At 72.1% G+C, this 45,676-nt stretch carries 37 protein-coding genes; 18 read left to right on the forward strand and 19 right to left on the reverse strand.

Annotated features, from left to right (window positions below; genetic code table 11):
* Positions 1 to 90 precede the first annotated feature (90 nt).
* Positions 91 to 618 carry a GNAT family protein gene (locus tag AB0O11_RS31655; protein WP_363393865.1) on the reverse strand — a complete coding sequence of 176 codons (528 nt, stop codon included), beginning with the start codon at positions 616 to 618 and terminating at the stop codon, positions 91 to 93.
* Positions 619 to 1,042: 424 nt separating this feature from the next.
* Between AB0O11_RS31655 and AB0O11_RS31660 the strand changes: the two genes are divergently transcribed.
* Positions 1,043 to 1,795, forward strand: a complete 753-nt coding sequence (locus tag AB0O11_RS31660; RefSeq protein ID WP_363393975.1) for a nucleotidyltransferase — start codon at positions 1,043 to 1,045, stop codon at positions 1,793 to 1,795.
* A 324-nt stretch (positions 1,796 to 2,119) separates the two neighbouring features.
* The gene (locus AB0O11_RS31665; RefSeq protein ID WP_363393867.1) at positions 2,120 to 2,911 is read left to right on the forward strand and encodes a DUF2785 domain-containing protein; all 792 of its coding nucleotides are present in this window, start codon (positions 2,120 to 2,122) and stop codon (positions 2,909 to 2,911) included.
* A gap of 475 nt (positions 2,912 to 3,386) precedes the next feature.
* Here AB0O11_RS31665 and AB0O11_RS31670 read toward each other — a convergent pair whose 3' ends face one another.
* From AB0O11_RS31670 to AB0O11_RS31690, 5 genes are all read right to left on the reverse strand, one after another.
* On the reverse strand, positions 3,387 to 3,527 hold the full coding sequence (locus tag AB0O11_RS31670; protein ID WP_363393869.1) for a hypothetical protein: 141 nt from the start codon (positions 3,525 to 3,527) through the stop codon (positions 3,387 to 3,389).
* A gap of 93 nt (positions 3,528 to 3,620) precedes the next feature.
* Entirely contained in the window at positions 3,621 to 4,382 is a 762-nt protein-coding gene (locus AB0O11_RS31675) for an SDR family oxidoreductase (protein WP_363393871.1), read from the reverse strand.
* Positions 4,379 to 4,699: a hypothetical protein gene (locus AB0O11_RS31680; protein WP_363393873.1), complete on the reverse strand. Its 321-nt coding sequence runs from the start codon at positions 4,697 to 4,699 to the stop codon at positions 4,379 to 4,381. Before AB0O11_RS31680 ends, AB0O11_RS31675 begins: the two co-directional genes overlap by 4 nt.
* Before the next feature lie 93 nt (positions 4,700 to 4,792).
* Complete coding sequence (locus tag AB0O11_RS31685) at positions 4,793 to 5,644, reverse strand: DUF3626 domain-containing protein (RefSeq protein ID WP_363393977.1); 852 nt, start codon at positions 5,642 to 5,644, stop codon at positions 4,793 to 4,795.
* Between the two features lie 271 nt (positions 5,645 to 5,915).
* Positions 5,916 to 6,059 (reverse strand): hypothetical protein, encoded by a 144-nt coding sequence (locus AB0O11_RS31690; RefSeq protein WP_363393875.1) that lies wholly within the window; start codon positions 6,057 to 6,059, stop codon positions 5,916 to 5,918.
* 248 nt (positions 6,060 to 6,307) lie between these two features.
* Between AB0O11_RS31690 and AB0O11_RS31695 the strand changes: the two genes are divergently transcribed.
* The gene (locus AB0O11_RS31695; protein ID WP_363393876.1) at positions 6,308 to 6,541 is read left to right on the forward strand and encodes a hypothetical protein; all 234 of its coding nucleotides are present in this window, start codon (positions 6,308 to 6,310) and stop codon (positions 6,539 to 6,541) included.
* A 64-nt stretch (positions 6,542 to 6,605) separates the two neighbouring features.
* Here the strand turns inward: AB0O11_RS31695 and AB0O11_RS31700 are convergent, their stop codons facing one another.
* Together AB0O11_RS31700 and AB0O11_RS31705 are read right to left on the reverse strand one after the other, a co-directional pair.
* Entirely contained in the window at positions 6,606 to 12,137 is a 5,532-nt protein-coding gene (locus tag AB0O11_RS31700; RefSeq protein ID WP_363393878.1) for an amino acid adenylation domain-containing protein, read from the reverse strand.
* A gap of 103 nt (positions 12,138 to 12,240) precedes the next feature.
* Positions 12,241 to 17,208, reverse strand: a complete 4,968-nt coding sequence (locus AB0O11_RS31705) for an amino acid adenylation domain-containing protein (protein WP_363393880.1) — start codon at positions 17,206 to 17,208, stop codon at positions 12,241 to 12,243.
* A gap of 982 nt (positions 17,209 to 18,190) precedes the next feature.
* Here AB0O11_RS31705 and AB0O11_RS31710 point away from each other — a divergent pair.
* From AB0O11_RS31710 to AB0O11_RS31730, 5 genes are all read left to right on the forward strand, one after another.
* Entirely contained in the window at positions 18,191 to 18,820 is a 630-nt protein-coding gene (locus AB0O11_RS31710; protein ID WP_363393882.1) for an RNA polymerase sigma factor, read from the forward strand.
* The gene (locus tag AB0O11_RS31715) at positions 18,817 to 19,887 is read left to right on the forward strand and encodes a CU044_5270 family protein (RefSeq protein WP_363393884.1); all 1,071 of its coding nucleotides are present in this window, start codon (positions 18,817 to 18,819) and stop codon (positions 19,885 to 19,887) included. The genes AB0O11_RS31710 and AB0O11_RS31715 overlap by 4 nt, the downstream gene beginning before the upstream one ends.
* Before the next feature lie 311 nt (positions 19,888 to 20,198).
* On the forward strand, positions 20,199 to 20,801 hold the full coding sequence (locus AB0O11_RS31720; protein ID WP_363393979.1) for an acyltransferase: 603 nt from the start codon (positions 20,199 to 20,201) through the stop codon (positions 20,799 to 20,801).
* A gap of 123 nt (positions 20,802 to 20,924) precedes the next feature.
* Positions 20,925 to 21,269, forward strand: a complete 345-nt coding sequence (locus AB0O11_RS31725) for a hypothetical protein (protein WP_363393886.1) — start codon at positions 20,925 to 20,927, stop codon at positions 21,267 to 21,269.
* 1 nt (position 21,270) lies between these two features.
* On the forward strand, positions 21,271 to 22,107 hold the full coding sequence (locus tag AB0O11_RS31730; RefSeq protein WP_363393888.1) for a GDSL-type esterase/lipase family protein: 837 nt from the start codon (positions 21,271 to 21,273) through the stop codon (positions 22,105 to 22,107).
* Between the two features lie 144 nt (positions 22,108 to 22,251).
* Here AB0O11_RS31730 and AB0O11_RS31735 read toward each other — a convergent pair whose 3' ends face one another.
* Together AB0O11_RS31735 and AB0O11_RS31740 are read right to left on the reverse strand one after the other, a co-directional pair.
* Positions 22,252 to 24,708, reverse strand: coding sequence for a DUF6185 family protein (locus tag AB0O11_RS31735; protein ID WP_363393890.1), 2,457 nt, complete (start codon positions 24,706 to 24,708; stop codon positions 22,252 to 22,254).
* A gap of 167 nt (positions 24,709 to 24,875) precedes the next feature.
* On the reverse strand, positions 24,876 to 25,256 hold the full coding sequence (locus AB0O11_RS31740) for a hypothetical protein (protein WP_363393892.1): 381 nt from the start codon (positions 25,254 to 25,256) through the stop codon (positions 24,876 to 24,878).
* 81 nt (positions 25,257 to 25,337) lie between these two features.
* Here AB0O11_RS31740 and AB0O11_RS31745 point away from each other — a divergent pair, with 81 nt between their 5' ends.
* The 4 genes from AB0O11_RS31745 (at position 25,338) to AB0O11_RS31760 (ending at position 30,295) form a co-directional block, all read left to right on the forward strand.
* A complete protein-coding gene (locus AB0O11_RS31745) occupies positions 25,338 to 27,062 on the forward strand; it encodes an FAD-dependent monooxygenase (RefSeq protein ID WP_363393894.1) in 1,725 nt (574 codons plus the stop codon).
* A 259-nt stretch (positions 27,063 to 27,321) separates the two neighbouring features.
* Positions 27,322 to 27,846, forward strand: coding sequence for a cupredoxin family copper-binding protein (locus AB0O11_RS31750; protein ID WP_363393896.1), 525 nt, complete (start codon positions 27,322 to 27,324; stop codon positions 27,844 to 27,846).
* Positions 27,843 to 28,799 carry a metallophosphoesterase gene (locus tag AB0O11_RS31755; protein WP_363393898.1) on the forward strand — a complete coding sequence of 319 codons (957 nt, stop codon included), beginning with the start codon at positions 27,843 to 27,845 and terminating at the stop codon, positions 28,797 to 28,799. Before AB0O11_RS31750 ends, AB0O11_RS31755 begins: the two co-directional genes overlap by 4 nt.
* Positions 28,796 to 30,295, forward strand: a complete 1,500-nt coding sequence (locus tag AB0O11_RS31760) for a DUF6529 family protein (RefSeq protein WP_363393900.1) — start codon at positions 28,796 to 28,798, stop codon at positions 30,293 to 30,295. The genes AB0O11_RS31755 and AB0O11_RS31760 overlap by 4 nt, the downstream gene beginning before the upstream one ends.
* 145 nt (positions 30,296 to 30,440) lie before the next feature.
* Here AB0O11_RS31760 and AB0O11_RS31765 read toward each other — a convergent pair whose 3' ends face one another.
* Positions 30,441 to 30,944 (reverse strand): hypothetical protein, encoded by a 504-nt coding sequence (locus tag AB0O11_RS31765; RefSeq protein ID WP_363393902.1) that lies wholly within the window; start codon positions 30,942 to 30,944, stop codon positions 30,441 to 30,443.
* 458 nt (positions 30,945 to 31,402) lie between these two features.
* Here AB0O11_RS31765 and AB0O11_RS31770 point away from each other — a divergent pair, with 458 nt between their 5' ends.
* The gene (locus AB0O11_RS31770; RefSeq protein WP_363393904.1) at positions 31,403 to 32,344 is read left to right on the forward strand and encodes an EamA family transporter; all 942 of its coding nucleotides are present in this window, start codon (positions 31,403 to 31,405) and stop codon (positions 32,342 to 32,344) included.
* A 137-nt stretch (positions 32,345 to 32,481) separates the two neighbouring features.
* Here AB0O11_RS31770 and AB0O11_RS31775 read toward each other — a convergent pair whose 3' ends face one another.
* Positions 32,482 to 33,537, reverse strand: a complete 1,056-nt coding sequence (locus tag AB0O11_RS31775) for a threonine/serine dehydratase (RefSeq protein ID WP_363393906.1) — start codon at positions 33,535 to 33,537, stop codon at positions 32,482 to 32,484.
* 24 nt (positions 33,538 to 33,561) lie between these two features.
* Entirely contained in the window at positions 33,562 to 34,032 is a 471-nt protein-coding gene (locus tag AB0O11_RS31780) for a hypothetical protein (protein ID WP_363393908.1), read from the reverse strand.
* 62 nt (positions 34,033 to 34,094) lie between these two features.
* Between AB0O11_RS31780 and AB0O11_RS31785 the strand changes: the two genes are divergently transcribed.
* Positions 34,095 to 34,772 carry a TetR/AcrR family transcriptional regulator gene (locus tag AB0O11_RS31785; RefSeq protein WP_363393910.1) on the forward strand — a complete coding sequence of 226 codons (678 nt, stop codon included), beginning with the start codon at positions 34,095 to 34,097 and terminating at the stop codon, positions 34,770 to 34,772.
* A 26-nt stretch (positions 34,773 to 34,798) separates the two neighbouring features.
* Here AB0O11_RS31785 and AB0O11_RS31790 read toward each other — a convergent pair whose 3' ends face one another.
* Positions 34,799 to 35,737 (reverse strand): hypothetical protein, encoded by a 939-nt coding sequence (locus AB0O11_RS31790; RefSeq protein WP_363393912.1) that lies wholly within the window; start codon positions 35,735 to 35,737, stop codon positions 34,799 to 34,801.
* 652 nt (positions 35,738 to 36,389) lie between these two features.
* On the opposite strand from AB0O11_RS31790, the gene AB0O11_RS31795 reads away from it, so the two are divergent.
* On the forward strand, positions 36,390 to 37,604 hold the full coding sequence (locus AB0O11_RS31795; protein ID WP_363393914.1) for a hypothetical protein: 1,215 nt from the start codon (positions 36,390 to 36,392) through the stop codon (positions 37,602 to 37,604).
* A 319-nt stretch (positions 37,605 to 37,923) separates the two neighbouring features.
* Here AB0O11_RS31795 and AB0O11_RS31800 read toward each other — a convergent pair whose 3' ends face one another.
* The 3 genes from AB0O11_RS31800 to AB0O11_RS31810 all read right to left on the reverse strand — a co-directional run bounded on the left by AB0O11_RS31800 (position 37,924) and on the right by AB0O11_RS31810 (position 41,094).
* Positions 37,924 to 38,541 (reverse strand): TOPRIM nucleotidyl transferase/hydrolase domain-containing protein, encoded by a 618-nt coding sequence (locus AB0O11_RS31800; protein ID WP_363393916.1) that lies wholly within the window; start codon positions 38,539 to 38,541, stop codon positions 37,924 to 37,926.
* 151 nt (positions 38,542 to 38,692) lie between these two features.
* Entirely contained in the window at positions 38,693 to 39,439 is a 747-nt protein-coding gene (locus AB0O11_RS31805) for a DUF4232 domain-containing protein (RefSeq protein WP_363393918.1), read from the reverse strand.
* Positions 39,440 to 40,473: 1,034 nt separating this feature from the next.
* Positions 40,474 to 41,094 (reverse strand): hypothetical protein, encoded by a 621-nt coding sequence (locus AB0O11_RS31810; protein WP_363393920.1) that lies wholly within the window; start codon positions 41,092 to 41,094, stop codon positions 40,474 to 40,476.
* 369 nt (positions 41,095 to 41,463) lie between these two features.
* Between AB0O11_RS31810 and AB0O11_RS31815 the strand changes: the two genes are divergently transcribed.
* The 3 genes from AB0O11_RS31815 to AB0O11_RS31825 all read left to right on the forward strand — a co-directional run bounded on the left by AB0O11_RS31815 (position 41,464) and on the right by AB0O11_RS31825 (position 43,649).
* Entirely contained in the window at positions 41,464 to 42,210 is a 747-nt protein-coding gene (locus AB0O11_RS31815) for a HEAT repeat domain-containing protein (protein WP_363393922.1), read from the forward strand.
* The gene (locus AB0O11_RS31820) at positions 42,105 to 43,295 is read left to right on the forward strand and encodes a hypothetical protein (protein ID WP_363393924.1); all 1,191 of its coding nucleotides are present in this window, start codon (positions 42,105 to 42,107) and stop codon (positions 43,293 to 43,295) included. The genes AB0O11_RS31815 and AB0O11_RS31820 overlap by 106 nt, the downstream gene beginning before the upstream one ends.
* A gap of 159 nt (positions 43,296 to 43,454) precedes the next feature.
* Complete coding sequence (locus AB0O11_RS31825; protein ID WP_363393926.1) at positions 43,455 to 43,649, forward strand: hypothetical protein; 195 nt, start codon at positions 43,455 to 43,457, stop codon at positions 43,647 to 43,649.
* 474 nt (positions 43,650 to 44,123) lie between these two features.
* Here the strand turns inward: AB0O11_RS31825 and AB0O11_RS31830 are convergent, their stop codons facing one another.
* Positions 44,124 to 44,819: an alpha/beta hydrolase gene (locus tag AB0O11_RS31830; RefSeq protein ID WP_363393928.1), complete on the reverse strand. Its 696-nt coding sequence runs from the start codon at positions 44,817 to 44,819 to the stop codon at positions 44,124 to 44,126.
* A gap of 158 nt (positions 44,820 to 44,977) precedes the next feature.
* Positions 44,978 to 45,220, reverse strand: a complete 243-nt coding sequence (locus tag AB0O11_RS31835; RefSeq protein WP_363393930.1) for a hypothetical protein — start codon at positions 45,218 to 45,220, stop codon at positions 44,978 to 44,980.
* Positions 45,221 to 45,676: the final 456 nt, after the last annotated feature.

Raw genomic sequence — 45,676 nt, forward strand, 5'->3', positions numbered from 1 at the left:
GCGGCCGAAGCCGCTCCCACTGGCCGTCAGTCAGATCACCCCTACTCCCCATAGTCGTATCAACGACTCAACTGATCGGCAGGACACGGCCTAGTCGCCGAGGAGCCGCTCCCACAGCAGCCCGTCCCGCCAGCGCCCGTCGAGAAAGATCGAGGAGTGCGCGACGCCGTACGGGCTGAACCCGCTGCGACGCAGCACCCGCTGCGACGGCAGATTCTCCAGACTGGTGGACGCCTCGGCGCGGTGCAGCCCGAGTTCGTCGGTCATCACTTGGAGGACGAGCCCAACGGCGCGCCCGGCGTGGCCTTGATTCTGGGCGACACTGGCGATCCAGTATCCGACGGAGCCGCGGCGCAGGTGCGGCTGTGGCAGGATGCCTCCGACGGTGACCTGCCCGATCACCCGGTCGTCGGCGAGTACCACGCCCGGCCAGACCGTGCCGGCCCGGTATCCGGCCAGCAGCCTGTCGATCCGCTCCGCCTGGCCCTCCGGGGTGAAGAAGTCGTCCGGCTGGACCGGCTCCCATGGCCGAAAGGCCTCGACGTCCCGCACCCGATGCGCTGCGATCGGGGCGGCGTCGGTGGGCTCGATCAGGCGGATCCTGGTACTGCTGTACATGGGCTGACCTCGTCGCTGTGCGCCGGATGAGACGGCCAGCCTAGGCAACGGTCCCCGTGCGGCCGCGCCCTACGCCCGCCGGCCGGTCCCCCACGACCTGGCTTCGCGGCATCGCACCGCATTCGTGATCTGGACTCCGGACAGGACCTGGCCCGGGCAGATTGCGGCTTCGATGTGGGCGAGTTGGGCGGCGAGGATCTCCTCGAACGCGGCGCGGCGGTCCCGAGGGGACGGGGCCGGGGGCTCGGGGATCATCCCCCTCGATCGGGAACCGCGGCTCGGCCGTTTCGTTGTCCCTGTCGTGAGCGATGTGAACCAGTCGCGGGCGGCGGTCGCGGCAGCCGCCCAGGAGTTGGGCGGCACGCTGCGCCGCCTCCATGACCAGGATCCGGGGGCGGCCGATCGAGCGGTGGGCGGCGTCCTCATGGCCGATCAGATCACCGGGCATCTCATCGACCGTTTCGTCAGCGCCCTCCGGCCGGTTGTGCCACTGGTCTCGGTATGGGCACACGGGTCACTTGCCGGAGGTGACTACCAGCCGGGCCGTAGCGACCTCGACCTGATCGCTCTCCTCGGCCGGCCGTGCACGGCAGCCGAGCACCAGCAACTCGGCGAGATGCACGAGGCCCTGGGCAGGGCCATCCCCCTCGCATCGAGGCTGCATTGCAGCTACCCCGCCGTCACCGCGTTGGACGATCCCGCACGCTCACACCTCACGTGGGCCCACGAGGAGCTCATGCACCGACCGGTCACACCAGTGACCAGGCGTGAACTGCACGACTTCGGACTCGTCCTGCACGGTCGGCCACCGACCGAGATCCTGCCACTGGTGACCGACGGGGAACTCGCTGATTTCATCGTCAAGGACCTCCAGAACTTCTGGCGGCCGGCCCTGGACCACCCGGGCCGGTGGACGCACGACATCTGGGTCGACCTCGGCCTGCTGACCCTGGCCAGGGCAACAGTGACCTTGCAGGACGGCAGACTGATCACCAAGGCCGAGGCCCTCGACGTACTCGCCGGACTGGGCGCCCCCACGGACGTCGTGGACGACATCAGGCAGCGTCGCTACGGCACTCCCGGCCCCGCCGACCAGCAGTGGATCAACCGACGGGCAGAACTGACGCTCGCCTTCCTCGGGCCCGCGATCGACCAGGTCGTCGCTGCCTCCCTCTGACGAAGCACATGCGCTGGTGACCGCCGATACCGCCATCGGTTCGTCGTCACCGGCCGGCCGGCCAGCCGGCACGAGAAGCGTGCCGACATTCCTTTTTCGATCTTGCACGAGGTCGCGATCCGGACCACCGCCGTGGAGAACCTGGGAGAGTTGAACACGCGAGCTCGCCAGGAGGGCGCAGCGTGACCAGTGCTCCGGCTTCGGCGGGCACGGTGATACAGATGCCAGACCTGCTCAGCCCGGTCGGGAAGTCGACCCGGTCGAGGTGGATGCCTGGACATAATTCGGAGGCGCACGGCACGGCAAGGACCTATTCTGCCCGTCATGATCGACTGGAAGAGCGTCGAGGCCGCCGACTGTGCCGTGCCCGCCGACCGCCCCATGGACGACCTCGTCCGCGAGCTGTCCCGTGCCCTGGCAGATCCCGATCCACTGGTCCGGGACGGCGCGCCCTACACCGTCCTCGCGACCTGGATCGCCCGCGGGACCATCGGGACGTCCCGGCGGCTGGAGCTGGGGGACGAGATGGCCACCCGGTTCACCGACCCGCGAGTCGAGGCCCGCACCTTCGCGCCCCTCGTGCTCGCCATGCTGGTGGCCGCGGGGGACCTCAAGGCCGGCTGGGTGGACGCGTTCGAGCACTGGTACCCGGCGGAACAGGATCTGCGCGGCCACGACGAGACGCTCGGCTGGCTTCACGCGGTGGCGCACGGCGCGGACCTGCTCGCAGGCTTCGGCTGCCACCCCGAGGTGGCGCCGGTGCGGATGCTGGACCTCGCCGCCGCTCGGCTGACGGCGCCCACCGACCACGTCTACAACCAGCTGGAGGACGACCGCCTGGCCCGGGCGATCGCCCGGGTCCTCACCCGCACCGACCTGAGCGAACGCGACGCCGTCGGCTGGCTGGATCCGATCGCCGACCGCTTCGGGGCCGACCGCATCAGCACCCCGGTACCCGCCCACATCAGCAACTGCCTGCGCACCCTGCGCCTGCTCTACATCCTCGCCGACCGGGGCGTGCGCCCCACCAGCGAACTGCCCGCGGAACCCCTCCACCACCGCGACGCGGTCAAGTCCGGCATCGCCACCGTCCTCGACCGGATCGTCCGACGCTGACCGACGGCCCCCGGTCCGGCCGGGCAGGCCCTCCAGGGACGACGGGGATGGCGCTGATCGCGCACACCGGCCGCCACCTCAAGGCGACCGGCGTGAGCTGGAGTGATCCCGCAACATCTCCGTCAGTGCCTGCTGCTGGCCCACAGTGGGCCGCAGCAAGAACTTGTACGCACGAATCAACACAACCCACCCCCTCCACCGCCGCCGCAATCAACATGCCACACACCACTGACAAAACACCCCACGAGCGTCCCGCTGCGCAGGGACGCGGCGGCGCTCCGCGCCGCCGATCCCAGGAATCGGATTCCCTCCCCGACTGAAGCCGGGGATACCCTCCGAAGATCAGGGATGGGATGCCGAGCTGCGGATCGCTGCGCTCGCCCTGACGGCGTCCGCGCCGATCGGCCCCGGCTGCTGACTCCGCCGTGACGGCATGCTCACCCTCGCCGATGACGTGATCCCCGCCGGACGGGCTTCACTGGAACAGCCGTTCAGCGGCCTGCTCCGAGAGCGCTCGTCTCCCGCGCCGGCTCCTGCCGGGGCGGGAGACCTTTTCCGGCTCGGGAATCAGCAAGTCGCCGATCTCGCAGCCGAGCACGATGCGGGTGACGTCCACCCTCGCCTGCTGGACGTGCAATGGTGCGCTCGGGTACTGGAACTGTCTGAATGTCCTCGGCCCGGGGCCCATGCGCCGCCCCGGACCCCGGCGTCAGTCGTCGTGCGTGGACGTGTCAGGAGCCGGTCGGACCTGTTCGAAGTGGAACGCCTTGATGAAGCAGTCGCGTGGCTGGGCGACGGCGAAGAGGATGCACTCCACGAGCGACTGCGCGGTGAGTGCGTCCTTGGCCTCGCGCGGTGTGTTCTCCCATTCCTCGGCAAGCGGATCAGGGTTGTCGAAGTCCGGCGGGTAGAGGGAGATCACCCGGACCCCCTGGGGCCGCAGCCGCTTGGAGAGGATCTCGGCGAACCCTGCCTGGGCGCTCTTGGCCGCGTAGAAGGCGTCGTGCGCTTCCGAGCGGTGATGACCGGCCGTTCCGCAGGCGGAGACCATGTTCACCACATCCGGCTTCTCCGAGCCGAGGAGGAGGGGCAGGAAGTTCTTCACGGTCAGAACGGTCCCGGTGGCGCCGGAGGCGATGGTGTCGACGACGTCGGCGTCGGAGGCGGATTGGAGGTCTGGTCCATGGAGGTAGCGGGAGCCGTTGTTGATCAGCACGTCGATGCGGCCGGTGTGCCGGCCGACGTCGGCAGCGAAGTCGCGGATCGAGGCCGGGTCCGTCAGGTCGCAGGCGAAGGCATGGACCTGCTGGTGCCCTCGGCCTCGAATCTCGTCGCGGACACGCTCGGCGGCAGCGAGAGTGCGCGCGGAGAGGAAGACCTCGGCACCGAGGTCCGCGAGTCGGATGGCCAGGGTGCGGCCGAAATCGCGGCCGGCGGCGGTGATGACCACGCGGTGGTTGTCGAATCTCATCTCGGTACTCCTGGTTCGTGGACCGGATGGTGCGGTGGAGTGCGGCGGCCGACGTCGGCGGCGCAGGCGGCCCGGTCCCCGGCTGCGGCCCGTTGCCACGTGACGGCGACGGCGATGGGGATGCCGGGGGTGCGGGCGAGGACGGCAGCGGGCAGTTCGGTGGCGGGCTGGAACAGGGCGGTCGAACGGGTCCGCGCCAGGCGGATGCCGAGTTCGCGGAGCCGTTCGCCCGTGGCCCGGGCGCCGATCGGGCGGCCGGGCCGGCCGCCGGGGAAGACGCGCAGGTGCCGGCGGTGGCCGAGTTTGCCGTCCACCACCGGGGTCCTTCCTCATCACGTCCCGGCGAATGCCGGGGCCAGTGCCCTGTGCAGGGCACTGTTCATGAAGTCGCTCTCCGAACGCCTGCCTGATCAGGCGTTGCGTGCCTCGGGCGCCCCGAAGCGCGCCAGACAGTGCCAGACCTTCTTGAGCGCCTGCTGGTCATGGAGTCCGGTGCGTGCGGCGTCTCCGACGATCCGGGGATCGAGGTAGCCGTCGACGGCGATCTCGGCTCCCAGGTCGACGTACTCCTGTCCGCGGTAGTCCGGGTGGCGTCCGAGCTCTTCGACCGAAAGCCTGAGTCCTGGGTGCCATTCGAGCGGGCACGGCAGGCGGCGGGCTGCGGCTTCCACCGCCGTTCCTCGGAAGCTCGGGTCCAGGACCAATGCCTCGACATCGCGGTCCAGGACGAGTGGCCCGTGTACCTGTGCCTCGATGTAGTCGTCGAGCGCGTCCTGGTCATCGGCCTCAGCCAGCTCTATGAGGGACATGCCGGCCGCGACACCGAAGGCCGACGGTTCGAAGACGCTGTCCGGGTAGCAGAACGTGGCTCGTGGAAGGACCTCGGCAGTCAGCCGAAAGTGCGCGGAGCCGAACCGGGGCGCCCCGCCGAGCGGCCTGCGCCGGAAGTCCAGCGCACCGTAGACAGGCCGCTCGTGCGCAGGCGCACGGTCATACGCGCCCCCGAAGATCCGGCTCTCCCACCGCCACCGGTCACCGCCGGGGTGGGCCGTCAAGCCGCCGTTGCTTGTTCCCGTGACGAACTGCGAGTGGTAGACACCGTCCTCGGCCAGTGCGAGCAGGATCGGCCGACCACGCATCGTGCGGTCCGGGTGGAAGTTCAGGGTCACTCGCAGCGCGGGGTCGACCGGGGGCCCGGATGACAGCGACGCGACATGACGGATTGCCTGTTCCTGCGGAGACGGAGCTGTATGAGCGTTCACCAGCGCAGTGTGCCCGAACCTGATCAACTGGTGCACCTGGATTGGCCTTGGGGGCCCGGACGGCCACCGAGGTGACCTGCTGTTCACGGCGCTGGAAGGGGTGGGAGGATCGGCACAGAGAGGTCACGGGCAAGTGCGGCCACTGACGGCGGCAGCGTAGGCGGTCCAGTCGCCGGCTGATGCCTCCCGCCGCTGAACGGCGACCTTGATGACGAGGCCCTCTGCATCTGGTTCTGCCCGCAGTTCCGTGAAGAGCCGCTGCGGAGGTTCGCTATCCAGCGGCCACAACCTGGCCGGCCATGACCTGGGGTGGGTCGGGAAGCAGTGTCGCGAGGTTGTCCCGCACGAAGCCCGCCGCCCTCCGGGCCGACTCCTCGGCCCCGGCCTGGTCTTCGAAGACACTGGTGGAGACCATCACTCCATCCCCGGCATCAACCCAGTAATAGGCTACGAATCCGGGCACCTGGCGAAGGAGAGGCACGAATCCCTCGGCCACTCGACGTCCCGCCTCCGCGGGATCGGTCACCCCTTCGTACCGCCGCACTGCCGCGTACACGCTGGTCTCCTCACGGGTCCCGAGGTCATTTCGTGCAAGACGACGTACCCCTCAGCGCGCGTCTCTCGCACGCGATACATCCGGAAGGCACTCCGACAGCCGCATCGGTGATCCGCAGCCGGCCGCCCGTCCACGCGCAGACCGAATCTCCCGAAACCCTCACCCGGGGCAGCCGTACCAGCGACGCCCCGCCCTGGTACGCCGGAGCCGACCTCACCGTCGGCGACAACTCCCGCTGCACCACCGGTGTCCCCGGCCGGGTCGACAACAAGCGCGTGCTGCTCACCGCCGTGCACTGCCAGAGCAGTGGGAACGTCGACGACGTGCTGACAACGTGCTGACGACCGGCGCCCCCGCCCCCTCGCAGTGAGGGGACGGGGGCGCCGGTCGTTGCGGTGGGACCGTCTACCGGCGGCCGGTGGAGGCGTGCACCCGGTCGGCGGGGCCGTCGTCCTCGACCGGTTCGGGCTTGCCGGACAGGTGCGGCACCCGGACGGCGCCCGCAGCGCGGCGGCCCTTGCGGGCGTCCTCGGCGAGGGCGAGCTGCCGGTCGGCCTCGGCCTGGATGGCGTCCTTGTCGCCGATCTCGGCGTCCGGCAGCGCGTCGGGGAGGATGTCCTCCAGCAGGCGCAGCGGCCGGTAGGCGAGGCCGAGCAGGCCCCAGACGAAGAGCACCAGGCCGACCACCACGAGCAGCAGTCCGGCGCCGCGGCCCGGTCCGGTGCCGAGCACCAGCCCGACCGAGTCGGCGAGCGCGCCGCCGGGGCGCATCAGCGGCTCGAAGACGTGGTCGGAGAGCGGGCCCGCGGTGAGGAAGCCGAGCGGCATCATCGACATGGCGAGCATCTGGTTGGTCGCCAGGACGCGGCCCTGGAGCTCCATCCCGACCTTGGTCTGGATCAGCGCCATCCAGTGCGAGTTGAGGATCATCATGGCCGCCCAGAGGACGAAGAGTCCGCAGGCGGTGAGCGCGGTCTCGGGGCGGCTGCCGGCGAGGACGGCGGCGAGGCCGACCACCGAGGTGAAGCCGATCATGCCGACGGTGCGGCGGCGCGTGCCGCCCCAGAGCCCCATGACCAGGGCGCCGACCATGGCGCCGAGGCCGCCGAGGGCGGTGATGACACTGAGCTGTATCGGCGTGCCGCCGGCCAGCACCATCGGGGTGACCAGCACGGTGGCGACGGCGAACAGGTAGTTGAACACCACGAAGAAGACCACCATGGCGACCAGGCTGTGCCGGCGCGCGATGTACCGCCAGCCGGTGACGACCTCCCGCCAGAGCGGCTCCTCCTGCTTGTCGAACATGGCGTCCGGGAAGCGGACCAGCAGCAGGCAGGTGACGCCGGTGAGGAAGGTGACCATGTCGAACAGCACGACGCCGTGCAGGCCGATCAGCGTGACCAGCACGCCGCCCGCCAGGATGGCCATCATGTCGCCGGCGCCGGTGCCGAGCTGGGCGAGGCCGTTGGCCTGTCCGAGGTAGCGCTTGGGCACCAGTTGGGTGATCGAGGCGAGGTAGGCGGGCCGTTGGAAGGCTCCACAGGTGGAACCGATGCAGGCCACCACGTAGATGTGCCAGATCTCGAGGAGGTCGGCCCAGAGCAGTACGCCGAGGCCGAGCATGCCGGCGGCGGCCACGGTGTCCGTGATGATCATGATCTTGCGCCGGTCGACCCGGTCGGCGAGCGCACCGGCGACCGGCAGCAGCAGGACGGCCGGCAGCACCGCGATGAACGAGATCATCGCGAAGTCGAAGGCCGAGTTGGTCTGCTGGTAGACCCAGACGCCGAGCGCGAAGGTGGAGAGGCTGGTGCCGATCATCGAGACGAACTGGCCGATCGCCACCTTGGCGAAGATGCCCAGCTCGGCCCGGGCGGCCGGGCGCTTGACCGCGGCCGGGGTGGATATCGCCCCGGTGGCGGCGAACTCCGCCAGCACCCGGGCGAGTTCGTCGGCCTGGTGCTTGAGGAAGTAGTGCCCGGCGCGCGGCACGACCGCGAGCTCGACGGTGTCGCCGAAGTGCTCCCACTCGGCGTACCGCTCCTCGTAGAGCTGGGTGGCGCGGTCCTTCTCGCCGACCACGCACAGGATCGGGGCGTCGATCTTCTCCGGCCGCTCGTCCCCGTAGGCGCGGGTGTAGAAGTCCTCGGCCTGCCGGACGTCGTGGCGCAGCGCCCGGACCAGGAAGTCCTGCTCGGCCTGGTCGTAGACGTCGGTGAAGCCGCCCATGGCGCGCAGGTACTCGAGGTAGCCGCGGTTGGACAGCACCCGGTCGCCCGGCATCCGGCGCGCCATCCACTCGGCGAAGCGGCCGGGCAGCCGGGCGGCGGGGAAGGTGCCGCCGAGGGCGAGGCCGCGCAGGTCGACGCCGGCCGCCTCCAGCCGGGAGCCGAGGGCGGTGGCGAGCGCCCCGCCCAGGCAGTGGCCGTAGAGCAGCACCGGGCCGTCGACCTTCTCCAGCACCTGGGCGGTCAGGGTGTCGGCGAGCGTGGCGAGTTCGGCGAGCTCGTCGTCGGGTCGGCTCGGGTCGTGGCCGGGCAGCTCGACGGCGTAGAGCCGGTGGCCGGCCGGGAGCGCGTCGGCGAGCGGCTGGAAGGTGATCGGGCTGCCGCCGCCGTAGGGGACGCAGACCACGTTGATCTCGGCCGGGGCGTTGCCGCGGGTGAGTTTGTGCAGCAGGGTGCGCGGGCCCTCGTCGGCGCTGCCGCCGGCGCGGGCGTCGATCAGCGCGGCGAGCTCGCGGACCGTGGGGTGCTGGAACAGGTCGATGACCGACAGGCCGTCACCGATCAGGCGTACGGCCCGCACGGCGGAGAAGGAGTCACCGCCGAGCGCGAAGAAGTCGTCGGCCGCGCCGATCTCCTCGGTCTCCAGCACCTGGCGGTAGACCTCGGCCACCGCGTGCTCGGTGTCGGTGGTCAGCTCGCCGCCGCCGGAGACCGGCTGGGCGGCGACCGGCTCGGGCAGGGCGGCCCGGTCGACCTTGCCGTTGGCGTTCAGCGGCAGGGCGTCCAGGACGACCAGCGCGGCCGGGACCATGTAGTCCGGCAGCCGGGTGCGCAGCGCGGCGCGCAGCTCGCCCGGGTCGGGCGCGGCGGCCGGGTCGGCGGGCACCAGGTAGCCGGCCAGGGAGCGGGCGGCGCCCTCGCCTCGGGCGACCACGACGGCCTCGCGCACCTCGGGGCGGGCGGTCAGCTCGGCCTCGACCTCGCCGATCTCGACCCGGAAGCCGCGGATCTTGACCTGGTGGTCGATCCGGCCGAGGAACTCGATGGCGCCGTCGGGGCGGCGGCGGACCAGGTCGCCGGTGCGGTAGGCGCGGCGGCCCTCCACCTCCAGGAAGCGCTCGGCGGTGAGGTCGTCGCGGCCGAGGTAGCCGCGGGCGACGCCGCCGCCGGAGACGTACAGCTCGCCGGGGACGCCGAGCGGGACGGGGCGCCGGCGGGCGTCCAGGAGGTGGGTGCGGACGTTGCCGAACGGCCGGCCGAGCGGCGCGGTGGCCGCGTCGCCGAGGTCGGCGGGCACCGGCATGCCGAGCATCGAGACGGTGGTCTCGGTGGGCCCGTAGTGGTTGTGCAGCAGCAGGTCGGGCCGGGCGGCGCGGATCCGGGCCACCAGGTCGGGCCGCAGCGCCTCGCCGGCGCAGATCAGCAGCCGGGCGGGGAGGATCGCGCCGAGTCCGGTGCCGTGCGCGGCCAGGCCCTCCAGGTGGCTGGGGACCAGCTTCATGGCGTCGATCCGGTGCTCGGCCGCGTAGGCGGCGAAGGCGTCCGGGTCGGTGGCCTGGTCGCGGGTCAGCAGGTGCAGGCAGCCGCCGCCGGTGAGCGCGCCGAACACGTTGGTGGTGCCCAGGTCGGCGGCGAAGGTGGAGACCAGTGCCCAGTTCCAGCCCTGCTGGTCGCCGCCGATCCGCTCGCGCAGGCCGTGCAGGTAGTTGCGGTAGTTGCGGTGCTCGACGGCGACGCCCTTGGGCGCGCCGGTGGAGCCGGAGGTGAAGATGAGGTAGCAGAGGTGCTCGGGGCGGACGTCCGCCTCGGGCGCGTCGGCGCGCTCCTCGCCGTCCGGGACGACCACCGGGAGGTCGCCGGTGAGCCGGTCGCGCAGGTCGTCGGTGGTGACGACGGCGGCGGCCCCGGAGGCGTCGAGCAGGGCGTGGATGCGCCCGTCCGGGTAGACCGGGTCGAGCGGCAGGTAGGCGCCGCCGGTCTTGAGGATGCCGAGCATGCCGACCACCAGGGCGGCGGAGCGCTCGACCAGCAGGCCGACCGGGCGGTCCGGGCCGACGCCGTGCGCGCGCAGCCGGTGGGCCAGCGCGTTGGCGCGCCGGTCGAGTTCGGCGTAGCTGAGCACGCCGTCGGCGCCGCGCACGGCGGGCGCGTCGGGGGTGCGGCGGGCCTGTTCCTCGACCAGGCCGTGCAGGGTGCCGTCGAGGTCCCAGCCGCGCAGGCTCTCGTCGTCCCAGTCGGCGAGCTGCCGCTGCTCGGACGGGGTGAGCAGGGGAAGGTCGGCGAGCGGGCCGTCGGGGCCGGCGGCCATCGCGTCGAGCACCGTGGTGAGGTGGCCGAAGACCCGGCGCACGGTGGCCTCGTCGTACAGCTCGGTGCGCCAGACGAGGTCGGCGGCGAGTTCGCCGCCGGTGTCGACGACGGCCACCGACAGGTCGAACTTGGCGGTGTCGGTGCCGATCGGCTGCCAGTGGACGGTGTGTCCGGACAGCTCGGGGCGGGCCTCGGCCTGGTTGTGGACGTTGAGCAGCACCTGGAACAGCGGGGTGTGGGCGAGTTCGCGCTCCAGGCCGAGCGCGTCGATCAGCCGCTCGAAGGGCAGGTCCTGGTGGCCGTAGGCGCCGAGGGTGGCGTCCTTGACGCGCTCCAGGAGCTCGCGGACCGTCGGGTCGCCGGAGAGGTCGGTGCGCATCGCCAGGGTGTTGACGAAGCAGCCGACCAGCGGCTCGGTCTCGCTGCGGGTGCGTCCGGCGATCGGGGTGCCGACGGTGACGTCCTCGCTGCCGGTGTAGCGGCCGAGGACGGTCTGCAGGGCGGCCAGCAGCACCATGTAGACGGTGGTGCCGGTCTGTTCGGCGAGGGTGCGGATCCGGCGGCTGCGCTCGACGCCCAGCTCGGCGGTGAACCGGGCGCCCGCGGTGCCCGCGACGGCGGGCCGCGGGCGGTCGGCGGGCACCGTGACGGTGGCGGTGGCGCCGCGCAGGCGCTCCTGCCACCAGGCCTGCTGGCGGTCGAGTTCGGCGGCGAGGTCGGTCTGCTGCCAGTGCGCGACGTCCGCGTACTGGACGGGCAGCGGCTCGAACGCCGGGGCGGCGCCGGTGCGCCGGGCGCCGTAGGCGGTCGCGAGGTCGCCGAAGAGCACGCCGATCGACCAGCCGTCGGCCGCGATGTGGTGCAGCACCAGGCTGAGCACGGCGCCGTCGCCGGTGCGCAGCAGGGTGGCGCGCAGCGGCAGGTCGGCGGCGAGGTCGAAGGGGTGGCGGGCCTCTGTCTCCAGCCAGGCGTCGACCTGATCGGCGGGGACGTCGGCGGTGGTGAGGGTGAACCGGTCGGCGGGCAGCGCCTCGGGGCGCACCTCGCCGTCGACCTCCGGGTAGACGGTGCGGAGCACCTCGTGCCGGGCGAGGACGTCGGTGAGGGCGGCGCCGAGGGCGGCCCCGTCGGGTTCGCCGTCGAGGTGCAGGGCGAGCGGGATGTGGTAGGCGGCGCTGTCCGGCTCGTACTGGGCCAGGAACCACATCCGGCGCTGGGCCGAGGAGAGCGGCACCGGGGTGCCCTCGGGGCGCGGGGCGATGCTGTGGCGGTCGGTGCCGCCGGCCGCGGCCGCCGCCTTGGCGGCCTTGGCCTTGGCGAGGCGGCGGCGCAGCAGTTCCTGCCGTCTGGCGGCCGGATCCGGTTCCGGGACGGACCCGGCGGTGGGCTGGTCGGTCATGCGGTCTCCCCCGTTCGGGCGCCGGTGTCGCCGGCGGCCGGGCGTGCGTCGGTGGTTCCGGAGCCGCCGGTGTTGCCGGTGGCTCCGGATTCGGTGCGGTGGGTCACAGCGTGCTCCCGGCGGTCTCGTCGAGGCCGTCGAGGTCGTCGATCTCCTCCAGCAGGCGCTCCTCGACGCGGCGGGCCAGGGCGGCCAGCGTCCGGTCCTCGAAGACGACCCGCAGAGGCAGTTCGGTTTCGAAGGTGTCCCGGATCCGGGCGAGCAGCCGGGTGGCGAGCAGCGAGTGGCCGCCCAGCGCGAAGAAGTCGTCGTGCCGGGAGACCCGTTCGACCTTGAGGACCTCGATCCACAGGTCGGCGAGCAGTTCCTCGCAGTCGCCCTCGGGCGGGGCGCCGGCGCCGCCGAGCTGCGGCACGGGCAGCGAGGCCCGGTCGACCTTGCCGGCCGGGGTCAGCGGCAGCACGTCGAGCAGCACGAGGCCGGCGGGCACCATGTAGTCGGGCAGCCGCTCGATCAGCGCGGTGCGCAGTGCGTCCTCGGTGAGGCCGGGGGCGACGGCGTAGCCGGCCAGGGCCGGGCCAGCCGGGGTCTCGACGAGCCGGGCGGCGCCGGCGGTGACGCCGGGGACGGCGGTGATCGCGGCCTCGATCTCGCCCAGCTCGATGCGGAAGCCGCGGAGCTTGACCTGGGCGTCGACGCGGCCGTGGTACTCCAGGCGGCCGTCGGCGCGGCGGCAGGCGAGGTCGCCGGTGCGGTACATCGGCGCGCCGTCGGTGCGGCCGGGTTCGGCGGTGAACCGTTCGGCGGTCAGGTCGGGCCGGCCGTGGTAGCCGAGCGCGACGCCGGCGCCGGCGATGCAGAGTTCGCCGATGCCGTTGACCGGGACGGGCTGCCCGGAGGGGCCGAGCAGGTGCAGCCGGGTGTTGGCGATGGGCGCGCCGAGGGCCACCACGCCGCCGTGGGCGGCGAGTTCCGGGGTGACCTGCTGGACGGTCGACCAGACGGTGGTCTCGGTCGGGCCGTACAGGTTCCACAGCGCGCCGACCCGGCCGAGCAGGGCGCGGGCGAGGTCGGCGGTGAGCGCCTCGCCGCCGCACAGGGCGGTCAGCCCGGGGCGGCCGGCCCAGCCGGCCTCCAGCAGCATCCGCCAGGTGGCGGGGGTGGCCTGGAGGTGGGTGACGCCCTGCTTGTCGATCCAGGCGCCGAGCGCGGCCCCGTCGGTGGCGGTGGCGCGGTCGGCGATCTCCACCCGGGCGCCGGTGACCAGCGGCAGCCACAGCTCCAGGCCGGCGATGTCGAAGGTGACGGTGGTGACGGCGGCCATCACGTCCCGCTCGGTGAGGCCGGGTTCGCGGCCCATCGAGGTCAGGAAGTTGACGATCGCGCGGTGCGGCACGGCGACGCCCTTGGGGCGGCCGGTGGAGCCGGAGGTGTACAGCAGGTAGGCCGGGTCCTCCGGGCCGACGGTGACGGCCGGCGCCTCGGCGGGGGCCGCGGCGTGCTCGGGGCCGTCCACCAGGACGCTCTCGCGCCCGTGCAGCAGTTCGTCGCCGGCGGTGGCGCTCTCGGCGACCAGCAGGGTGACGCCGGCGTCGTCGAGCACGCCCCGGTTGCGGGCGAGCGGCCGGTCGATGTCGAGCGGCAGGTAGGCGGCGCCGCTGCGCAGCACGCCGAGCAGGGCGGCGGGCAGCAGCCGGCCGCGCCGGACGGCGACGGCGACCAGGCTGCCGGGGCCCGCGCCGCGGGCGGCCAGCAGGTGGGCCAGCCGGTTGGCGGCGGCGTCGAGTTCGGCGTAGCCGAGGGTGCCGTCGGCGGCGGACACGGCGGGCGCGTCCGGGGTGCGGGCGGCCTGGGCGGCGACCAGCTCGTGCAGCCGGGCGTCGGGGATCGGCGCCTCGGTGCGGTTGACCGGCTCGTCGGCCACGAGTTCGGCGGCGGAGAGCATGGCCAGCTCGCCGAGCGGGCGGTCGGGTTCGGCGACGGCGGCGCCGAGCAGCGCGACCAGGTGGTCGAGCGCGGCGCGCACGGACCGCTCCTCGTAGCGGGAGGTGCGGTACTCGGCGGACAGCAGCGGTCCGTCGGCCGGGAACTCCAGGAACAGCGACAGGTCGGTCTTCGCGGCGCTGTTGCACACCTCGGCGACGAACGTCAGGCGCAGGCCGGGCAGTTCGACGCTGGCCACCGGGTGGTTCTGGACGGCGAGCAGCACCTGGGAGATCGGCGAGGCGGTGAGGCCGGCCGAGCCGCCGAAGCGGCGGGCGTGCTCGACGAACGGGTGGCCGCTGTGCTCGGCGGCCTCCAGGACGGTCGGGCGGACCCGGGCGAGCAGCTCGCGGAAGGTGTCGGTGCCGGCCACGTCGAAGCGCAGCGCGACGGTGTTGATCAGCGAGCCGAGCACCGTCTCCAGCTCGGGCACCGGGCGGACGGCGAAGGGGCTGATCACGGCGACGTCGGTGCGGCCGGTGTAGCGGTGCAGCATCCCGCCGAGCGCGGCGAGCACCGCCATGTAGAGGCTGGCGCCCTCCTGGGCGGCCCACTTCTCGACGCCGGTGACGAGGCCGGCGTCGAGCCGGCGGGAGATCCGGCGGCCGGCGATGTCCTGGGGGTTGGGGTGCGGGCGGTCGCCGGGCAGGTGCTGGTCGGCCTCGAGGCCTCGCAGCCGCTCGCCCCAGCGCTCGGCGGCCTCGCGGCCGGCCTCGACGTTGCGCTCCTCCCAGCGGGCGACGTCGGACAGCTGCAGGGCGGGCTCGGGCAGCTCGCCGTCGCGGTGGGCGCGGGCGACCTCGTCGAGCAGCAGTCCGGCGGCCCAGCCGTCCATCGCGGCGTGGTGCACGGTGAGCAGCAGTTCGTGACGGTTCTCGCCGGTGCGCACGGCGAGGGCGCGCAGCAGCCGGCCGTTGACCAGGTCGAGCGGGCGGGCGGCCTCGGCGCGCAGCGCGGCGTCGAGCGTCTGCTCGTCGGGCGCGGCGCCGTCGGGCCCGGTGAGGTCGAGCAGCGGGACGTCGACGGTGTACGGGGGGCGGACGTCGGCGATGACCGGGTCGTGCTCGGTCGGGGCCGGGGCTCCGCGCAGCGCGGTGCGCAGCGCCTCGTGGCGGCGGACGACCTCGGTGAGCGCGTGGCCGAACGCCTCGCGGTCGAGGGCGCCCTCGGCGCGGATCCGCAGCGGCACGTTGTAGAGCGGGCTGTCGTGCTGCATGGACTCGTGCAGCCATAGTTCGCGCTGGAAGTCGGTGGCGCGGGCGGGCAGTTCGGCCTGGCGCCGGGGCGGCTCGACGGAGGGCCGGCCGCCGCCGCCGTTGGCGACCCGGACGGCGAGGGCGGCGATGGTCGGGGCGGCGAAGAACTCGGCGAGCGGCACCCGGGTGCCGAACTCGCGCTCGATCCGGGCGAGCAGGCCGGCGGCGAGCAGGGAGTGGCCGCCGAGGTCGAGGAAGACGTCGTGGACGCCGACCTCGGGGACGCCGAGCAGGGCCTGCCAGAGTTCGGCGATCCGGGTCTCGACGGGGGTGCGGGGGGCGACGAACAGCTCGTGCCCGGCGCGGCTGCGGGCGACCGGGGGCAGCGCCTTGCGGTCGGTCTTGCCGTTGGGGGTGAGCGGCATCTGCGCCAGGACGGCGACGGCCAGCGGCACCATGTAGCCGGGCAGGGCGGCGGCGCAGTGGGCGCGCAGCTCGGCGGGCGTCGGTTCGGCCGCGCCGGGGGCGGGCTGGACGAAGGCGGCCAGGTAGTCGCCGGCCTCGTCGCGCTGGACGACTGCGGCGGCGGACTCGACGGCGGGGTGGGTGGCGAGCACGGCCTCGATCTCGCCGAGCTCGACGCGGAAGCCGCGGACCTTCACCTGGTGGTCGACGCGCCCGTGGTACTCCAGGTCGCCGTCGGGCAGGCGGCGGACCAGGTCGCCGGTGCGGTAGCAGCGCAGGCCGTCGACGTGGACGAAGCGCTCCTCGGTGAGGTCGGGGCGGCCGTGGTAGCCGCGGGCCAGGCCCTCGCCGGAGAGGTAGAGCTCGCCGATGCCGCCGTCGGGCACGGGTATCCGGTGCTCGTCGAGGACGTGGCCGAGGGTGCCGTCGAGCGGGCGGCCGATGACCGGCTCGCCGGTCTCGTCGCGGGGAACCAGCGACCAGGTGGAGTAGACGGTGTCCTCGGTGGGCCCGTACAGGTTGTAGAGGCGCTCGACCCGGGGCTGGGCGTAGACCTTGTCGGCCAGGTGGCGGGGCAGGGCCTCGCCGGCCAGGTTGACCACGCGCACGGTGCCCGGCAGACCCCCGCCGCCGGGAAGGCCGTCGCCGCGCAGCAGCGCCGCCATGGCGCTGGGCACGGTGTTGACCAGGGTGACCTCGTCCCGGGCGGGCAGCTCGGGCAGGGCGAGGACGTTCTCCGCGACGATGATCGTGCCGCCGACGGAGAGCGGGAGGAACAGCTCGTACACCGAGATGTCGAAGCAGACGGAGGTGCCGAACAGGACGCCGGCGAGGTCGGCGGCGGTGTAGGTGCCGGCGGCCCAGCGGAGCATGGCGTTGACGCCGCGCTGGGTGACCGAGACGCCCTTGGGGCGGCCGGTGGAGCCGGAGGTGTAGAGCACGTAGGCGAGCGCGTCGGTGGCGGCTTCGCCGGTGGTGGGGCGCTCGGCGGCCGGGTCGAGCGGAGCGGAGGGGCTCTGCCCGTCGACGTACAGGAGGGTGGCGCCGGCACCGTTCAGCAGGTGCTCGTGGGCGCGGTCGGTGACCACGACGGGGGCCTGCGCGTCGCCGACGACCAGTTCGAGGCGGTCGCGCGGGTACGCCGGGTCGAGCGGCACGTACGCGCCGCCGGCCCGCAGGACCGCCAGCAGGCTGACCACCAGGTCCGCCGTTCGCGGTAGGCAGACTCCGACCAGCGTCTCGGCCCGGACACCGGCGGCGGCCAGTCGGCCCGCCATCGCGTCGGCCGCGGCGTCCAGTTCACGGTAGGTCAGCCGGCGCGTGCCGTCGATCACGGCGGTGGCGTCCGGAGTCCGTCTGACCTGTGCGGTAACCAGGGCGGCCAGCGGCGCGGCCGGATCCAGCGGGGGAAGTCCCGTCGAACTCATCACTCTCTCCTGAGGGCTGCTGCTGCATCGACTTGTGGTCGGCGAGAAATGGGCGGTGTGCCCTGGGAGATGGTGGGGTAAAGATCTACGGATCACCAGCACATTTCCGTCACTCGTTCGATATGCCGGAAAGATCCCCTCCGCCACGCCGATCGGCGGTGTGCGAGAGTGACGGTTCGTTAGCGATCTCATACGGATTGTCAGCCGCCTTGGCAGGGACGGCGTGGACCGCTACGTTCTCTTTCGACACCCCGTCAGCTAGGTCGAGGCGACCCCTGTGGCCTGCACACGGTCGCGCTGACCGAACGGACGGTGGAGGCGCTCGCCCACCACGGCGACGGCATTCCGCCGCGTACGGCCGAGGTCCACCTCGCCGTGCTGCAGCACCGGCGCGGGCACCTCGCTCCGGCCATGGGCCGGCATGCGGCCCAGGAGGCAGGATCGGCCGCCGGACGCTTCCTTCGCCGCCTGCCCCGCCTCGTCCCCGAGCCCGGTCCCGGGGCCGACGAGGGCCCGGTGCCGGCCGAGATCGTCTGTCGGCCCGCCCCTCTCCCCCGGCGGCGGCCTCGACCCGCGCGAACTCCTGGTCACCGCCACCCGCCGGGAACACCTCACCCTCTGCACCCCGGGCTCGGCCGCCTGGTGCGCCCCGTCCTCCACCGCCGCATCAACCGCTCGCTCCTGCCCCGGCCTCCCAGCTGCTCCGTCCGCCCGGCCACGCCGACGAGCGGTCCTGGCACATCTGGTCCTGGGGCCCGGCCGCCGACGCCCCGTACACGCCCCGCGTCACCTACCGCACCACCGTTCCGGCGCCGCAGCTGCGGCTCCTCCCCCGCGCCCCGCACGACCTGGTCGAGCACCGCGACCGCCGACACGACGCTCCGGACGACCGGCTCGATCAGCGGTGGCCGGCCAGGGCGGTCTCTTGCCGGTGTGAGCGGGGTCACGGGAACTCGGGTGTGCGGATATGGCAGAGCCAGGTATGGATCCAGGATTTCGGGCCCGGCTGCGGGCCGGTGACGAGGGCGCCTTCGGCGTCTTGTTCCGTGAGCACGCCTCCGCCGTGTACAACCACTGCTTCCGGCTGACCGGCGACTGGTCGGCAGCGGAGGACTGCACCTCGCTGGTGTTTCTGGAGGCCTGGCGGCTGCGCTCCAAGGTCCAGCCGGACGGCGGCGGCCTGCTGCCGTGGCTGCTGGGCATCGCCACGAACGTGGTCCACCGCAGGCGCCGGGTCGCCCGCCGCCACCAGGCCCTGCTGGACAGGTTGCCCCCGCCGGAGCTCCTGTCGGATTTCGCCGACGAGTTGGTCGGCCGCCTGGAGGACCAGGAGAAGATCCACGCGATGCGCCAGGTGCTGGAGCAACTGCCCCGGGCCGACCGGGAGATCCTGGCGCTGTGCGTGTGGGCCGGTCTGGATTATGCCGCCTCGGCCGAGGCCCTCGGGGTGGCCGTCGGCACGGTGCGCTCCCGGCTCTCGCGTGCCCGCCGCCGTCTGGACAAGCTCACCGAGAAAAATCTCCACGCGAACAGGGAACCCGCGCCCGCAGCCTGGCAGCTAACAGGTGACCGCAACAGTGCGGTCCGGTCAGAAAAAAGGAAGCCGCGATGACGTCAGGCCACGACGACAGCGACCTGCGGGCGCTGCGCCGGATGCTGCCGGTGCCCGCCGAGCGGGACTTCCCGCCCGGCCGCCGGCACCAGCGTGAGGAACACCTGATGAGCAGTTGGCTGCAGATGGCCCGCCAGGACGGCAAGAGGACGAGCAGCAGACTCCTGGCCCCGGTGCCGCGCCGGCGGGGACTCGCCCTGGCCGGCACCGCCGCCGCGGTGGGGGCGCTCACCCTTGGCGTGACCGTCCTCCTGCCGGGGACCAGCAGCACCCCGGCCGCGGCCGCCACCCCGGAGCTGCTGACCTATGTCCAGGACGCCCCGACCCAGGACGCGGCAAAGATCCTCAATGAGCTCGCGGACACCGCCGCCCGCCGGCCGGACACCACCGTGCACGGCACCGAGCACCTCGAGAGCCGCAGCTGGAACCTCAACACCGTCGCCGGGGCGAAGACCGCATCCGCCGTCGTGCCGACGGAATCAGAACTGTGGGTCGACCCGGACGGCACCGCGCACGCCACCAGCCGCTCCGACGCACCCGAATTCCCCACCGAGGAGTCCCGCAAGCACTGGAAGGACCTGGGCCGGCCCACCGGCCCCGGCAAGCCGGAGGTCAACGACGAGCCCGCCGGCCCCCGGGCCCGGATGTGGGAGGGCCGCCCGCCGACCGATGTGAAGGCGCTGAAGACCTGGCTCGCACAGGGCCACCCGATCGAGAACGGCCCGGCCGAAACGCTGGTGGCGGTCAACGACCTGCTGCACGAGCGCGTCCTCTCCGCCCCGGAGCGGGCCGCCGTCCTGCGGGTGCTGGCCGATGTGCCCGGTCTCAGCTATCAGGGCACCACCACCGACCGGGCCGGCCGCACCGGCAAGGCGTTCTCCCTCGACAGGGACCACGGCGGCCTGCCCGCCCGGCAGACCCTGATCGTCGACCCGGCCAGCGGGCGGATCCTCGACAACGAAGAGGTGCTCACCAAGACCGCCGGCAAGCTCGGCATCCCGATCCCCTCGGTGATCTCCTACACCGTCTACCTGGCGGCCGACACTCAGCCCGCCCCCACGCGGTAGACCACCCGCCGGCTGCCGCCCTCCCGCGTTCTCCCCGACCCGGACGCGCACGACCCTCCGTCTCACAGGGGGCGGCCGACGGTCCCGGACCTGTCGGCCGTCCGCCGAGGCACCCGTCCCGAGCTGCCGCTCCCGCGCTCGTGACCCGCACCCCCTCATGACAGGAGTTCCTATTGCCTGCCCTCACAGGCGCAGCCACCACCCGCCGGACGGTGCCCCCGATGGCCCTGACAGCACAGCGAACACACCCACAGCCAACCCCGAGAACTCCGCAGCGGCCCGGCGGTGGCCAGCTGCCGTCGCTGACCGGGATGCGCTGGGTGGCCGCGTTCACGGTCTTCGTCCACCACGTCCGCAACTTCGGCTACTTCGGGCAGGGCCGGAGCGGCCGCCTGGTGAACTGGGCATTCGGGGCCGGCGCCGTGGGGGTGTCGTTCTTCTTCATCCTGTCCGGGTTCGTGCTGGCCTGGTCCGCCCTGCCCGGGGAGCGGGCCCGCACTTTCTGGCGGCGGCGCCTGGCCCGGATCTACCCGGTCCACCTGGTCACCGCGGTCATCGCGCTGGTGCTGGCCTACTGCCTGGTTCCCGGGCTTCGGCCCGGAGGTGCCCGGGAGGCGGCGGCGAACCTGCTGCTGGTCAGCTCCTGGAAGCCCGAGTGGTGGCAGGCCCTGAACCCGGTCAGCTGGTCCCTGGTCTGCGAGGCCTTCTTCTACGCCGCCTTCCCCGTCCTGTACGCGGGCCTGCGCCGCCTGCCCACCCGCGCCCTCGCCGCCACCGCCCTGGCCGCAGGCACGCTCCTCGTGCTGCTGCCATGGGCGAACACCCACTACGCCCTCGGCTGGACGCTCTACTCCTCCCCGCTCCCCCGGCTCCCGGAATTCGTTCTCGGCGTCACGCTCGGCCTCCTGGTCTAGACCGGCACCTGGCGCGGCCCCGGACTCGATGTCGCCCTGGCGGCCACGCTGATCGGCTACTTCCTCGTCGCCCAGCTCCCGGGCGAATACGGCTACGCCGCATGCACCGTGCTCGGCCTGGCCATGCTCATCCCCGCTGCCGCCAGGGCCGACCTCACCGGCACCCCCTCGTTCTGGCGCCACCCGTACCTGGTGCGGCTCGGCGAGTGGTCCTTCGCCTTCTACATGATCCACATCCTGGTCATGCGCACCGGCGAAGCCCTGTTCGGCGACCAGCCCCACCTCGCCACCGTCCCCGCCCTTGCCATCACGGCAGCGGTCTTCGCCCTCTCGCTCACTCTTGCCTGGGCCCTGTACGCCGGCGTCGAACGCCCCGGCCGACGACTACTGCTCCGATCACGAACCGCATCGCGCCACTCCATGGCCGCACACACCCGCTTGCCCAGCCAATCGGGAAGAAGGGACTGACATGCCGACCACGCTGCGGATGCGCGCGGGTGTGCTCGTTGTCGTTGTTGCCACGCAGGCCGCCCTGGCCGGCTGCGACACCCCGGCCTCGACCCCGCCGCCGCGGACACCCGCCGACGGGCCGACGGCCCAGGCTCGCACACCCGCCCAGCATCCTTCGACCACGGCCTCGGCTTCCGCCGTCCCTGCTCCGAAGCCCGACGCGGCGGCCGCGAAGTCCATCGTCGTCATCGGGGCCTCCGTCTCCGGCGGCTACAAGGCCTCACCCGACGCATCCTGGCCCAGCGAACTCGCCCACCGCCTGCAGCAGGACGGCCGGCCGGACCAGGTGGTCAACGCCAGCATCGGCGCCACCAGGCTGCTCACCGACAACGGCCCCACCATGCCCAGCGCCCTGACCCGCGAGGACAGGGACGCCCTCGCCGTTCCCGGAGCGGGCACCATCGTGCTCACGGACGTCATCAACGACATCCAACAGACCCCCCACCAGTACGATCCGGCCGCGATCATCGCCGGACTGCGGTCCTTCGTCGCCAAGGCCCACGCCAAGGACGTCAAGGTCATCGGCACGACCATCCCGCCCTACGGCGGCTTCGGACGCTACGAGACCGCCGGCGAACTCTGCCGGCGAACCGTCAATGATGCGATCCGCCAGGGTCAGCTCTTCGACGGTGTCATCGACTTCGACGCCGCGCTCAGAGACCCGACCGATCCCACCCGCATCCGGCCCGACTACGACTCCGGCGACCACCTCCACCCCAACGACGCCGGACACCACGCCATGGCCCGGACGATCGACCCCGACCTGTTCACTCTGTTGGCTTCCTCCCCCTCGTAGGGAACGAGGGGGGTTCCCCTCAGCCTCGCGGCTGAGCCGCTGCGCATGCGCGCGGCGGTGGGACGACTTCCTGCTCCAGCGACGGCTGCCCGTCCGGAGTACTCCGTTGAGGTCTTGCACCGTCCGTCCGCGCGAGTTGTCAATTCAGGGCGGCTTCATGCTCCGGACGTCGGGTCCGATGAAGAACTTCGCGATCACGATCAGTGCGCCCAACTGAGCCAGTACATAGGCGATCTGTGCGGAGAAACCCCGGAGCTGGTAGATCCAGAGCAGCAGTCCGAAGCGGCTGGGCCACAGACGCCGCTCGGCCTGGAAGGTGTCCGCGTCCATGGCGAGGCCGGTGAGGGTCAGCACCAGAAGCATTTGGCAGGTGGCGATGGCCACGTTGCCGAGCGGCTGGTCGGTGATGAGGTCGCCCAGGGTCCCCATGACGATCAGCAGGGTGTAGACGGCGACCAGGCTCAAGGCGCGTGCCGGCCCGCGGCGTCCGGGCAGCAGGCGCCAGAGCCCTCCCAGTACCAGGCCCGCGCCTGCCGAGGCGAGCTCCAAGGTCAAGAACAGCCTGACCATGTTGGGTGCCCCGAAGGAGTCCTGCGCGGTGTACATCCACTGAGCCTGCTCCGCCCGGTAGGAGAACCAGAGAATGACGAGAGTGCCCGGAAGACCGAAGGCGGCCGCCAACAGGGCGGCCCGGCGAGCGTTCTCCCACCACCTGGCGTGTGGGCCCCAGCTCAGGGCGACGTCCATGATCGTGTACTGGCCGGGTAGCCAGGCCCGTGCCGTGCCGGCGGCTCCGGTCGGCGATCGCCAGCGGTGCAGCCCGCTCAGCTCCCGTTCCATCGCGTGCCGTTCCTTCTCCGCCGCATGTCGGCCCGCGGCTCCCTCACCCTTCCCCATGTCACGGAGCTCGTCGGTCAGCTCCCGGTAGCGGCGGGCACGCGCGATGAGGCCGGAGCGGCTCGCCTCCGTGATCGCTTCGCTCAGCCTCGGAGTGTCCCCGCTTCCCTCAAGGTGATGGGCCAGGACCGCCCACCGCTTCCCGACCGCCAACAGGGCGTAGACCCCGGCGATGTCCAGGACGAGCCAGAGGACAGCCGCGGCCTGGCTGCCCGCGAACGAGCCCTGGTGGTAGGCGACCACGACGGCGAAGAACACGGCGAGCAGGAGGCGGTCCAGCCGGGTGGGATACGCGAGCGGCACGGGGAACGCCAAGTCCCTGGCCCGGAGCAGGGCCACGATGGCCATGCCGGTCAGCACCCAGGTCCAGGAGGCGCACCATGAGGGGATCTGGGTCGCGTAGGACACCAGACGCCCGTTCAGGAAGGACCGGTGCAGCCAACCGTACTCCGGCACCGCCCGGTCGCTCAGCCAGCTGGCCCGCTCCCACCCGCGGGCCTGGGTCCACCACTGCCACCCCAGCAGAAGGAGGGTGACCACGGCAAGTCCCGATCCGACGCGGCGCAGCCGAAAGGGTGGCGTCGGTGGCCGGATCAGCCCGCCCTCACACGCGAGCCGCCAGATCCACAGCGCCAGGCCGGTCAGCCACAGCCACAGGAGCGCCGCGGTCATGGCCACCAGTGGGGCGAAGCCGTGGACGGGCCCGGTTCCGGAGAAGGAGAGGTTCTGGGGGAGACCGAACAGGGACGGCCAGGTGGCTACCAGGGCGCCGGCCGCCGCCACCAGCGAGGCGGCCAGCAGCACCGACCACTTCGGACGGGCGGTGACCGTCAACGCCCAGCCGACCAGAATCCCGATCAGGATCATCCGAGGTTGGTCGAGGAGCGCGTACTGCGGTAGCAGGAACGTCAGGATGATGACGGCGCTGACCACACCCCACTGCAGCAGGACCGTGCTGCTGCGGATCTCGAGCACGGTGGCCTCGGCGTGGACCGGCCGGCGGCGGGCTCGCAGAGCGGCCACCGTGACGACGGCGGAGATGACCACCCACCAGGTGGCCTGCCCGATCTTGTTGCTGACGAGCAACGGCGCATTGTTGCTGCTGACCGCCGCCCATGCGCGTTGCCATGGGGGAGCCACCCGAACCGTCAGCAAGGGGCTCGGCCCCTGAGGCGGGTCGGGGTCGAGCCACGCCATGCTCCCGTTGCCGGCGGTCGAGGGATCGGGCGCCACGCTGGATGCCTCCAGGCCGCCCAGGTCGACCATGACCGAGTTCCAGCGGGCCCCCGCCAGAGCCGTCGGCGGAACGAGGGACAGGTCCCACTGGCCGGGCTGCACATCGACTTCCCACGGCCCGACGAGGAACGTGCCGCCATGGTCGAACCAGAAGATCGTTGGGTACTCGACCTTGACCACGCCAGGCTCGGTGCTCACCGCCGGGTTGGACGAGCGCCACTCGTACGGGCGCAGGTACTGCTCCGGGGGCCGCCCCGACTCCTGCTCGTCGCGCAGGAGGCAGTGCATCGCGTCGCGGTAGGCAACAGAACTCTTCTGCAGCAGCAGGCCATCGGCGTACTGCCAGGACCTGGGTACGCGGACGGTCATGACTCCGCGGCCCTCGGCCGTGTTGTGGGTGTGGTTGGCGAGTCTGAGTTCGACGTCCACCTGGGCCGCAGTCAACTGCTCCGCATGGCAGTCGCTCACGGACGGGGAATCCGCTCGGGCGGACTGTCCACCCCAGAAAATCAGGAGAACCAGCAACGGCACGGCGCACGGTCCCCACCGGTACACCGCGGTGCTGCGGACTCCTGAGCTGCAACCGTGCGACGGCGGCGAGGTGTTCGTGTTCACCTCGCCGCCATCCTCGTTCTTCAACGCGGTGTGCTCCCCGGGCACCCGCTGATCGGACTGCACTGCAGGATCACGTGGTAGGCGTGGCTCTCGACCTCATCGCTGCCGCGTCCGGTCTTCACGAACCGCCACTGCGAGGGCTTGGTGTGACCGGTCGCGTCCGCCTTGTCGACCCGGATCTGGAGCGTGCGTGCCGCGAGGTCATGGGTCTCGACCAGGACCTCGTCGCACGCGACGGGAAAGTGCTCGTGCAGCAGGCACAGGCCGAAACGGTCGAGATTTCCGTGCTTTTCCAGCACATCCACTAGATCGCGCACGAACTGGCTGTCCTGCGGACCCAGTCCCTTGGCCTCCTCGAACTTCGGAAGTGGCTGCCCGGGAGTGGCCGTCGGATTTCCCATGGAGTGCTCCTCAATGTCATCTGAGTGGCTTTCGGAAGCGTAGGTGGGGCGACAAACGGCTACAAGCCGACACCCCGGAGGATGGCCGGCAACCCGGCGGACGCTTTCGTGGTGCCTGCCAGAGGGCGTTCTGCGAGAGTGCAGCGGATCGCCCCTGTGGCTACTGAACCTGAAGGTCACGTCACCGGGTGCCCCCATCGGACCCGAGGTGAGCAGGAGAAGATCGACATGCCCGTAGCAGACGCCGGGGCAGCAGTACTGATCGTCGGTGGCGGGCCAGTCGGGCTCACCGCCCGAGCGCTGCTGGAGCGCTGGGGCGTGCGGGTACTGCTGGTCGAGAAACACCGCGAACTGTCGCCCTTTCCACGGTCCCGGCTGGTCAACGTGCGCTCGATGGAGATCTACCGCCAACTCGGGCTCGCCGCCGAGATCACGGCCAACGCGTTCGCACCGGAATACGGCCGCATCCGCTTCCGCGACACCCTGTGCGACCGTGACTTCGCCGCAGCGGCGATGGTCGGGGTCGACGCGCCGGTACCCGAGAGCCCCCTGACCGGCGTGGTCACCTCACAGGACCGGTTGGAACCCACCCTGCTCGCAGCAGCAGACGCACCGGTGCGCTTCGGGACCGAGCTCACCGACCTGGCCGAGGAAACCGACGGCGTCGTGGCTCTGCTCGTCGACCACCGACGCGGTGAGGAGACCCGCGTCCGCGCCCGTTATGTCATCGCCGCCGACGGCGCGACCTCCACCGTCCGACAACTGCTGGGAATCGACACCACCGGCCCCGGAGCGATGGGGGGCTTCACCACGGTCGTGTTCGACGCCGGCCTCGACCGCTGGTGCGCCCACCAGCCCGCCGGCGTCTACTTCACCGCGCACGGCCTGTTCGGCCCGCTCTACCCCGAAGGGGGCTGGGCCTGGTTCGTTCCCACGCCCGAAGACGCTGCACACGCCGACTGGCCCGGCCTCCTCGCGCGCGCCATCAGCCCCGGCGTCGGGGTCCGAGCCGACGTCTCGCGGGTTCAGCACTGGGTGATGAACGCGTTCGTCGCCGAGCGCTTCCGCCACGGCCGGATCCTGCTCGCCGGTGATGCCGCGCACGCGGTCCCCATCGTCGGCGGCCTGGGCATGAACGCCGGCATCGCCGATGTGCACAACCTGTGCTGGAAGCTGGCGGGCGTTCTCCACGGTTGGGCCGGACCGAGCCTGCTGGGAAGCTACGAGACGGAGCGGCAACCCGTCGCCCGGCAGACCCTCCGCCAAGCGGTGGAGAACACCCGGCTTCTGCTCCAGGTGCAGAACCGACGCCGCGAGCAGCGCCGAACCAGCGAAGAGGCGTCGATCCATGTCGAACTTCCCTGGTCGGAGCGGTACTTCGCCCAACTCGGTCTTGTGCTCGGCGTCACCTACCGCTCCGATGCCGTCCTCGCCGACGACAGCACCCCACCCGAACCGTCCGGCACAGGCACGGACTACGTCCCCACCGCAGAGCCGGGCCGTCGCATGCCGCACCTCTGGCTCGCACCCGACCGCTCCACGCTCGACGCTTTCGGCGAATGGTTCACCCTGCTCACCCCGGACCCCACTCGCTGGGAGGGACAAGCCACCGCACCATGGCCCCTGCACATCGAGGCCCTTCCCGGCGAGCACACCGACCTCTGCGGCCTCCGCCCACACGGCGCACTGCTCATCCGACCCGACGGCCACGTCGGCGCCCGCTGGCGCGACCGCCCGCCGAGCGACACCGCCCTCCACCACGCCCTCACCACGATCACCCGCTCGACACCCCGCAATGGGCAGTGAGCGGACCGGACTCCCCAGACCTGCTTGAGGCGTCCCGCTGCCCGCCGCCAGGGTGAAACGACGAGACTCCGCCGTGGAATTCGTTTCGCTACACGGAACGCACTGTCCGCTCACATACAGTGACCAACCGGGTTGCACCCCTTCCGGCATCCCCCGGCGGGCGTCACGCGGTCGTCTCTCTGCTGAGACGGCCGGTCCCGAACCGATCCCGGATCACACCCGCCCGTGCGGCTGGGGACGCGCAGAAGGAACGATGGTCATGAATGCGGGATCCTCTCCGCCGGTCCGGCGGTCGCGTACGGTGTGTCTGGCCGCTGTCGCCGTTGCCGGAGCACTCGGACTGCTCAGCGCGTGCGGCGGATCGTCACAGCCCGGACCCGCCGGCGCGCTGACTCCCGGACCCGGGCAGAGCAGCCTGGCGGGATTTCCCGGCGCCTCCGGAACGGGCGGCACGGTCGCTGTCAGCTCACCACCGGGCACGTCCTCGACCTCACCTGCCGGCGGCCAGTCGTCCGCTCCGGCGGCCGCCAACGCGGTGACGATCAAGAACTTCGCGTTCTCCCCGCCCACACTGACGGTCAAGGCGGGCACGACGGTGACCTGGACCAACACCGACCCCGACGCACACACCGTCACCAGCAAGCAAGGATCGGGCGGGCCACTGCAGTCCGCGGCCCTGGCCACCAACGACACGTACAGCTACACGTTCGCCCAACCCGGCACCTACCCCTACTACTGCACCATCCACCCGTTCATGACCGCCACCGTGGAGGTGACCCCATGACCGAGGACACACACGACTCCGACGGCGGCGGCGACGAGCACGGCATGACCCGCCGGCAGCTCATGCGGCACGCCGCCTGGTTCGGTGGTGCCGTGGTCCTGACAGTCGTCGCAGGAGAGGTGATCAGTCACATCCCCGGATCGACGAACACGGCCCCGGCAAGCAGCGCGGACCTGCATTTCGTACAGATCTCCGACAGCCACATCGGGTTCCAGGGCCCGGCCAACATGGACGTCACCGGGACGTTCGCCGCGGCGATCGACCAGGTCAACTCCCTCGGGTTCCGGCCTGACTTCGTCATGCACAGCGGCGACCTGACGCACCTCTCCACCCCCGCCCAGTTCGACCAGGTCAAGCAGATGCTGTCGCAACTGGACACGGACCGGGTCTTCACCGTGCCGGGCGAGCACGACTCGATCGGAGCCAACGGACCACGCGCCTACCAGCAGACCTTCGGCCAGAACACCATCGGCGACGGCTGGTACAGCTTCGACACCCACGGTGTGCACTTCATCGCGCTGGTCAACACGCTGCACCTGGAGCAACTCGGCCACCTGGGCAACGACCAGATCGACTTCGTGCGCAAGGACATCGCCGGCCTGTCGTCGGACACCCCCATCGTCATCTTCAGTCACATCCCGTTGTTCGCGATGTACCCGACGTGGGGCTGGGGCACCGACGACGCGGTGCAGCTGCTGTCGATGTTCCGCCGCTTCTCCTCGGTCACGTGCCTCAACGGGCACGTCCACCAGCTGTTCAGCAAGACCGAGGGCAACATCAGCTTCCACTCGGCCCGCCCCACCTGCTACCCGTTCCCCCAACCCGGCCAGGGCCCCGCCCCGCTTCCACAGGTGCTGCCCGCCGGGCGCCTCAAGGACGCACTCGGCATCCGCACCGTCAACTACTGGCAGGGCCGCCACGAACTGGCCGTCAAGGACGAAACGCTCGCATGAACACCCGGAGCCTGCCCGCCCTCGCGCTGCGCCTGGCGCTCGCCGCCACGCTCGCGGCGAGCGGATACATCCACGCCCAGCTCTACATCGACGGATACCGCTCCGTCCACGTCATCGGCCCGATGTTCCTGCTGCAGGCCAGCACCGCCTTCGCCGTGGCCGCACTCCTCCTGCTGGCAGCACCCCTGATCCTGCGCACCGCCGCCGCCGCCATCGCCCTCTGCACACTCATCGGGTTCGCCGCATCCCGCACCACCGGATTGTTCGGGTTCTCCGAAAACGGCCTGCAACCCGCCCCACAGGCCCTGCTCAGCCTCATCGCCGAGACACTCACCCTGCTGATCCTCGCGATCTGGCAGGCATCCGAGGCCCGGCGACACCGCCGCGCCCGGCCAACCGGCGGTCAGGGCCGGCACGAAGGCGACCCGGCCCCACCGCCATCCGTTTCCCAGACCCGGCCAGAGCCCCTGCCCCAATCCGCAGGTCATGCCCGGCCGGTCATCGGCAGTGCGGATGCCGAGAGCGCCCGGCGCCTGCCCGCCCTCGCGCTGCGCCTGGCGCTCGCCGCCACGCTCGCGGCGAGCGGATACATCCACGCCCAGCTCTACATCGACGGATACCGCCTCGTCCACGTCATCGGCCCGATGTTCCTGCTGCAGGCCAGCACCGCCTTCGCCGTGGCCGCACTCCTCCTGCTGGCGGCACCCCTGATCCTGCGCATCGCCGCCGCCGCCATCGCCCTCTGCACACTCATCGGGTTCGCCGCATCCCGCACCACCGGATTGTTCGGGTTCTCCGAAAACGGCCTGCAACCCGCCCCACAGGCCCTGCTCAGCCTCATCGCCGAGACACTCACCCTGCTGATCCTCGTGGCCTGGAAGCCCCTGCTGACGGCGGCGGTGAAATCGAGAGCGGCGGCGGCCGAGCACGTGGCGGGCCTCACTCCCCTCGCCGGCCACCGACGGCTCCACAACGTCCTGTGGCTTCTCCTGCCGGTAGCGGTGGTGGCCGGCCTCCTCTGGTACGGCCGGGTACACACCCCCGACTACGAGACCAGCCTTTTCGGGAATCGCGGCCCTGACGCCCAACTGCTGAAAGCCCAACTGGGATCGGCGCTCCTGGGCCTGGCGCTGATCCAGCTGGTCCTCGCCCTGTGGATCTACGGCCGCCTGCCCGCACTACAAACCGCGCCGCACCGGGTCCGTACCACGCACCGCCTCATCGGCCTGACCGCCTTCCTCCTCTCACTGCCCATCGCCCGGCACTGCATCACCGCCTACGGCGTCCAGTTCACCGACACCCGTGTGGCACTGCACTCGCTCACCGGGTGCTTCCTCTACGGGGCCTTCGTCGCCAAGGTCATCGTGGTCCGGCACCGCCGCTGGCCCCGCTGGGCACTCCCCCTGGCCGGCGGCACCCTCGTCACCGCGATCGCCCTGATCTGGTACGCCGCCCCCCTCTGGTACCTGAACGGCCTCCAGGCACCCGGGCTGTGAGCAGAACGTGGGGTGACTCCCCCGCACTGCGCGTGCTTTCCGGCGCACTGGCCTGCGAGAAAAGCCTCTGCCTTGCAGACCTGGACAAGTCCTGCTATCTCAACGGCTGTTGAGCTGACTGCGCGCGGAGGACCCAGAGATCCGGTCAGCCGGCGCCGGACCCGTGCACGGCGTGTTCCCAGAGATCCAGCCCCGCGCGGAGGAGTTCGCGCACGGCCGCGGTCTCCTCGCCCGTCCAGGCTCCCTCGCCGGCGGTCGGTTCGAGGGCTTCGCCGCCGAAGATCTTTTCGTAGGCGCTGTCGTGGACCGGTCCTTGGGAGGGAAGGGGTGGGCCGGCCTTCAGGCTGCGGGCGAGGTCTTCGAAGAGGTTCCACGCCTCCAGCAGCAGTCCCGCCGGGACCGAGCCGAGGTCGGGGTGCTCGACCCACCGCCGTACGTCGCCCAGATCGAGAGTGCCTTCGCCCTCCCAGGTGAGCTCCCAGCCCTTGCGATCACAGTATTCCTGCAGTGGCGTGCGCTCATGGAACGCGAGGAGTCCTCCGCGTTCGTCGACGACGAACTCATCGGGGGCATCGCCCTCTCCGGGCCGCCATATCAGCGTCAAGTCCCCTCTCCTGGTCACGATGCAGTACGGATAGTAGTCAGCCATGCGGGTCTCCCTGATCCCGTGGCGGCACTTGCCGCGTTGGTCATCCTGCCTGCAGTGATCGCCGCGCGCGGTGACTTCGGAGCAGGTGGAGCTGTGGGGTGCGGAGCCGGCTGGTCCGGGGCTGCGGGTCGCCGGGTGTTTCGAGCGGCCGGAGCCGCGGGCCCGGCGGGCCGGGTACAGCGCACACGTGGTGGCTGTCGGGCACCCGGCGGGGCCCTTGGCCGGGCGGACGCGCCCGAGGGCCGAAAGGAACGGCCGTACCTCGGATGTCGTACGGTGGAGACCATGTTTTCCGCAGCGGTTCTCTCGCCGCCCGTCCTCTGAGGCGGGCCGCCATCGACACCGGCGCGTAGGCAGGCCACCGGCCGCGACGCGCTGACTGGTTGTGCCCGCAGACGCGAGACCACGACCATCTGCTCCGTCTGGAGACTCCTTCCGTGTCGAAAACTGCTGTTGCCATGACCCCTGCCCCCGTGGCGGCGCCCCGATCAGTGCGCCGCGGCCTTGCCTGCCTGGCGTTCGCCGGCATCACCTGGGGCACGACCGGAGCCGCCGTGGACGTCGTCTACCGGTCCAGCGACTTCGGGCCCATCGCCGTCTCGTTCTGGCGCTTTCTGACCGGCGTGGCGCTGCTGCTCGCGGCCCGTGCCTTCCGCCCTTCCCGTACCACGCCCGGGACTCGGCAGCCGCTGAGCCGCCGTGTGCTGCTGTTCACGGGCACCGGCGTCGGCTTGGCGGTCTTCCAGACCGCCTACTTCGCCGCCGTGCAGGACACCGGGCTGGCCGTCGGCACCATCGTCGCACTCGGGGCGGCCCCGGTGTTCACCGCCGCCGGTGGACGCCTGTTCCTGGGCGAGCGCATCGGACGCGCCGGGCTGCTCGCGGTCGCCGGCGCGCTGGCCGGCCTCGCGATCCTGGTCCTGGGCAACCAGACCGGTGTCGTCCACCCCGTCGGCGTGGGGCTGGCCCTGCTGTCCGCCGCCGGGTACGCCGTCTCCAACCTCCTGGGCCGGTGGACCGGACGGCACGGCGCCGGAGAGGACCCGTACGCCCTCACGGTGGGGTCGTTCGCCGTCGGTGCGACCGTCATGCTGCCGTTCGCCTGGGGCGAGGGCCTCGTGCCGCACACCGCCCACCTGGGCCACGTCGTGCTGCTGATGCTCTACGTCGCCACCGTCACGACGGCGCTCGCCTACCCGCTGTACTTCGCCGGGGCGGGCGCCGTCCGGGCGGCCACGGCCTCGGTGGTGATGCTCATCGAGCCAGTCAGTGCAGCGGTACTCGCCGTGTTGTTCCTCGGCGAGCGGCTCACCGCGGCCACGGTCATCGGCACGGTGCTGATGCTCACGGCCGTCGCCGGCCTCGCGGCCGCCGAATCGCGACTGGACGCGAAGAGCTGACCGCTCGCACGGTGAGACGACGGCGACGTGGTGCGCCGGGATCAGGTTCCGGCGCACCACACGTACGTCAACGGCCGGGTGGTGCTCTTCGCACACGACGAGGGGGCAGCCGGGCGGTTGCCCCCTCGTCGTGTGCGTCAGTGCGTGGGGGGCCGGGTCACGAGGTCGGACGGGTCGGTGTTCGCCCCGCACAGCACGACGCAGACCTTCTCGCCGCTGCCGGGCCGGTAGCTGCGGCCCGCGCTCGCGGGGCGGGTCGGCAGGTCGTGGTCGTCGGCGTGCTGGTCCGGGGCGGTGAGCGCGGCCAGCGCGGTCGCGGCGCCGTGCTCGACCGCGACACGGCGGTGGTCCCACAGCGCCTGCCGGGCCCGGACGATCCCGTCGTCCGCCACCAGCACGGAGTGCACGCCGTCCTGGCGGGCGGCGTGCAGGGCCATGGCGGAGGCGCGGCGGGCGCCGAGGGAGTCGGCGGCGATCGAGTCCACCGTGACGTCGACCGGGCGGCCGGCCTCGATCGCGGCGTTCAGCGCACGGCAGTTCTCCGGCTCCACCGCCACGGTGCGGATGCCGTGGTGCTGGGCGGCGGTGGCGACGCCGGTGAACAGGCCGCCGCCGCCGACCGCGACCACCACGGTGTCCAGGCCGGGGATCTGCTGGTGGATCTCCTCCAGCAGGGTGCCGGCCCCGGCGGCGATCAGCGGGTGGTCGTAGGCGTGGGAGGCGAGCGCGCCGGTGGCGGCGGCGAACTCGTCGCAGGCCGCGAGCGCCTCGGCGTACTCCGCGCCGACCAGCCGGACCTCGGCACCGTAGCCGTGGAGCTTGGCCACCTTCACCGCCGGAGCGGTCTCGGGCAGGAAGACGGTCGCCCGGACGCCCTGCTGCTGGGCGGCCCAGGCGCACGCCAGGCCGGCGTTGCCGCCCGAGGCGATCGTCACCCCGGCGTCGGGCAGGGTGGTGGCGTCGCGGTGGGCCTGGATGAAGTTCTGCGCGCCGCGGGCCTTGAACGAGCCGGTGTGCTGCATGAACTCCATGGCCAGCCACACCTCGCACGGCTCGACCTCACGGTCGTCCAGGGGGTCGCGGCGGGCCGTGCGGATCGCGCCCGGGTCGACCCGGGCCAGGGCGACGGGGCGGATGCGTCCGGCGGTGCGGTCGGTGGCGGCCTTGATGTCGCCGTACGTGAGCTGGTGCACGTCGTTGCTCCTGCGATGAGTCGGTCACGACCGGGCGATGAGCCGGCCGGTGGTGGTCCGGCCGAGGAGGAACGCGAGGACGGTCCGGCGGCCGGTGGGGTCGGGCGCGACCGCATGGAAATTCGCGGGGTCGCACAGCAGCCCGTCGCCGGGCTGCGGGGTCAGGTCGACGCGCCCGGGCGCGTCCCGATCCTCTGCCAGGCCGCCCGGGCACCCTCCGCGTCGCGCCGGTACCGGCCCGGGGTCCAGCCCGCCGTCCTGATCGCGGCAGGCGTTGAGGGCCGGGCCGCAGCGCACGATCCGGGTGGGCACCCGGGCCGGGTCGTGGTCGGCGGCGGGCCGCCGGTCCAGCGCGGCCATCACCGCCCGGCAGGTGTCCGGGGCAAGGAAGTCGGGAACGCGGACGGCCGCCAGGGCGCCGGCCGGGTGCCGGTCGGTGAGGGCCGTGCTGTCCACCGCAGCGGACAGCAGATCGAGTGCCGCGGTGCGGGGCATGTCGCCTCCGTAAGGAGTCGGGGACCTACCGTGACGGTACGCTGTACCGTACGCTCGCTCGCATGCCGAGGCAATCCACTTCCCTGGACCGGGCGACTCCCGAACGGATCGCCGAGCAAGCCCTGTTGATCGTGGATCAGGACGGGCACACCGCGCTCAGCTTCCGCACCCTCGCGTCCGCGCTGGACATCTCCGTCGCGTCCCTCCAGCGCCGCTGCACCGACCTGGCCGGCCTGCTCGACCTGGTCACCGACCACCTCGCCGCCCGCCTGCCCGAGACCGAGCCGGGCACCGCCTGGGCGAGCGTGACGGAGGCACGGTTCGTCGCGCTGTACGAGCTGCTGACGGACCATCCGGGCCTGATCGCCCTGCGCGGCGACCGGCCCTGGCTCGGCCCGCAGCTGCTCAGGCGCCTGGTGGAGCCACAGCTCGCCGACTCCCTGGCCGCCGGGATGGCCCCCGAGGAGGCGATCGTCACCTTCCGGCGGCTGTACCTGCTGACCCTGGGCAGCGCGAGCTTCGTCAACCACCGCGACCCCAAGGCCGCCCAGAGCGCCACCCGGCGCGCGCTGGCCACGCTCGACCCCGAGGAGTTCCCGGTCCTCACCGGGCAGCTCGGCGCGGTCCTGCCCGCCGTGGCCGACCACGAGGTCTACTTCGGCGCGCTCCGCCAGCTCATCCACGCCGCCGACCCTGCCCGGGCCGCCGCGGTTCCCGGACCGGCGCCCGAGGGGAAGTAGATCAGCGTGGACAGCGCCCTCGCCGCCTAACGCGGCCGCTTGCCCGATGCTCCGGCGGCGCGGTGACACAGCTCGGCGAGAGAGCCCGCGAGTCGGCCGCCGTACGCGCGGGCGGCGGCGCAGGGATCCGCGCCGGCTTCAGCGGCCCAGCCCTCGGACGGCCGAACGGCACCGGGAGCGGGCAGCGGTCGGGGGTGGGCGGCCGGGGAGTCCGGTCGCCGCCCCGAGCCGGGCACCGGCGTGCGCCCTGCCCGAGGTCCGCCTCCGCCCGGGTCGGCGGCCGGGGCCTCCTGTTCGTCCGCGGGCCCGGCGTCCGGCGCGGGGACGGACTCTCCGCCCACGGGCTCCGACGGGTGCGGCACAGGGCCCGGAGCCGGGGAGGTCGACCGCGCGGAGAGCGCCAGGGCTCCCACGAGGGCCGGTGCGACCGGCTGGTCGTCGGGTACCGATCGCGGGCCCGTCCCGAGGGGGGCCGACGGGCCGGCGTCCGCCGCTCCCGAGAGCAATGCCGTCGCCAGGACGACCGCGATGACGGTGCCGCGCCCGAACGCCCGGGCCGGGGACGGGCAGACGGACGGGCGCCCGGCGACGGGGACCGCCGAGGGCGCGGACGCCGGCAGCTGCACCCGACGCCGACAGACCTCCGCGTTGCGCGACGCCGCCCACTGCTCCGACGCACCCAGGCCCGCCCACGCGGTGGCGGCCACGGTGAACAGGTCGGCCGCCCGCCCGGGGTCTCCGCCGACCGCCGCGACGTACGCCCGCACCTCCTGCGCGCGCAGCGCCTCCGGATGCAGGGCACCGCGCTCCAGGGCGACGTGATGGTGGAGCTCCTCGGCCAGGCGGGTTGCGAGGGCCGTGTCCCCGGCTTCCATGGCGCCCCGGATCCGGGCCACCCGGGGGGCGTAGGCGGCCGGCAGCGTCTCGTCGGCCGTCCTTGACGGCGTGTCGGTCGTATCGGTCATGGCGCCCCTTGCCGTGTTCTCCGGACGATGATGGATCACGTCACCTATACCGGTCAGAGCCACCGGTGGCCGGTCTGCGGTCAGCCGATCGAGTGAAACCATCGCCGACCGATCGGAGGAGGTCGTCCGACCTTCGGGCCGCCCCGGTCGGCCCGGCTACTGGCTGGCTACTGGCCGACGCACCCGTAGCGTCGCCGCGCCGGAATCGCCGCTTCGAGTGACAGCAACACGTGGTTGGTTTGATCAGGCCGCGATGAGTTCATGCAGGCGCTCGGCTGGGGTTTGCCAGCCGGGAGTTTCGCGTGGGCGGCCGTTGAGTTCGGCGGCGGTCGTGCGCACCGCGGCACTCCTGGAGCTGTGCCACCCGGCGCTCGCACCGAGCTGCCCGTGACGCCCCCGGGCCCGGACGGCCACGGCGGAAGGTCCGCACGTGTGCGTTCCGCCGTCGATCATTGACGGGCGTCGCACCAAGGAGCGTCGATGGGCACACGGACGACATCGCCCCTGACGGCAAGACCCGCGCGTGCGGGGCCGACGACCGGGCGGTCGAGCGTCGTCGAACGCCGCCGCTCCGACGCCGGCGCCGCGCTGCGGAGCGCCGGTTCGGGCAAACGGTCATCGTGTCGCCTCCGCGCCTGCCACGATGGGCGACATGCCGCAGGAAGAGCCGGACCCGTGCGCCACGTCCCGCGTGGAGAACCTCCTTGCCGACGGGGCCACTGTCAGCGGCCCGGTGGTGCAGGCCGGGACCGTGCACGGCGGTGTGCACGTCCACTCGACGGTGCGGCCGGTGCGGCCGGCCGGCGCCGAGACGGTGGAGGTCCTGGCCGAGTACTGCGATCCGGTCACCCAGTGGGTGGTGATCCCCGCGGACGCGGAGGTGGACGACCTTCCGGTGCGGTTGCCGGGACAGCCCAAGGGCGGGGAGGACGTGCTCGGTTGGGCGCGCGGGCACGGTGGCGCGGACTTCGAGAGCACCGTGCTGTCCGTCACCGTGACCAACCGTTCGGACGCCCACCTCACCCTGCGCGACCTGCGGGCCGACGTCCTCGACCGCGTCGAGCCGTTCCGCGGGGCGATGGTCCAACTGCAGCCCGCGGGGTCCCGTAACGTCCCCGAGTTGGAACTCGACCTCGACCAGGAGCGCCCGCTGCTCTGGGAGGTGGACGAGTTCACCCGCCAACGGGTCGGTGCTCGCCCGTTCCTGGAACGAACTCACGTCCGGCTGACTCCGGACGAGTCCGAACGCTTCATCATCACCGCACAGATCCGCCGTTCCTGCTGCGAGTGGCAACTGGTCCTGGCCTTCCGTGCGGACGACGGCGCCGAGTTCACCGTCCGCCCGGAGCGGCGCTTCCGGACCACGGGGCTTCCGGTGACCGGGCTCGCCCCCGTCCTGGCCTGGCAGTGGGCCGACGAACCGCCGGTGTTCAAGGCCTCCACGGCCTGGCTCGACTGGTGCAGCCCCGGCAATCCGGAACCGGAACTCCCAGAGGCCCCCCGCGAGTTGCGCAAGCTGGCCGGGCGCTTCGGGCCGCACCTGACGCATTTCCTCAGCACGGGCACCAAAGGCCCGGAACAGCAGCTCAGGCTCGCCGCGGCGCTGCCCGCCGTACGGCTCGCCGTCGACCTCGTGAAGGCCGAGCGCAAGAACCGGCAGGAGCACGCCGCCCGCCTCGCCGCCGAGCTGCGCGGGCGGTTCCCGCAGGCGATCGTGGAGCAGGCTTTCACCGTCGCGCTGCTTGCCGCGGGCCTCACCCACGGGATCCCTCCCGCCCACCGGGAGCAACTCGCCGCCTATCTGACGCACACCCCCGCCGCCCACGTCCTTCGGCCGATGATCGCCGCCGTCGCGCGGCGGTCGTAGGGACCGTTCCGGGGGTGCCTTCGTCGCCCCGGCCGGAGTCGGCCAGGAAGGCGTCGGTGATCGTGCCCGCCATCGGGGAACCTCTGCGGTACCGCACAGGGCGTCAACCGCGATGCCGCGGAGCAGCCCGTCCCGGTGGCAGAGCGAACTCCCGGTACTCGCCCTCCGTGATCCCCCGGGTGGCATCGCTCCGCCCGCCGGCCCAGGTACGCCGCTGGTGTCGGTGGTGACGCCGCTCATGGCGTCCGTCACCTCGCCGGGGCTCATGCCGAAGCACAGGGCCCGGCCCGAACCGTCCGGATGACAAGGCTGTGAGCCGTCACAGGTGCAGGAACAGGTCCTGGAGGGGTGCGGGGACCTGCTCCGGGTCGAGGGCCTCGGTCAGGAGGCGGCCGTAGCGGATCTTGCGTCCCTTCTTCGTGCCGAGGAAGCGCCGCATCCGCCGGTGCGGCGGCCGGTCCTGCTGGGCGGGCTGACGCACGAAGGTCTGCCAGGCCGGGAGGTCTCCCCCGGCCCGCAGGATCTCCTCGACCCGTGGCACGCCCAGCGCGCGGATGAGTTCGTCCTCCAGGTCCGCCGCGCACACGAAGAACCCGTCGCGCGGCGCGCCGGCCCGTTCGAGACCGCGCTCGTAGAAGCCCCGTTCGCCCTCGTCGCACAGCCCGGCGAGGCGCAGGCCCAGCCCCGTGGGCCCGAGCAGTCCGGCGAAGCGGCCGACGTTCATAGCCCCGCCCATCGGGACGACGCACACCCCCTCGGCGGCCAGGTCCCGGCCGTGGCGTGCGGCCAGGGTCTCGACGGCCGCGAGGTCGCTCGGTCCTTCCAGCAGCACCGCCGTCCGTACCCGCAGCCGCCCGGCCAGCTCACTCGCCGGCGCGCCGGGTTCTCCCGCCGCCCAGCCGATGACCGCCTCCCGGAACGCCCGCATGTCTGCCATGGGGGCGATTCTGCCCCGCCCGGGCCGGCACGGCGCGGGATTTTCACCGCCCGCTCGGCGAGGTGGAGCACGGGCCACCCGCACTGGCCGCCACGGCAGGCGCGGGGCAGCGGATGCCGGCCGTGGGTCAGTGTCGGAAGTGCGCTCGGAACTACTTGGGGGCGGCGGTCATGGAGGTGACCGCGTCCGCCACGCTGGACCGGTAGAGGCCCATCTTGGGGTTCAGGACTCGTGCGCCGCTGTCGAGCGGGAAGTTGCGGGTGTTCGCGAGCGGCATGTTGGTGCCGTCCTGGTCGACCAGCACGTTGATTTCGTTGATGCCGGGGACGGTGCCGGTGGTGGCGCCGCTCGGGTCGAGGTCGATCACCGCGTAGGCCTTCTGGCCCGCCGGGACCGGGAAGCGCGAGGTGCCGCTGGCGAGCACCGGCTTGATGTTCTTGCTCTGGTCGGGAGAGGTGGAGTTGCCCAGGTCGACACCCGGGGAGGAGCTCAGGCTGCAGGCGTTCGCGCCGGTGTTGCGCACCTCGATCACCCACTGGCTGGGCGCCCCGGCGCGGGCCGTCGCCTGGATCGCGAGGTTCTGGATGTCGCAGGGGTGGTCGGCGCCGGAACCGGCACTCCCGCCGCCGGGCCGGGTACCGCCCGACGGGCTCGCGCCGGACGGCTTCTGCGCGGCAGGGTGCGATGCCGTTCCCGTGCCCGGTGCGCCCGCCGACGGGGCTCCGGTGGCCGGGCTGCCCGCCGTCGAGGGCGAAACGGCCACCGTGGCGGGCGCGGAGGCCGCCGAACCGCCGGCCGAGTCGGAGTTCTCCGGCCCGCAGGCGGTCAACGCGAGCCCCGCACCGACGACCAGGACGGCGGAGGCGAACAGCGGGCGACGGTGGTGGCGGACGGACATGGTGGCTCCCCGAGGCGGTGTGCGCTGAGTGCGTGGACACCTCAGATGACGGTCTGCCAACGGCATTCGGTGGCATGAACGGCGTCACAATCGTCAGGACATGACAGGCACGGGACTGTGACACTCGGTCGGGTGCAAAACGGTTGACACAGCGTCTCCCCCAGGCTCGCCGTAGAGGCCGAACTGCCACCCACGCGACCGCACCCGATAGCGGTGCCCGGGATCCGGCAACCGGCCTCGATCAGCCGCAGGGCAAGCCGGTCGGCTGTCCACCCGGACGAGCCAGCGTGAACAGGTCACGCCTGACCTGTGGCATCTATCAGCGGTTTACATGAGTCTTTTATGTTCTCCACGCCGACCGCAGAGACGGCTCAGCACGAAATTTCACGATCGTCTGAGGTCATCAGCCTCCACTGGCCCGGACGAGCCTCAAGAGCCGCCGCCCAGTCCCCCGGAAGCCCGTCGCCCACACGCGCCGGCCTGGCGGCATGTCGGGGTGACTGGTGAGGTGCACAACGACAACAAGGGTTCGCCTCGGAACTTGATCCAGGCGGGAAACGTCCGCGACATCTATCCGGGCTCCGCTACGCCTCCCCCGGCCGCCGGTCGGCCTCCGCCGACGCCGAGCGATGCCCTGGACGGACTGGCTCACGGCGACGGTGTACGCCCCCAAGAACGCCGATCCTCGTGAGCTGCTCGATGCGACGCGGCTTCGTCGTTCCGCCCGGCATGGTGATGGAGAACTGCCAGGTTGCAGCGGGCCACGAGCGTCATGGGGTGGTCGCCGCCCTGGAGTCGCTCGAAATCGGCGGCGACCTGGGGCCGAGGGCGATGGCGTCGTCCAGCTGCCCGGCCCGGAAATGGACGACCGCGAGGCTCCCACGGATCGTGTCCAACGGCGTTCACGGGCCCGGCCCGGCTACCCGAAACCCTTCCCGGATTTTCCGCGGAAAATCAGCGGGTAGTCGTCTCCCGGCCATCGCTGCGGGCCCATGGCACCCACCACACACCCCGTGCTTCCGTCGTCGCACCGCTCACGGCATTCGACCGCTGGTGCTGCTGGAAGCCTCAACGTCCTCTTCGCCGGGCCAACGCCCCTCTATGTGCAGCTGGATGAGTGCGGCGTGGGAGAGCGGGCTGCCGGGGTCGGTGACGTCCCCGTTGGTGGTGTAGTCCAGGAGTACGACGTCGTCCTTGTTCCTGATCAGCTCGACCAGGTCGGCGACGCGATGCTCGAGGATCCAGCGGTAGGCCGGCAGGTAGATCCGGCGTCGGGCCGCCTCATAGGGCAGCAGCCGGTCGCCGTGCAGGCCGGTTCGGTGGCCTCGGACGGGACCGTATCGACGGACCGTCCGTTTCAGGCCTTTCATCGTGGTGACCCCGAGCTTCGCGGGATCGACGTCGAAGTCCTGGAAGACCTTGAGGGATTGCCAGATCCCTTCCACCGACTGGCTGGTCACACCGTCGCTGTAGGGCACCGGGATGCCGCCGTGCGGATAGAACGGGCTCAACCGCACCCACGGGTCCGGTGCCTTGGAGGTGACATCGATGATCTCCGCACCGGGGAACGCGGCGGTCAGTGACGTCATCGCACGGCGACGGCTGGCAATACGGATCGACACCTGAAGGACCCCTGGCTTGACGACATCAGCCACTCAGCATCCACGACGGCACTGACAACCCACCTCGCCCGTGGAACCGGCAGCGCTCCGGCCACTCCGCACACCGGACCAGCCCGGGCCCACGCCCGGAAATTTTCCGCAGAAAATTCGTGTCCACCAAGAGTTGCCCGGGCCGGGCGGCACCACAGCCCGGCACAGTCCGATCTGCTGCTCGACCGGCCCGTGTCATCGGCCCAGTTGCAACCGCCAGGATCCGCGGAATTTTCCGCGGAAAATCGGTCGGCCTGGGCGGGACCGGTGACGCCTGGCCCAAGGAGAGCAGGATCGCATGCGACCGCCTCGGGCGGGGCTCACACCGCATCCTGCGAACGGTGTCAGCGCTGCTGCCTAGAGTTCGCAGACGTGAGATCACCTGAAGAGCTGGACACGATCGACTGGCCGTCCCTGGGACACGCCTGCGGCAATGGCAGCGACGTCCCCGGCTGGATACGCGCCCTGTACTCCGACGACCGGGACCAGGCGCACACCGCCGTCGTCGAGTTCTTCGGCCGAGCACTGGACGAGGGGTCGGTGTCATCGGCCGCCGTAGCGGCTGTCCCCTTCCTCGCTCACGCAGCCATGCACACCCTCCACGAACGGGAAGCCGTGCTCGCGGCTCTGGCCGGGTGCGGGGGCACCGGCGCGGAGCCGGCGTACGACGACGAGGTGCAAGGGTGCGCCCGAATCGCCGCCGAGGTGACAGGGCTGCTGCACCTGCTGCGCGACGGCGACCCACTGGTGCGCCGCACCATGGTGCGCGTCGCCCGCCGTGCCACCGGCGAGACCGTCCCCGCAGTGCTGCGCGAGCTGGCTACCTGCTACGCGTCCGATCCGGACACTGCCGTCCGCGCCGAGGCGCTCACTGTCCTGACGCTGCTCGACCCGGACGAGGACACCGCCCACCGCCGTCTCCGGTCAGCCCTGACGGACCCCCGGTACCGGCCGTCCGCGCCGCCGCCGCTCTGGCTCTGCTGGAACGCTCCGAGGCGCCGTACCCTGCCGACGTGGTCGCCGTCCTGGCCGAGGCCGGAGGCGACCCCGGGTTCGACGTCGGCACCCATGAGTTCGCCCCGGGAATCGGTACCGCCGACGAACGCGCCTGGATCCTGACCGAGGACGCGGACGCCCTCGCGGCAGTGGCCCGCGGCTGGATCGCCCGAGGGGACCACCAGGGCCGCGGCACGCGCCGAGCCCGCCACCTGTCCGCGATGTGGCGCGACCGCGAGGACGAGACCGTCAGCCTGCTCACCGCCGCCCTCCCCCACGAGCACGCCCTCTGGGACCTCGGCACCCTGCTCGACACGATCTCCCAGGACCTGCTCGGGGCCTCGCGTCCCGACCCGGCGCTCGGCGACAACCTCCTCCCCCACGTCCACACCGACACCCTCGCCGCCCGCCAGGCCCAGACGATCCTCGGTCAGCTCGGCGATCCGCGCCTCCTCACCGACGTCCCTGAGCCGGCCCCGGAGGCACTGGCCGCACTCGCCGTCCGTACCCGTAACCCCGAGCATCAGCGCCTCGCCCTGCGACACCCCGACGGCACCCACTTGGACGGCCTCTACACTGCCCTCTCCGCAGCGGAGGCCCGCATCCATCTGCCGGACCTCACACAGCTGCTGCACCACCACCCCACCCGGACCCTCGTCCACCGCTTCGCCGACTGGACGATCCGGGACACCGAACTCCTCGACCTCCTGGAAGCCCTCCCCCGCACCACCGGCGACGACGACCTCGCCACCGCCGCGGCCGTCACCGCCGCCCACCTCACCGGCGATCCGAAGACCGCCCTGCACCGGCTGACGCCCCGACTCGCGGACAGCGGACGGCAGCTGGAGGAGGCCGGACGCCTGGGCAGCCCAGCCGCTCCCCTGCTGCCTCTGGTCGAGCGCTACCTCGACAGCCGCGACGACTGGACCCGGCTGCACGCCGCCGAGGCCCACTGGCGGATCACCGGCGATCCGTCCGCCGCACTCCCCGTCCTGACCGCACTGGTCAACCCGTCCCTCCCGGTGGGTCTACGTGCGCTCCAGGCACTCCACCGGATCGGTCCGCCCTGTCCGCCCGACCTGCAACCGCACCTGCTGCACTGGGCCACCAGCGAACGCCGTCTGCTGCGCGAGTACGGCACCTGTTTCCCGGCCCAGCGGCACCGTGACGACGAGCTGCGCGAGACGGCACGTCGGATGCTCGGCTGACCTCGCCGCCGGGGAAGGCCCAGCACCGGCGGGGGAGTGGGTCCGGGGTGCCAAGTCGAGTACGGGTACTCATGAAGCGGCCGGCCCCGTCGCGCACGATACGAGCCATGGGGGAACAGCGTTCGGCGGGGTGGTCGGGGACGCGGAGCGGCTCGTGCGTTGGCGGCCTTCGTGGTGGCGGGTGCGGTGGTGTTCGGCGGGGTGAGGGTCATCGGGGCCTGGGAGGGGGATCCGTTCCCGGTGGCCGATCCGGCCGCCGCCGAGCGTCTCGACGACCGGACGCCGGCCGTCTACGACGTGCTCGGCGTGCCGGACGGGCTGATGCTCGATCTGCACCACAGCCTCGGTGTCTGAGCCAACATCTACGACTGCCACGGCCGGGGCTCGCCCACTTCCTCGACAACCTCAAGAACACCGCTCCTCACGAGCCCCGCACGGCCGCGATCAGCGCGGAGGATTTTCCGCGGAAAATTCGGCGCGCCCGGAAGCCGGCGTCACAGGTGAGTGTCGACGGCGATGTGGAATTTTCCGCGGAAAATCGTCTGGCCGCATCCTCGAAGCGACGCTGACGGTCGGTGGACGGAAGGATCCGGGGAAGGCAGCCGGGGGAGTGCGACGCCGAGCGTGGCGTGGTGCGAGTTCCCAGGGAGCGGCAGAGGCACAGGGAAACGCCCCCGCCTCCCCACTCTCGCGGCCGGCCTTGCCCTGCTCTGGAACTCCGGAGTCCTCCAAGCGCACATCAACCGGACCGTCAACCGGTCACGCCGTATCGAGGCCCGTGGAAACCGAGCCAGAGCCCGAGGACACCGGCAGGACCATGCGGGTGTGTCAGAGGCTCACCAACAGGTCCCGGACCGCTGCAGGCTGGGACAGGAACGGGTGGTGGCCGGCATCGAGCTCGACGACGCGGCCGGCGCGGCGGGCGAACTCGCGCTGCAGCCGCGGCGGGGTACCCCGGTCCTGAGCACAGACGAGGTACGTGGAGGGCAGCTGCCGCCATGCGGCCGCCCGGACCGGCTGCCCGGTCACTTGCAGGCTCTGCCGGGCGAGGTGGCCGGCAGCCTGCGTCCGGACCTCAGGGCCGCAGTCCTGCAAGAACGTGTCCACGAGCAACTCCGGTCGGACCCCGAACGTGCCGGTGTCGGGGTCGACGTCGAGGAACGGGGCAGGGTGACCGTCGCCGAACTCCGACAGGCTCTGCCCGACCTCGGGCAGGTAACCGGCGACCAGCAGCAGATGGTGCACCGACCCGACTCCCGCAGCGGCTTCGGCGGTGACGATACCGCCGTAGCTGTGGGCGACCACGACGGTCGGCTCGTCACTCGCCTGCAACACCTGCCGCACCGAGGCGACGTCCTCGGGCAGCCCCGGGCCTCCGACGCCACCGGGCAGGCCCGCCTCGCCGCAGCTCGGCAGCGCCGGGGCCACGCTGGGCACCCCCCGCTCCCGGAGCAGCTCGGCGGCGCGGTGCCACCACCACGATCCGTCCCGCACGCATGCCCCGTGCACGAACACGACTCTCATCGTCACCTCCATGTCGGCCTCGGCGGCTCACGTTCACCACCCGGGGACGTGGGTGCTGTGCGGCGCACCGGCTCCGACCGGATCGGCTCGCCGCGGCGCCGAACCCGCCACCCTTTGATTGCACCGCAGTTCTCCCGGCCACGCGTCTGGTCCGGCATTCAGCCGCGGCCCCCGCACTCGGGGCATCGCCCCAGGCCGTCGCACTCGTAGCACAGCACGTGTCCGGACGTGACGGTTTCGACGGTGCGGATCTGCTCCGGCCACCGGAACTCCTCCGGCTCGCGCAGGGCCATCGCCGGCGTCCGCCCGCTGAACCACGCCTCGGGCGGGGGCACGGGGTCCTCGTCGTTGGCTACGTGGATCTCGATGGTGCAGCCGTTGTCGTGGCGGCCGGTCACCACGATGTGGGGTGTCCGGTCAGAGTTCTCCTGCGAGGCCGTCGTGCTCTGCCGCCAGCCCGCCGACGTGAGCAGGGCGGCCGCGCGGGACGCGATGTCGGCGGCGCCGACATGCGCGCGGCCAACGAGCTTTGGCGCGGGTTCCCGCGGACCTCAATCAAGTCGCCCTCATCACCGACGACCCGCTCCCCGGCCAGTGCGCCGTCGTCGGTGTCGTCGCGGACTGCCACAGCTCCAAGATCCCCCACGGACCGCTGGATGCTCCTGACCTCGTTCCGGGCTCCTACGCTGGAGAACGGCTTCCCGGGACCGCCCGCGGGGGGCAGCCAGTTCTTACCCACCGAGTACTGGGACGCGGCACCTCGACGAGGCGCGGCCCGCTTCCGGGCCGCGGGCAGGGCGGGGGGGGCGGGCACGGGGGGGGGTGGGGTGGGGAACGGGTTTCCCCCGTAGGGGGGT

It is taken from the genome of Kitasatospora sp. NPDC093102, from assembly GCF_040683915.1.
Lineage (GTDB): Bacteria > Actinomycetota > Actinomycetes > Streptomycetales > Streptomycetaceae > Kitasatospora.

Excerpts from the sequence above, each read along its gene's own strand:
- AB0O11_RS31655 (WP_363393865.1), bottom strand. The coding sequence starts at position 618 with ATGTACAGCAGTACCAGGATCCGCCTGATCGAGCCCACCGACGCCGCC.
- AB0O11_RS31660 (WP_363393975.1), top strand. The coding sequence starts at position 1,043 with ATGGCCGATCAGATCACCGGGCATCTCATCGACCGTTTCGTCAGCGCC.
- AB0O11_RS31665 (WP_363393867.1), top strand. The coding sequence starts at position 2,120 with ATGATCGACTGGAAGAGCGTCGAGGCCGCCGACTGTGCCGTGCCCGCC.
- AB0O11_RS31675 (WP_363393871.1), bottom strand. The coding sequence starts at position 4,382 with ATGAGATTCGACAACCACCGCGTGGTCATCACCGCCGCCGGCCGCGAT.
- AB0O11_RS31690 (WP_363393875.1), bottom strand. The coding sequence starts at position 6,059 with ATGGTCTCCACCAGTGTCTTCGAAGACCAGGCCGGGGCCGAGGAGTCG.
- AB0O11_RS31700 (WP_363393878.1), bottom strand. The coding sequence starts at position 12,137 with ATGACCGACCAGCCCACCGCCGGGTCCGTCCCGGAACCGGATCCGGCC.
- AB0O11_RS31705 (WP_363393880.1), bottom strand. The coding sequence starts at position 17,208 with ATGAGTTCGACGGGACTTCCCCCGCTGGATCCGGCCGCGCCGCTGGCC.
- AB0O11_RS31710 (WP_363393882.1), top strand. The coding sequence starts at position 18,191 with ATGGATCCAGGATTTCGGGCCCGGCTGCGGGCCGGTGACGAGGGCGCC.
- AB0O11_RS31715 (WP_363393884.1), top strand. The coding sequence starts at position 18,817 with ATGACGTCAGGCCACGACGACAGCGACCTGCGGGCGCTGCGCCGGATG.
- AB0O11_RS31720 (WP_363393979.1), top strand. The coding sequence starts at position 20,199 with ATGCGCTGGGTGGCCGCGTTCACGGTCTTCGTCCACCACGTCCGCAAC.
- AB0O11_RS31725 (WP_363393886.1), top strand. The coding sequence starts at position 20,925 with ATGCTCATCCCCGCTGCCGCCAGGGCCGACCTCACCGGCACCCCCTCG.
- AB0O11_RS31730 (WP_363393888.1), top strand. The coding sequence starts at position 21,271 with ATGCCGACCACGCTGCGGATGCGCGCGGGTGTGCTCGTTGTCGTTGTT.
- AB0O11_RS31740 (WP_363393892.1), bottom strand. The coding sequence starts at position 25,256 with ATGGGAAATCCGACGGCCACTCCCGGGCAGCCACTTCCGAAGTTCGAG.
- AB0O11_RS31745 (WP_363393894.1), top strand. The coding sequence starts at position 25,338 with ATGGCCGGCAACCCGGCGGACGCTTTCGTGGTGCCTGCCAGAGGGCGT.
- AB0O11_RS31750 (WP_363393896.1), top strand. The coding sequence starts at position 27,322 with ATGAATGCGGGATCCTCTCCGCCGGTCCGGCGGTCGCGTACGGTGTGT.
- AB0O11_RS31755 (WP_363393898.1), top strand. The coding sequence starts at position 27,843 with ATGACCGAGGACACACACGACTCCGACGGCGGCGGCGACGAGCACGGC.
- AB0O11_RS31760 (WP_363393900.1), top strand. The coding sequence starts at position 28,796 with ATGAACACCCGGAGCCTGCCCGCCCTCGCGCTGCGCCTGGCGCTCGCC.
- AB0O11_RS31765 (WP_363393902.1), bottom strand. The coding sequence starts at position 30,944 with ATGGCTGACTACTATCCGTACTGCATCGTGACCAGGAGAGGGGACTTG.
- AB0O11_RS31770 (WP_363393904.1), top strand. The coding sequence starts at position 31,403 with ATGACCCCTGCCCCCGTGGCGGCGCCCCGATCAGTGCGCCGCGGCCTT.
- AB0O11_RS31780 (WP_363393908.1), bottom strand. The coding sequence starts at position 34,032 with ATGCCCCGCACCGCGGCACTCGATCTGCTGTCCGCTGCGGTGGACAGC.
- AB0O11_RS31785 (WP_363393910.1), top strand. The coding sequence starts at position 34,095 with ATGCCGAGGCAATCCACTTCCCTGGACCGGGCGACTCCCGAACGGATC.
- AB0O11_RS31790 (WP_363393912.1), bottom strand. The coding sequence starts at position 35,737 with ATGACCGATACGACCGACACGCCGTCAAGGACGGCCGACGAGACGCTG.
- AB0O11_RS31795 (WP_363393914.1), top strand. The coding sequence starts at position 36,390 with ATGCCGCAGGAAGAGCCGGACCCGTGCGCCACGTCCCGCGTGGAGAAC.
- AB0O11_RS31800 (WP_363393916.1), bottom strand. The coding sequence starts at position 38,541 with ATGGCAGACATGCGGGCGTTCCGGGAGGCGGTCATCGGCTGGGCGGCG.
- AB0O11_RS31805 (WP_363393918.1), bottom strand. The coding sequence starts at position 39,439 with ATGTCCGTCCGCCACCACCGTCGCCCGCTGTTCGCCTCCGCCGTCCTG.
- AB0O11_RS31830 (WP_363393928.1), bottom strand. The coding sequence starts at position 44,819 with ATGAGAGTCGTGTTCGTGCACGGGGCATGCGTGCGGGACGGATCGTGG.